A 57671-nucleotide genomic window follows, 5' to 3' on the forward strand; every position below is an offset into this window, starting at 1 on the left:
CAGGCGTCGGGGTTGTTCTGGGCCAGCCGCCGCCGGATGGTGACGGCTTCTTCGGTGGGGGCGAGGGCTTCCTCGCGTCGCCCGGCCTCGGCGAGCCTGACGCCGAGGTTGTTCAGGGAGGCGGCGAGGTTGGGCAGCCAGGCGTCGGGGTTGGTCTGGGCCAGCCGACGGTAGATGGTGACGGCTTCCTCGGTGGGGGCGAGGGCTTCCTCGCGTCGCCCGGCCTCGGCGAGGCTGACGCCGAGGTTGTTCAGGGACGAGGCGAGGTTGGGCAGCCAGGCGTCGGGGTTGTTCTGGGCCAGCCGCCGCCGGATGGTGACGGCTTCCTCGGTGGGGGCGAGGGCTTCCTCGCGTCGCCCGGCCTCGGCGAGCCTGTTGCCGAGGTTGTTCAGGGACGAGGCGAGGTCGGGCAGCCAGGCGTCGGGGTTGGCCTCGGCCAGCCGCCGCAGCGGGGCGAGACCCTGCGCGCCGGCCTGCACGGCGTAGGCGGAGAGGTAGCGTCGCAGGTAGGGATCGGCCTGATCGGGCCGTCGCCCGTCGTCTGTCTGCTCGAGCAGCAGCCGGAGGACCGCTTCCGCGGCCACCTCCGCCGTGGGGCGGCCCGCCACCGTTTGTGTCACCGAACGGAGATGGGTGACGAACTCCCTGTGGTAGAGCCGGTAGACGGCTCGTCCGTCCTGCTCGTCCTCGACGATGTAGCGGCCGTAGCGCTCGAGGACCGCGTCCACCACGTCCGGCCCGTACGCGACGCCTGTCGTTCCCAGAGTCGTGGCCATGCGCTGCCAGAGCTCGCCCGCCGGCAGTCCACGCCCCTGCGCCCAGGCCAGCGCCCGCAGCAGGTCCTCGCCGGCCGCGGGGACCGGCCTGCCCTCGATCTCGATCGGGTCGACGGTGGCGAGGTCGGCGGCGAACGCCTCGGTGATCGACCCGCCGAGCAGCGTGGCCCAGCCCTGCCGGGTGGGGTTCAGCATGCGCCGGGCAAGGGTGCCGGTGACGATACGCGCGTAGAGGAACCCGCCGGCGTCGCCGACCGCGCGCCGGGCGATCTCCGCAGCCACCAGGTCGACCTGCTCGTCGGGGTGACCACCGCCGGCCAGGCGTCGCCGTGCGTAGTCGGCGATGTCCTGCTCGGCGTGAGACTCCGCCGCCAGGTCGAAGACCCTGCTGCTCTGCGGGACCATCGTCAACGCCGCGTCACCCTGCTCGGTGGTCTCCCGCCCGTCGGCGATTCGGGCTTCGTAGGCTCGGGCCCGGGTGGCCAGCAGGATCTTGGCCACCCGGCCCAGTGGCTCGATCAGATCCATACGCAACTGGCCGGCCTGAGCTGGTGCCGCCTCGTCCAGACCGTCCAGGACGATGACCGGGGGCACGTCCAGCCGGGACACCTCGGCGACGAGTTCGGCGGGTGTGGCCGGCTGCGCCAGGCCGAGGTCGTGAGCCAGGCTGGTGATGGTGGCTGACACGTCCAGTCCACGCAGGTGCACGGCGGCATCGACGCTGCCGGTGCCCGGGTCGGCGTCTTCAGCGTCGAGAGGCGCGTGTCGAAACAGGTCCGCTCGCCGCGTCGGGTCGGACAGGGCGGCTATGCGTCCCACCACGGCTGACTTGCCGCAGCCGGCCGGGCCGGTGACCGTGTAGATGCCGGGCTGTGGCTGCCTGAGCCAGCCGACGATGTCGGTCAGGACGGCGTGGCGGCCGGTGAAGAACCAGCCCTCGTCGAGCCGGTCACCGCCCTGGGCCGCTCGGACCAGATGCTCCACCAGCTCCGGCCGGCTGGTGGGCCGCCATCGGGGGTTGTGGAACACGGGCAGTGCGTCACCAGTCTGCACATCCACCAGACGTTGGCCGCAGTCGTCCGGCCATTCCCGCAGTGCGGCCTGAATCAGGTCACTTCCGGTGATGCCTCTGGTACGCACTGCCCACTGGGCGCGGTAGGCGCCCGTCGGCCCGTCGGTGAGCAACCGGGTGAGCTGATCGACGAGCAGGCCCTGCCCGTCGGCTTCTTCGTCGGGTTGCGCGGCGGCCAGCACCCCCAGCCAGGCTCGGCGCCCCGGCGGCAGTGACTGGCGGGCCCACGCGGCGATGGTCTTTCGGGCCACCTCGACCGTCCCGGCGCCCGCGTAGCAGGTGTCCAGCACGATCAGGGCCTGGTCGGCGACGGCTCGGGCGTGTTCGGCCAGCTTCCGCGGCTCGTAACTGGTGTCGGAGAAGGCCGGGTCACTGTCGATGGCCAGCAGATGCAGCTGGCCGTCGTCGTCCTTCCTCGCGTGGCTCGACCAGGCCACCAACGCCGCTGCCGGCTGGCCCGCGGCAACGCTGGCTGCCCGCCAGGCAGCGAGCTGGCCCGGCAGGCTCTCGTGGCGCGGGTCATCGATCCGGGTGGTCCGGAAACCGAACTCGCCCAGCCTGTCGGCCAGTGCGTCCATCTGGTCCCGCGCCCCGTCCAGCGGCTGCTGCCCCGACACCGGGAGGTAGTCCTCCACCGCGACACCGAGGAAGTAGCGTGCCGGCCCCTGGTCATCCATCCTGGCCGTCCCACACCATCACGTGCCTGGTCACCGGCTGCCCGCCGCCTCGGGGTGCCACAGCCACCTCGTACAGACCGGGTGGGAGACCTCCGACGGCGCGGGTGTAACGGCCCTGGCCGCGGTTGGCCATGGTCACCGCTGGCGGTGCTGCGGTGGCGTACGCATCGGTGATCGTCACCGCCAGCGCCAGCTCGTCACTGTCGGCGGTAACGGTCACCGTGAGGGGTTCACCCGGCGACACCATCTCCGGCACCCGCACCCCGAAGGCTCGCGGGTCACTCGGGCCGCGATGGAACCGGCGGATCTGGGTGAGGGCGAACTCGATCCCCTCACGTACGCCCCGGTCGTCCGGGAGGGCGCCGTGGGCCTGCAGGTGGGCCCGCTCCCGTGGCCCCTTGCCCTGAAGCTCGGGCGGCACGGCGGACAGGAACGGCACCCGGCCGTCGCCGCCCTCGTCCTGCCCGTCGATCTCATTCGACCACACATATCCGTCGCCGTCGGGAAGCATGACGGTCGGCGTGGGCTGGGCGAAACCGATGATCGGGTGAATCTCGTACGGGGATGTGTCACAGCGATCGCGAACGCCGTCCGCGATCTCACGATGAAAGGCTTCCGCATCGGCCAGCAGGGCCTTGTCCGGACCTTCGACGGGAACATCCCGCACGTACTGCAGCCCGTCCGGTTGGGCCACGCAGGCATAGGTCGGCACCAACTGATGCAGCGAGGGCAGGCTTCGCGCCAGGGCGGTGAGCCTCGCGAGTTCCCGATCCCGCACCCTCAGCCCGTCCACCAGATACCGCAGTGCCGGAAGTGAACCCCGGTACGGAGTGCCCATGGTCACCAGCGATCGGCACATCGCCGCCCCGCCCAGCACCTCCAGGAAGTACCGGACCACCAGGCCGCCCATGGAGTGGCAGATGAACACCAGCCGGGCCTGTGGATGCCCGGCCCCGCGCCAGCGCTCCAGCGCCGGCACCACCACCCGCTCCAGTTCTGTGGCGTTGTACCGGTTGGACAGGCGCCAGTCGTAGGGGAAGACGACGAGGTTGCCCGTACGGCCTGCCTCCGTCGGGTCCAGGGTGAACCGCTGCCGCAGCCAACGCACCAACCGCCGGTAACCGACCACCGGAGACCACACGCCGGGGATGACGTGCACCCCACCCAGAACGTCGACGGCAACCACCCCGTCTCCCGGATGCTCGTCGCCGATGTCGCTGGGCAGACGCAGCGCGGCGACTGAGCCGAGAGCGCTCACCAGTCCTCGCCAACCGGCGGCCGGCGACACGTCCCATACCGGATCGCCATTTCTGGCCAGAGCGCTGCCCATGATGCCCGGAACCACCACGACGAGATCCGTAACGGGGTGTCGCTGCAAGTGTCTGCCCTTCCGCCTCGATGATCGAGATTGACGGCGGTCCGATCAGTGACGTGAAGTGTATTTGCGTGGCAGTGGCGATGATCCGGGAGAACGAGTCGTGGTTCCGACACGGGGACCGCCTGCCGTGCCTCACTACGTACCCCTGCCGTCAGGCCGAACAGGCGGCGGGCCGGTCGATTCCGACCGGCCCGCCACCCCCGGGGGTTCAGCTCTGCGTGACCGCCTTCCCGCTGACCCGCAGCTGGTCGATCACCGCGGCGACCTCGGGCAGCCGCTCCCGGTAGACGTTCGCGGCGAGGCGCTGCGAGTACGTCTCGTAGATCGCCGCCAGCTCACCGGCCCGCTCGATGGCGACCGCGTGGATGCAGTTGCCCAGATACTCGTTGGGGGAGCCGGGGCTGTCCGCGCCGGAGCAGGACGGTCCGAAGATGGGCGCCTGCCCGACCCGGGGGTCGATCTCCGACATGGTGTCGGGGCAGGGGTCGCCGGGCGTCGCCTGCGTGCAGGGCGCGTAGTCGGACTCGGCGATGGTGTACGCCCGGCTGATGTGGGTGTCCGGCAGTTCCCGCCCCACCGGCGCGCCGGGGTGGCGGTAGTCGCTCGGCAGCAGGTTGCCGCCGAGCAGGTACGCGCTGAGCGACGCGTCGGAGTCCAGCGCCACCGGGAAACCGAGCTTGGTGTACGCCTGCAGCAGCCGGAACGCCTTCGTGACGTCCTTGGCGGCCGAGCGGAGATCCGAGGTCGGGTCCGCGAACTTCCGGTTGACCACCTGGTAGTACTCCTTCTGCTTGCCCCACAGCATCCGGTCGGCCAGGTGGCGCGCGATGGTCAGCCGCTCGGGGTTGTCGGCGAAGCCGGCACCCGCCTCGAACGCCGGCAGGTGCACCGACTCGTCGTCGTAGGTCATGTAGTAGACCTCGTCGTAGCAGTATCCGGTGGGCGGGTTGTCCCGGGTGCTCCACGAGCAGACGATGCCGGCGCTCTTCGTGTTGCGCCACGTCCGTACGTCCATCCAGAAGTTGCCCTGGTTGACGCTCATCTGGGCGTGCACAGTCAGTTGAAGGTCCGCCCTGGTGGTCTCGAGGCGCGGCCCGGTGGTGGTCCGGTGGTTGACGAGCTCCGCGTCGTAGCAGATCCGGAAGTGCGGCTCGAACTGCTCCTTCGTGCCGTGGGCGAGCAACTGGAACGCGCTCGGCAGGTCGGCGAGCCGCACGTTGGCGGGGATGCGTACGGCCGGCAGCGGACTGAACGGCGCGCACCCGGCCATCGTGCCGTTCCCGTTGTAGGCACGCGGCTGCTGGCCGGTCCAGTACGAGCGGGTGTTCGTCAACCGGGTCGGCGGCATCTGGTCCGGCCCGTACCACGGGTTGTATCCCCCCTTGGTGACCGAGTCGCGCAGCTTGCGCAGCTCGGTGGACTGGGCGTTGACGGCCGTCCTGTAGTTGTCCACCAGCCCGGTGAACAACGCGTTGCGGTGCCCGTCCGGGGTGGGCCGGCTGAACCGGCTGGAGGCGTCCACGATCTGCTGACCGGAACGGCCGATCCGGGCGGCGAAGGAGTCGTCGCCGGTCATGTCGCCGGCCAGCGCCGGGTTCTCCAGCGCCAGGGCGGTGAAGGGCCGCGTCGACATCGTCCAGACCCCGGCGTGCGGTGTCTTCGTGGTGGCCGGGTACGACGGATCCCAGGTGCGGGCCAGGTAGGACAGGTAGTCGATGGCGCCGTAGGGGCTCTTCTCGTCGAGCACCCGCACCGGATCGACAGTCGACTGCGACCATTCCGCCGGCGTGAGGACGAAGGGCGCTCCCGCGGCCGTGGAGGTCGCGGAGGTGAACAGCCGGCCCTCCGTCTCGTCGTACTGGGCCACCGAGAGGGGACGCCCGGTGCGCGCCTTGTATCCGACGTAGGTGTTGATGACGAACTCGGTGTCGTTCAGCGCGCTCTTCTTCAGCGCCTCCTGCATGGAGAGGCTGAGCTGGTCGACCTTCGTCTCCAGGCCGTAGATCTGCTGCTTGATCGCGTCGATGTCGCGGATCACGCCGCTCAGGTCGTCGCGCATCCGCAGCAGGACCGACATGATGTCGTCGTAGATCGCGGAGAGCATCGCCTCGACCCGGTCGAACCGCTCGTGCATCTCGGTACGCAGCTCGCCGACCTGCTCGCGCAGCTTGCCGATCTCCTGCATCACCAGTTCGTGCTCGCTCGGGCCGGAGCCCATGAACATCGGCAGCAGGGTCATCACGGCGCCGAGCACGTTACCGGTCAGCACCACTGTGCTCAGCGACCCGATCGCGTCGCTGAGGCTGAGACCGGCCACAGTGGGCAGGTACTTGTTGATGGCGGTGGCGATGCCGACCGCCGCCTTGCCGATCGCCAGCACCTCCTTGCCGGCTTTCTCGTCGGCGAACCCGGCGAGCGTGGCCAGGATGGTCACCGCGGACTCGGCGGCGTCGATCGCCACCTGCCGGCCGGCGGCCTCGGCCAGCGCGGCCGTGTAGTCCTGCGGCGTCGGCTTGGGGCCGGGCCCGATCGGATACTTCAGGTCCGCGGCGGCCAGCTTCTTGATGACCTCCGCGTTCTGCTCGGCGACCTTCTCCAACGCGCCGCGCAGCTCCGTGCGCAGCTCCGCGAGGTACGCCTGCTCGTTGCCCAGGTGCTCCAGGATCGCCTCGGTGTTGACGTAGGAGGCGAGCAGCGGGTCGGCGAGCAGTTGCTCGGTGGTCGCGGTGGAGCGCACGTTGAGCTGCGCGCCGATCTCCCCGTCCCAGGCCGCCGCGAGGTCGGCGTCCTGCGCCGCCGCCCGGGTGAGCTGCCCCCACGCGCGTTCCTGCTGCGCGTAGAGCGCATCCATCCACCGGTAGTTCTGGTACGCGCTGGTCACCGCGTCCTCGACCTCGGCCGAGGCGGTGATGGTGCCGCCGACGGTGGCGTCCAGCAGCCCCTTGACCATCGGCGCTCCGATGCTGACACCGGGGACGCCGGAGAGCGCGTCGATCAGCTTGATCACCGTGGCGTACGTGGTGCGGGCGGTGGTGTCGGAGATGCCCGCCGCGTTGACCGCCTGCCGCGTGGCGACCAGGTGCCGCACCACGTCGTCGCGGGACGCGCCGGCGTTGCGGCCCCGCCAGTCGAGCAGTTCCGCGGTGACCACCAGGTTCTTCAGGCCCGCCACGCCGCCGTTGTGCGCCCGCAGGTACGCGGCGAACACCCCGTCGTGGAACTTCGCCGCCTCGTAGTCCACCGCCTCAGCCGCCACCGCCGGCGTCGGGGACACGACCACCACCGCCGCCACGACCGCGGCGACAAGTGCTCTCCATCGCCGTCGGCGGCGGGGAGCCCACACCATCACACCCACTGGGATTCCTCCGGATCACTCCGCGCCACCGGGCGGTGAGCGCAGAGCGCAGCCTGTGGCCGCGTGCGTCCCGCCGGCCAGGGGTGGATGTCCCGCACCCGCCGGACGCCGCCGCTCAACCGCGCGGTGGGGTGTCGCCGTCCCGCGTCGCCCGGGACCGGTGCCCCTGGCGGGCCGGGACGGCATGCCGGTTGACTGCCCGGCATGACCGACACCTCGCCGGACCACATCCCGGCCCATGTGAAGAACTCCTATCCGACCTGCTCCGAGTACACCCGGACGCCCCGCCTCACCCCACCGCCGGCCGTCGCCCCGGGCGCGCTGGCCGATTCGGCGAGTGCCCGGAGGTGTCCGAGTGAACCGGGGCTGACGTGACCCCGCCCGTCCGGTGCGTCAACTTGGTTGTGTGCCGCCGCCCGGCCTGGCAGCCTGGTTGCCTCGGTCTGAGGAGAGGCGGCCATGACGCGTAGGTTCCTGCGGCCGGATGACCTGCACGGCCTGGTGTCGGAACAGTTCGGCTCCGATCGGCGGCTCGCTGCCCTGGACCGGCTCACCGGCGGCACCAAGAAGGGCGTCTACCGGCTTCGGCTTGACGACCGGACAACAGTGATGCTGTACGTGTGGGCCACGGACGAGAACTACTGGCCACCGTCGCCGGCCGTCCCGGACGACCCGTTCACCGATGCCTCGGGCGCGGATCTCTTCGCCGCCGGCCACGCGGCGCTCACCGCTGCGGGAGTGCGCGTACCGCACCTGCTGATGATCGACCGGGAGCGCCGGCACCTCGACGCCGACATCGCGCTCGTCGAGGACGCCGGCGCGCTGCGGCTGGAGGCGCTACTGGAGCACGACCGGGCCGCCGCCGCCACGCCGCTGTCCGCGCTCGGTGACGCCCTGCGTCGCATGCACACCGCCTTCGGCCCGCGTTACGGCAAGGTCGCGGACGTCGGCCGGGGTGAGGCGTCCCAGGCTCGACGCCCGGAGGACGTGATCGTCGACCGCGCGCTCGGCCATCTCGACGTGGCCGCGGCCCGCGACGCCCGGCTGGCCGACGCCCATCACCGGGTCGCCGCCCACGTACGCCACCTCAGGGGCGCGGTCACCGCACGCGAGGAGTACGGGCTGGTGCACGGTGAGCTCGGCCCGGATCACGTGCTCGTCACACCGGCTGGTGAGGCCGTCATGATCGATTTCGAAGGGCTGGCGTATTTCGATGTCGAATGGGATCACGCCTGGCTGCAGATGCGCTTCGGTGAGACGTATCCGGCGCTTCGGCCGGTCGATCTCGATCCCCACCGGCTGGAGTTGTACCGGTACGCGCAGACGTTGTCCTTGATCGAAGGGCCACTGCGGATCGCGGACACCGACTTCCCGGATCGGAAGTGGATGCTGGACCTGGCCGAGTGGAACATCAACAAGGCGCTCGCCGCGATCTGACGGCGACCTCAGTCGGCCGGACCGACGTGTGCCGCGAGCAGGCGCCACCCCTCGTCCTCGTCGAGGATCCATGTGCGCGTGTAGCGGACCCGGGCGAGGAACGGCTCGCCGGCAAGGGTGCCTTCCAGCGTGCCGAGGAACCATGTCACCCCGGTGCCGCCGACCACGAGCGCCGCCAGGTCCTCCTCGTGGACCCGGGTCATCGTCTGCTGGCCGGACCGGTGCGCGTGCAGGTCGTCCTGCTTGGAGTAGAGCCGGCCGTCCGGCCCGGTGAACACGAGGCGGTCGTCGATCAACCGATCCAGCGCCGCAACGTCGGAGGACAGCTGGGCTTGTTGAAGACGCCGTTCAGCGGTGCGTAAGTCCTCGACCGTGGTGCTGTCCGCGTCGCCGTTCCCAACGGGAAAACCATCGTCCTTCACTGTAGATAAGTTAACAGCGATCTCCGGGGAGCGGTATCGGGCAGATGACCGGCTGTGCAGGTCATCTGCGGTGGCTAGGTTCGCCCGGTGCCTAACGTAATCACTGCGGCGTCCGCAGGTACCTGGACTCTCGGCGACCTGACCGTCAACCGGATCGGATTCGGCGCGATGCGCCTGACCGGCAGGGGCGGTGTGGCGAGCGACCGCGAGCGCGTCATCGGCGTGCTGCGCCGGGCGGTCGAACTCGGGGTGAACCACATCGACACGGCGGCGTTCTACTTCTCGCCGCTGCGTTCGGCCAACGAGCTGATCAATACGGCGCTCTCGCCGTACGCCGACGACCTGGTCATCACCACGAAGGTCGGGCCGGGCCGCGACCCGTCCGGAGAGTGGCTGCCGCTGGCCCGCCCCGACCAACTGCGCGGACAGGTCGAGGAGAACCTGCGCCAGCTCGGCCGGGACCACCTGGACGTGGTCAACCTGCGCCAGCACGGGCTGGAGTCGGTCGCGGAACACTTCGGCGCGCTGGCCGACCTGCGCGACGCCGGCCTCATCCGGCATCTCGGCCTGTCGAACATCCGCCCGCAGCACCTCGCGCAGGCACAGGCGATCGCCCCGGTGGTCTGCGTGCAGAACCCGTACGGCGTCGACACCCGGCGCGTGCACGACCAGCTCGTGCGCACCTGCGGGGAGCAGGGCGTCGCCTTCGTGCCGTTCTTCGCGATCGCCGGCGACGGACGTGAGGCCGGCGGGGTGGCCACGAACGAGGCGGTGGCGGCCGTCGCCCGGGCCCACGGGGCGACGCCGGCACAGGTGCGGATCGCGTGGACCCTCAGCCGCGGACCGCACATGCTGGCCATCCCCGGCACGGGCGACCCCGACCATCTGGTCGAGAACCTAGCCGCCGGGGCGCTGCGCCTGTCGCCGGAGGAACTGGCCGGCCTCGACTAGCGGCGCCCCGCCAGGAGTCCACGACCCTCGACGGAAGGTTTCCCCCTTTGCGGGCAGCGGTCACGTCCCACTCCACTCCTCCGCCGCGCGGCTCCTGGCTGGCGGCTCGAGGACTCGTCCCCGAGCGCGGCCCTCGGCGCGTCCTGGCCGTCGCGACCTTCGTCAACATGGTGGGAATCGGCGTCTTCATGACGAGCGCCGTGCTCTTCTTCACCCGCGCCGTCGGGCTTCCCCTCGCGCAGGTGGCCCTGGGGATGGGCATCGCGGCGCTCGTCGGGATGCTCGCCGGGATCCCGACGGGGCATCTCGCCGATCGGCGGGGCCCGCGCGAGATCTATCTGCTGACGCTTGTCGTCCGAGCCACCACCACGGCCGCCCTCGTCTTCGTCCACACGTTCTGGCCGTTCGTCGTCCTGGTCTGCCTCAACCAGCTCGCCCAGTCAGCCGGCGGGGCGTCACGCGGCCCGCTGGTGCGCGGCTTCGGCGGCGCGAACCTGACCCAGTTCCGCGCCTACCTCCGTTCGGTTGCCAACCTCGCCGGAGCCTGCGGTGCCCTCGTCGCCGGCGCCGCGGTGCAACTGGACACCCGCGCCGCCTACCTGACCCTGGTCGTCGGCAACGCCGTCAGCTTCGTGGCGTGCGCCGCCGTCATCACCCGGCTGCCCTCACTGCCGCCCATCGCGGTACCCCGCACGAGCGGACGCTGGATAGCACTGAAGGACAAGCCGTACATGGCCGTCACCGTGCTCGACGCGGTCATGGGAATTCAGGGCCAGGTGCTGGTCTTCGCGCTGCCGGTGTGGATCATCTCGCGTACCGACGCTCCGCGCTGGTTCGTCGGGGCGGCCGTGCTCGTCAACACCGCTCTCGTGGCGGCGCTCCAGGTCAGGGCGAGCAGGGGGATCGACACCGGTCCGGCGGCCGGGCGGGCCATCCGTCGCTCCGGGTTGGCGTTCCTGGTGGGGATGGCCCTGATCGCCGCCACGTCGACGATGCCCGGATGGCTCGCCGTGGCATTGATGACGCTGGGAGTCGCCGCGCACACGGTGGGCGAGCTGTGGCACACGGCGGGCTCGCTCGAGTTGCAGTTCCTCCTCGCGCCCGCACACGCGCAGGGGCAGTACACGGGAGTCGCCGGTCTCGGCGCGGGGCTGGCCAACGTCGCCGCCCCTTCCGTCCTGGGCCTGCTCTGCATCGCCTGGGGCGCCCCCGGTTGGCTGCTGATGGGCGCCGTCTTCGTCGCGGTCGGTCTGGTCGCCCCGGCGGTCGTCCGATGGGGTGAACGGACGCGTCCGGAGCCGGTCGTGGCCGGCTAGCCCGGCGGCTTCGGCGCTGCGTCGCGGTCCGTCCCGCGCCACTGCCCACCATCGGTCGGGGCCAGGATGGCGGCGCTGACCCCGTGCACGAAGTCCCGGACGTCGTCGGCCCGGCCGGGGTCGGTGTCCTGGCCGGAGTCGTACCACCAGTCGCGGGCCCAGACGGCGAGGTCGGCCCAGCGGGGGCAGGCGGTGGCGGTCTGGTCGGCGGCCTGCCGTTTGGACAGTTGCCGGCCGTTGCGCAGACGTTGGTAGGCGCGGCAGAGGGTGAGTACCGCGTACGCCTGGGCTCCGGGCGTGGTCATCTGGGTCACCCAGGTGGGCCAGTCACGGACGTGGTCCAGCAGGGCGGCGCGGACGCGGTCGGGTTCGACGGCGGGCAGCAGTTCGTCGGCAGGGGGTCCCAGCAGCGTACGGCCGTAGTCGTGTACGGCGGCCCAGGTCACGACGCGGTGGGTGGTGGCGGGTAGCAGGTGCAGCGACTCCCCGGGGCTGATCCGGGCGATCAGGTGGTCCCGGCCGCCGACGTCGCGGACCGCGTCCAGTGACACGTACTCCACTTCGATCCGGCCCGCCCACTGCGGGTGCCGCCGGTCGAGGTCCGCGTGCAGCCCGGCGAGTACGCCGAGGAGCTTCTCGTCCGGGTCGCTCGCGAGTACCGCGAGCAGGTCGAGGTCGCTGCGGTCGGCGGCGAAGTCCCCTGCCACGAGCGAGCCGTGCAGGTAGAGGCCGCGCAGCCGGTCGGCAAGCGCACGGCACCACGCCTCGCGGAGGTCGGCCAGAACCATGTCGGGTAGGACCACCAGGCGATCCTGCGCCACGCACCGCCGGTGCCGCCACCGAGTAGACCGATCCGGCACGCTTTGCCGCGCGGATCATCCGCGGGCCGCGCCTACACGCTCGGCGAATTGCGGTGCCGCTCCGCGATGCCCGCCCCGGCCTGACGCTGTGCATCGTGCCGGTGCTGGTCGGCGCCGGCCCGGCGGACCGCAGCCGAATCCTCGTCCGACGGGCGCCTCGTCCGGTCGCGCCGGGCGACGAAGACGACGAGTGCCAGCACCGTCACCACGACCACCGCGAGCGACACCAGCATCGTTCTCATGCTCGTTGACGCTACGGCATACGCGCCACCTTCGGCGTGCTGGCGGTCGCGGGGCTGCCCCCTCCGCCGCCGGATGGCAAGCTCAGGTGTCGTGATCGATGACTTCGCGAAGATCCGTCAGCGCCGGCGGCTCAGGTCGGCACGTCACGCGCCGGTCGGGAAGGGTGATGGGGACGCGGTGCGGAACCCGGATCTCGCGGAGGCCCGCCGGTGAGGGCGGTCATCGTCGCGGCCGCTGTCGCCTTCGTCATCTCCCTTTTCGGTACGCCGGTGGCGGTGCGCGTCTTCAGCGCGCTGAAGGCAGGTCAGCCGATCCGGTCCATCGGGCTGGCCAGCAACGAGGGCAAGGTGGGCACGCCCACGATGGGCGGCGTCGTCTTCATCGTGGCGACGGTCCTCGCGTACGTCGCCGGGCACCTCGCCCTGACCACCCTGCCCGAACGGCAGATCGCGCAGGAGGGGCCCACCATGACGGCCCTGGTGCTGCTCGGGTTGTTCGTCTTCTGCGGCGCGGTCGGCTTCTTCGACGACTTCCTCAAGGTGCGCCGGCGCAACTCCGACGGGCTGTCCGCAAAGGGCAAGCTGCTCGGGCAGGCCCTCGTCGGCGGCGGGTTCGGGGTGGCCGCGCTGTACGTGCCGAGCACGAACGGCCAGACCGTGGCCAGTGAGCACATCTCGCTCATCCGCGACATCAGCTGGCTGGATGTCGGCAAGGTCGGCGCGGTCCTGGTCTTCATCTTCGTGATCACGGCGATGTCCAACGGTGTGAATCTCACCGACGGCCTCGACGGCCTGGCCACCGGCGCGTCGATCCTGGTGCTCGGCGCGTACTCGCTGGTCGGCTTCTGGCAGTACCGGCACTGGTGCGCCGACGACGGGTACGCCCGCGTGAACGAGTACTGCTACCAGGTCCGCGATCCGCTGGAGATCGCCATGATCGCGGCCGCGGCGGCCGGCGCCTGCGTGGGCTTCCTGTGGTGGAACACGTCCCCGGCGCGGATTTTCATGGGGGACGTGGGCGCGCTCGGGCTGGGCGGCCTGATCGGCGGGCTCGCGGTGGTGACCCGTACGACGCTGCTCTCGATCCTGATCGGCGGGCTGTTCGTCATCATCACCACGACCTGGGTGATCCAGATCGTCTCGTACCGGACCACCGGCAAGCGGGTCTTCCGGATGGTGCCGCTGCACCACCACTTCGAGCTGGCCGGATGGAGCGAGTCCACCATCGTGGTCCGATTCTGGATCGTGGCCGGAGTCTGCGTCGCGGCCGGCCTGGGCCTGTTCTACTCGGACTTCCTGGCGGCTGTGGGATAGCGGCGGAGCGACAGGAGACGCCGGCTCAGGCGGACCACTGCGCGGTGTCGCCGTCGCGGAGGTGGTCCAACTCCGCGAGGTACATCGCCTGGAGGCGGTCGTGGTGCCGGACCAGCAATCTGACCTCATCGGCGCTGTAGCCCTCGACGAGCCGTTCCGCCCGCTCGGCGAAACGCTCGTACGGCCGCTCCAGGTCGGCGACCCGCTCCGGGCGCACCGTGACGACGACTCGCCGCCGGTCCGCCGGGTCGCGCTCGGCGGTCACGTAGCCGGCCCGCTGGAGCCGGCGGAGCATGCTGGTGACCGCCCCGGTGGTGAGGTTGGTCCGTTCGGCGATCTGCCCCGCCGTGGCGGATCCGATGTCGGCCAGGTAGTCGAGGCATTCCAGGTCGCTCACGGTGAGGCCCAACCGCTCCGCGACGGCGTACCGGAACACCATGGACAGCCGCGACGTCTCCCGCCCGGCGCGCATCAGGTCGGCGATCGCGGAGGCGCGGGCCGGATCGTGGGACATGCGGGCAATCATGCCTCCGGCACGGTGACCCGGTGCAGCCGAGGTAACACGCGGGTCAGCACCCAGTGCGGCGCCGCCGCGCCGCCGGTGAGACGGTGCATCAGCTTCCCGGCGGTGTCGACGGCGCGGAAGGCGTACGGCACCATCTCGTCCTGGTATCCGGCGATCGCCTCCTCCACGGGTGTGCCGTTGTCCCGGGCGTCGACCAGTCGCCGGCCGAGCAGGGCGGCGTCGCGGAGCGCGGTGTTGCCGCCGTGCGCGCCGAACGGCGGCATGACGTGCACGGCGTCGCCCATCATCGTCGCCCGGGGGACGGCCCACCGGATCGGCCGCCGCCCGGTGGCGAAGAGGTTCAGCACCGTGGCGTCCAGTTCGGCCGTGTCGACCAGCCGCCGGGCGAGCGGGTGGAAGTCCCTGCTCCGGCTGGCCGCCAGGTGCCACAGTGCCCGCAGATCTCCGCGTACGCCGCCGGGCAGCTCGTCGCGCCGCAGCAGCAGCGCCCACATGACGTAGTCGTCGCCGGTGGGGGCGTAGCTGCCCGGGGCCAGGCGCGTGAACGCCTCCCGTGGGCTCTCGCCGAACCGCATGGAGGTGAAGAAGAAGGCGCTGCCCGGCCGGTCGGCGATGGCCAGGACCCCGCTGGTACGCAGTGCGTCCGGGATGACGCTCGCGCCGTCGCGCCACAGCGGTGACCGGCCGTAGATGCCCGCCATCGGGGTGTCCGCCGGGTCGGCGTCCGGCACCAGCTGCGCGCGTAGCGCCGAGCCGACGCCGTCCGCGCCCACCACGACCGTCGCGGCTGCGGCCCCGCCGTCGGAGAACCGCAGCCGCAGCCCGGCCGGGCCGCCGCTGTCCACCGCGACGGCGGTCTTGCCGTAGTGGATGCGCCCGTCCAGCCCGGACTGCAGGATCGACCGCAGGGTCAGCCGGTCCACCTGACGGGTCTCGTGCGGGTCGTCCTTGAAGGTGACGGTGAAGGCGTCCCGCAGCCGCCTGTCGGTGAAGCGCAGCTGCCCGCCGGGCTCGTCGCCGGTGGCCAGCGCCAGGCGGTACAGCGGGCGCGGCAGGCTCTCGCGCAGTGCCGCCAGCCCGTACCGGTCGAGAATGATCCGGTAGCCCTGCCGCCGGATGAAGGGGCCCGGGTCCCGCTCGTAGACGTGCACGTCGATGCCGGCGCGCATCAGGTACTGGGCGAGGCAGAGGCCGGAGAGGCCGGCGCCGGCGATCGCCACTGAGAAGCCTGTCGATGCACTCATGGCGGTTATCTTAATCATTAAGATGATTCGGGCAAGGTCGTCGCAGGACGCGCCACTGTGCATGGTCACTCTGGACTGATACTCAAGTTGCTTGTATATTCGGCTCATGGGATCAGCTTCGCGTCCCGCGCTACGGGAACCGTCTTACTTCGTCCTTGCTGCTCTGCTCGGCGGACCGCTCCACGGTTATGCCGTGATCAAGCGGGTCAATGAGCTGTCCGACGGGCGGGTGACCCTCGCCGCCGGATCGCTGTACTCCGTGATCGACCGGCTGCTCGGCGAAGGACTCGTCACCACCGACGGTGAGGAGATCGTCAACGGGCGTGCCCGTCGCTACTACCGGCTCACCGACGAGGGCTGTCGCGTACTCACCGAAGAGGCCGACCGGCTCGCCCAGGCCGCCCGGGTGGTCATGGACCGCCTGCCACGCCGGGTCGCATCGCAGGCAATCGCCCGTCAACCTTCTACCGCGAGGATCAGACCAGCATGAGTTCCGATGTCTTGGAAAAGCGCTACCGGATGCTGCTGCGGGCCTACCCCGCCGACTACCGCCGCGAACGCGCCGACGAGCTGATCGACACGCTGATCGGCGACGAACCGACCACCCGCCGCTGGCCCAGCCTCCGGCAGGCGGCATCGCTGATCCGCGGCGCCCTACGGGTACACGGTGGCAGCACCGCGCCCCGGCCCACCGCCGTGCTGTTCTGGCAGGGCATCCACCTGGGCGCCATGGCGGTGCTGGCGTTGGGTGTGCTCATCGGCCTGGACGACATCATCGAGGCATTCCAGTTCGGCGGACTCTCGGACCCCCTGACCGTCGTCAAGAATCAGGGCGTCCACGAGATCGTGCTGATCGCCGCGCTGGTGGCGCTCGTCGCGGGCCGCGCCCGTACCGCTGCCGCCCTGGCGGTGGCTGCGGCGGTGGTGCCGACCGTGATCTCCACGTACCTGTTCTCCAACGGCCTGCCACAGTGGTGGGCGCCGATCGTCGCCGCGCCTCTGATCATTCTGGGCCTGCGGCGTCCGGCGGACGTGCCGCCGGCGCCCCGGGCCAACGCTGTTCTGGTCACCGCCGGCATACTCGCCCTGCACCTGATCCCCGCGGGCGGTTTCCGCATGGTCGACCCGGGCGTGCGGGCGGCAGCCGCCGCCATGGTGATCGTCGGCGTGGCGGCCTTCCTGTGGGTGGCGACGGCCGATCAGCGGCTGCTGATCGCCGTCGTCCCCACCCTTCTCCTGGGTACGCTCTACCAGCTGGACAACAGTGGGTTGACGGGGGAACTGCTGCGCCGGCCCGACGCGCTGCCGTCCCTGGTGGTCGCGGTCCTCATGGCGGTTGTCGCTGTCGTGTCGACCCGGCTGCGACAGCGCACCCGCGCCTGACCGACATAGGGGCGGTCCGGTCATGACCGGCGTCAGCTGATGCGTGCTCGGGCCAGTGGAGGACCTGTTGCCGAGTCCGCCTCTACGAGATCAAGCGCGTTCCGCTCGGTGCGGGTCGAGGCGCGGCAAGCCGGGCAGACCAGGGCCAGGCGGACAAGGTCTTACGTCCGGTAGGGCGCTCCACCTTGTCACCCTGGCCCTGGCCCGCTCACGGAGCAGCGTGGGCATCCGCGTACGGAGAGTCGGGGTACCGTCGATGGGTGGCGGCCGGCTGATTCGCCTGGCCTCTTGAGCTTGGAGCGGCGTTATGGCCTCGTCCGTCGATCCGCGCTTTGGGGTAGCTCTGCGGGAGTTTCGGGAGCGGCGTGGCCTGTCGCTTCGGTCTCTCGGGCAACTCGCTCATCGGAGTAAGAGCCATCTGCACGAGTTGGAGGCAGGGCTCAAGGCTCCGACGGTCGACACAGCGCGTCACCTGGACCGGATTCTCGACGCCGGGGGAGTGCTTGCTCGGCTGGTCGATGCGCCGATCGACCATGCGGCCGAGGCCGGCGAGTTGCGGGCGAGAGTCGCCGCGAGTGATGTCAGCAACGACATGCTCGAGCGGATCGAGCAGGGCGTTGACGACCTTGCCAGCTCCTATCCGACGATGGCGCCGGCGGATCTGTTGCCGTTGGTGCGGCGGCACCTCTCCTATGTGGTGCGGCTGCTGGACGGGCGGGTGACGCTTGCTCAACAGCGTCGGCTGTTGGTTGCCGGCGGTTGGCTGGCCGTGCTGCGGGCCACGGTCCACATCGATTTGCGGCAGCGGAATGCTGCGGCTGCTCATCTGCGAGCTGCCCGTGACCTTGCCGAACATGCTGAGCATCCCGAGATCCAGGCATGGTGTCTGGAGACGCGGGCTTGGGACGTGCTGACGCAAGGTGACTACCGTTCGGCACTCGATCTTTCCCAGCAGGCTCAACGGGTCGCGCCTCAGGGCAGCTCGGCCAGGATCCAGGCTACTGCTCAGGAGGCCCGTGCATGGGCTCGCATTGGGGACGTTGCTGCCACCCGGCGAACGCTGGATCGGGTAGAGAGGTTGGCGGCGAACTTGCCCGTTCCCGAGCGAGCCGAGCATCACTATCGCTACGACCCTGCCAAGGCCGCCGCCTATACGGCCACGACTTTGGCGTGGGCCGGTGACCCGGGCGCCGAGCAGGTGGCTCGGGCCGTACTGGCCGATCTGGATCCGCACGGCGACGGGGGAGCGCGGCCACGCCGGTCGGCATCGGCGCGTCTCGACCTCGGGCTTGCTCTCGTCGCCGCCGGTCAGTCGGACGAAGCGGTTGCGCTCGGGGCGCAGGCCGTGGCATCCGGGCGAGTGGTGCCGTCGAACTGGTGGCGAGCCGCGGAACTGCTGGCCAAGGTCGAGGATCTCGGAGTGCCCGAGGCCGCGATGCTCCGTGAACTGTGCGTCGAGTACGCCCCGGTCCGACGATCAACAGCGGACAGCACGCCTGGTTAGCGGACAGTCACCTTCTGGATCGTAGGCGCACGCGGCGCGACGCTGGACCTCACTGAACCGGGCGCGGATCGAGGCACATCAGCAGTGCCTCTTCGTGCTCTCATCACGGAGGGCCAGTAGATGACGGTGCCTGTCGGGCCCCTGCGGCGACTCGTGGGCCGGTACCTCCCGTCGATTCCGACGGCGTACGGCGTCGGGCAGCGCATCCAGATGATGGAGCAGGACATTGCCCGGCGGCGGTTGCTGGACCAGGCGCGAGGCGGGCAACAGGCCCCGGCGGGAGCCGGGGACACATCGATGTCGCGGGAGCGGCGCGTCTCGTATGACGAATACCTGTCTGCCACCGCGCTGACTCTTGCTCGCAGGCACCGGCCGGTGTGGTCGTGGCGGCTCTGGCGGCGCGTCTGCCGCTGTGGGTCCGACCTGCCGTGTCGCGCCCGGCACCGGATTCCGATCGATCGGGGCCACTGGCCGTCGGAGGGTGAGCAGTGAGCAGCGAGCAGGAACAGGCGATCCTCGCGGTTCATGTCCGAGGGCTCGACGGCATGTGTGCCGGGTGCCGGGCGTGGTGGGCGCGGCTCACGCCGTACCCGTGCTGGCAGGTGAAATGGGCGACGAGCCGGCAGGCGCGGGCGATCACCGCGCGGTTCCTGGAGGGTGCGCGGTGACCACCCACGGGCCGGTCATGCCGGTGTGGAGCTGTGGCGGCTGCGACCTGCCCTGGCCGTGCCCTACGCGCAAGCGCGAGCTGCGCGCGGAGTTCATGGATGCGCCGGTGTCGCTGGCGCTGTACCTCGGCGCCTATCTCGTCCAGGCCACCGAGGACATGCCCTGGACGCCGGCGGGCGTGTTGCACCGCCGGTTCCTCGGCTGGACCAGGGAGACCGGCCCGCCCATGCCAGCCGAATCGGAGCCGGGTGTTCGACCGGGTACGGACGACCGGGCGCCACCCGCGTGGAACTGGCGGCCTACCCGCTGGATCAATGGAGCACGCTGAAGAACGCGCGCAGGTCGGCAGCGAGCAGGTCGGGCTCTTCCTGGGCGAGGAAGTGGCCGCCGACGGTGGGCTCGCGCCAGTGGGTGAGGTTGGCGTAGGTGCGTTCGGCGAACGACCGGGGCAGGCCGGCGTCCTCCACGCTGACAGTGATTCCGGCGGGCACGGCGACCATTGGCAGGTGGGGGGCCAGGCGGTCGTCACGGTAGGGCCGGAAGGACGTGCCGATGCAGTTGGTGACCCAGTACAGCATCACGGTGGTCAGCAGCTCGTCGAAGCCGAACCGGCGGGTGATGTCGCCGCCGCAGTCGCTCCAGCGCTGGTACTTCTCGATGATCCATGCGGCCAGTCCGGACGGCGAGTCGCTCAGCGCGGCCGCAAGGGTGTCGGGCCGTGTCTCCTGGATGATTCCGTAGCCCCAGTCGTCTTGGGCCTTCGCGTCGAGCATGGCGATGAACGCCTCCTCGGCCGGGCTGAGGTCGCCCCTGCGGTCCGCCGGGGGGAACTTGATGTGCTGCGAGAAGACCCCGATGACCCGATCTGCGTGGCGGGCGCCGAGCCACGTCGACACGCCGGAGCCGATGTCGCCACCGTAGGCGCCGAAGCGGTCGTAGCCCAGACGGGTCATCAGCTCGGCCCACACGTCCGCGACAGCTGCCTCGGTCGTCGGGCCCTCGGCGAGTGGCCCGGAGAAGACGAAGCCGGGCAGGCTCGGTATGACGAGGTCGAAGTCTGCGAGCCGGGACACCAGGGGCAGCATCTCCGTGTACGCGCTGGGCCAGCCGTGGGTCAGGATCAGCGCCGTGGCGTCGGGCGATGCCGAGCGGACATGAACGAAGTGGACCGGCGTGCCTCGGACCGTGGTGACGAACTGGGGGTACCGGTTGAGGGCACGCTCGGCCGCACGCCAGTCGAATCCGTCGAGCCAGTACCGCACCAGATCTGCCAGGTAGCCAGGGTCGGTGCCGGCGGCCCACGGCTCTCCCGGTGCGGCCGGCACGAGCCTCGTCCGCGAAAGCCGAGCCCGCAGGTCCTCCAGGACGGCTTCGGGCACATCGATGTGGAAGGGCGTCACCCGATCATGGTCTCATCGCCAGGCTCGATCTCCGATCCCCCGAGGAGCGTGATTCAGGCCGGAGCCGCTGTGAGGGGGCACTATCGTGTCCACGTGCCTTCAGACGTACATCCGGCCTTGGATGTCTTGATGCCCGCGGCGTTCCTGGGCCACGGCAACCCCATGAACGCCCTCGAGGTCAACCGGTACACCTCCGCGTGGAGAGCCTTCGGCGCTGCGGTGCCGCGTCCCCGCGCGATCCTGGTGGTCAGTGCCCATTGGTACATAAACGCCACGGCCGTCACCGCGATGCCCCGGCCGAGGACCATCCACGACTTCTACGGGTTTCCTCAGGAGCTGTTCGAGGTGCAGTACCCGGCGCCGGGGCTGCCCGAACTGGCTGAGGAGGTCAGTGACGTCGTCCATCCGACCTGGGTCGGGGCGGACGTCGACAGCTGGGGCATCGACCATGGCACCTGGTCGGTGCTGACGCATGCCTTTCCGGACGCGACGATTCCCGTCGTCCAGCTCAGCATCAACGCCGACAAGCCGATGGACTACCACCTTCAACTCGGCGCCCGGCTCGCTCCACTGCGTCGGCGTGGAGTGCTGATCGTGGCGAGCGGCAATGTCGTGCACAACCTGCGCGGCATGGACTGGGCGCTGGCCGACGACGGCTTCGACTGGGCGCGACGCTTCGACGAGGACGCCAAAACCCGGATGCTGACCGACCCGGGCGAGTACGCGACCCTCGACGCGCACGGGGACTTCCGCCGTGCGGTACCGACACCGGACCACTTCATCCCCGCGTTGTATCTCGCCGGTCTGGCCGCAGCCACGGACACCCCCGACACCGAGGTCCTGGTCGACGGCTACGCCTACGGCTCGTTGTCCATGACGGCCTACACCCTGGGCATGTCCTGTCCACCGGCTGCCGGCCGGGGCGGATCCCCGCAGCCACCGCCCGGGCTGCCGCCGGACGGCTCCAACATCTGAGCAGGTGCGGGCTGGTCAACCGCTTCGGTGCCCGGGCGGCCGCACTCAGGTCGCCCGGGCATCGCGGGCTACGCCGTCGGCCTGGCTCGGTGCAGGATCTGGGCCAGCTCGACCGGTCGGCTGAGCATCGGCCAGTGCCACGTCGGCAGTTCCTCGTACCGCCACGGATCGCCGGCCATGTGCCGGCACAGCGGCACGGTGGCGGCCATCTGGCGTGCCTGCTCGACGGTGAAGCTCGACAGCACGCCGAGGCGGGGCACCTTCTCCCACGCCCCGGTGAGCCGCACCGGGGTGGTGGCAGTCGACCACGGCTGGGCCACCGACCGCTCAGCGAGCAACGCGACGACCGATTCATCAACGTCTGCCGCGCCCGCCGCCAGCTCGGCCCACGGCGGGGGTGGCAGCCGCCAGCCGTCGCCGTGTTCGGCGACCACCGCCGCGTTGCGTTCACGCTCCTGGGGCGGGCTGAAATCGGCGTTCGCCGCGCCGTCGGGTAGCGGGCCGGTGTCGACGTAAACCAGTTGGGCGATGCGGTCGGTCATGCGGTCGGCAACGGCGGTCGTCACGACCGCGCCGGCGTAGCTGTGCCCGACGAGAACCACGTCGTGCAGGTCCTCGTAGCGCAGCAGGTTGACCACGTCGGTGACGTGGACGTCGAGGTCGGTGTCCGGGCGGGCCAGGTGGGCGCGCTCGCCCAGGCCGGTCAGGCTCAGCGGGTACACCTCGTGGCCGTGCCCGCGCAGGGCGGCGGTGACCGGCCGCCAGGCCCATGCGCCGAGCCAGAACCCGGGAACCAGTACGAAGGTCGTCATGCATGCCACGCTACGATCAATACCGGACATGTTCCGCCCGGATGAGAAATGGGGATTCTTGACCCGGCCGACCGCGCGCGTACTGGCGTTGCTGGAGATCCTCCAGGCCGGCGGCGGCTTCACCGTCGCGGACCTGGCCGGTCGGCTGGGCGTCGACGAGCGCACGGTCCGCCGGTACGCCGCGCACCTCGCCGACCTGGGCATCCCGGTCGAGGCCCGGCGCGGTCGCTACGGCGGATACCGGCTCGCGCCTGGATACAAGCTGCCGCCGCTCATGCTCACCGACGAGGAGGCGGTCGCCGTCATGCTCGGGCTCGTCGCCGCTACCCGGGCCGGGCTGGTCACCATCGAAGGCGCGGCCGCCGAGAGCGCGACCGCGAAGATTCGCCGGGTGCTGCCGGCCGTTCTCGCCCGGCGAATCGATTCGCTGCTGGAGACCGTGGACTTCACCGCACGGGTCCGGAAGTCGGCCCCGCCCGGCATCGAGGTGCTGCTGGTGCTCGCCGAAGCGGCCCGGCATCAGCAACCGGTGAGCATCACCTACACCACCTGGCGCGGCCAGTCCGGCGAGCGCCGGCTCGACCCGTACGGGCTGGTCTTCCACGCCTGCCGCTGGTACGTCACCGGTCACGACCACCACCGCCAGGCCGTACGGACGTTCCGCCTCGACCGCATCGGGACAGCCCACCCCCTTCAGGGCAGGTTCGACATCCCGGCCGGCTTCGATCCCACCACGCAGGTACTCACCGGTCTGGCAGCCGTGCCGTACGCGCACGACATCTCCGTGGTGCTGCACACCAGCCTGGAGCAGGCGCAGCGACGAATCCCGCCCTCGGTCGGCACGCTCACCGAGGTGCCCGGCGGAGTGCGTCTCACCGCCCGAGCCGAACGGCTCGACGGTGCGGCACAGATGCTCGCCGGGCTCGGCTGGCCGTTCACGATCGACCGACCGGACGAACTCAAGGACGAGGTGCGGGCCCTGGCCGCCCGACTGCTCGCCGACGCCACCGCTTGAGGCTCGGAAAAGGTGGTCAGACCCGCCTCGGCCCACGTGCGGACGGCGCGCGGCCGGGTCAGGCCGGCGGATCGTCCCGGAAGAGAGCTTCCCGCACGCCTCGGCCGCCCCAGCGGGTGGCGACGAGTTCGGGACGAGGACGGGTCGGCTCGGGCACCCCACGGTGCCGTCTGGTGTCGGGCGCAGGACGGTCCCAGTCGGCGATCAGCGCGAAAGGATCGGTCACGCGGTCCGGCCCGTCGTCACACCGCTCCCGGACAACCATCGCGGGAAAGAAGCGCAGTTCCTGCGCCGTCCCGCAGTCGTCGGTCCGCGAGGCGATCACGGCCCCGCAGCCTTGACAGGCGACGCAGGGGATCCAGCCCACCATCGACCAGCAACCCGTGCGGACGCGGTCATGGACGAAGCGTGTCCCGCGTACGTCGCCGGGCGAGAGGACGAAGGTGTCGGTGACCTGATCACGGCCGTAGGCGGCCTCGTCGATCGCGTAGGTGCCGGGGCCAAGGAGCGGCGGGTTCACCTGGTGGCAGTCCAGGACCGACCAGTGCGGCGCCGCCGGCAGTTCCACCAACCGGACCGGGACGCTCAGCGGCTTCCCGCAGCCCGCACACCGAAAGCGCTCCACTGCCGCAGTGTGACATCGCCGCCGAGCGGCGGCACGCGCTGCTGTCAAAGCCTCTCCCGGCAGTCCGGGTACGCCTTCACGACCCCGGCTCGGGGGCCGGCGCCCCGTCGAGCAGGGCGCCCAGTCGAGCGGCGGATTCGTCGGTGAGCCGATAGACGCCCTGACGGCTGACGGCGCGTTCGAGACGGCCGTTGACGCCCCGGCACGGTTGCCGGCCTCCCGGGGCCGGACCGTCAGCGCTTGGCGACGGTGAGCAGCACCGCTGAGTCTTCGAGCGCCTCCAGATTGTGCCGGCGGTCCGGCACGATCAGCAGGTCGCCGGCAGCACCGTCCCAGGAGGTCTCGCCGGCGCCGAGCCGGACCCGGCCGTGCAGGACGTGGACGGTGGCCTCGCCGGGGTTCTCGTGTTCGCCGAGCATCTGCCCGGCGGTCAGCGCGATCAGCGTCTGCCGGAGCGTGTGCTCGTGGCCGCCGTAGACGGTGGAGCTGCTGCGGCCGCTGGAGGAGGTGTGCGCGAGTTCCAGCTGCTCGCGGGCCAGTGCGGTGAGGGATGACTTCTGCATGAGGTCTCCTGTCTGCTCGTCGCGCCGGGCAGGGTGCTCCTCCGCGAACCGTAGCGTGCGCGTCCCGTCGCCGCACCACCGGCCTTCGGCGTGCTCAGCCGCTCACCGCATGGTGGCCTTCGGGGCGCCCTTGCCCGGGTTGATGCGGGTCGGACCGGCGGCCGAGGGGCGGATGTCGAAGTCGAAGATCTCGGTGGGCAGGTAGACGGTCGCGCAGGAGTTGGGGATGTCCACCACGCCGGAGAGCCGGCCCTCGATGGGTGCGGCGCCGAGCAGCAGGTACGCCTGTTCCGGCTGGTAGCCGAAGCGGGTCAGGTAGTCGATGGCGTGCAGGCAGGCGCGCTGGTAGGCGAGCTGCGAGTCGAGGTACCGCTGTTCGCCGTCGAGGGTGACCGAGAGCCCGGAGAAGGCCAGCCACTGGCTGAACTGCGGCGGGTTGTCGCCCGGGATGAAGATCGTGTTCTCGGCGACGCCGTACGTCTGCATGCCGTTCTTGATCAGGTCTACGTGCAGGTCGACGAAGCCGCCCATCTCGATGGCGCCGCAGAAGGTGATCTCTCCGTCGCCCTGGGAGAAGTGCAGGTCGCCCAGCGACAGGTTGGCGCCCGGCACGAACACCGGGTAGAAGACCCGGCTGCCGACTGTGAAGTTCTTGATGTCCTGGTTCCCGCCGTTCTCCCGAGGCGGGGCGGTACGCGCCGCCTCCCCGGCCACCCGGTCGAAGTCGGCGCCGGTGAGGCTGCCTAGGATCGCGTCCTGCGGCTCGGGGGGCAGGGCCAGGGGCGGCACCCGGTCGGGCGCGGTCGCGATCAGCGCCCCCTCCCGCTGGTTCCAGGTCGCCAGCAGCGACGCGGACGGGGCGGTGCCCATCAGCCCCGGGTGGGCGATCCCGGTGAACGACACCCCGGGGATGTGCCGGGAGGTGGCCTTGCGGCCGCTGAAGTCCCAGACCGCCTTGTAGGCGTCGGGGAACTGCTCGGTCAGGAAGCCGCCGCCGTTGCCGGTGGGGAAGATGCCCGTGTAGCCCCAGCCCTGGCCGGCCAGCGGACCGGACTCCTGCGGGATGGGGCCCATGTCGAGGATGTCGACCATGAGCAGGTCGCCCGGCTCGGCGCCCTCGACGGCGAACGGGCCGCTGAGAGCGTGGACCCGGGTCAGCGGAGCATCCCGGATGTCCTCGGCGGAGTCGTCGTTGTGGATCGCGCCGTCGAACCACTCGCGGCAGTGGACGCGGAACGACTGTCCGGGCCGTACCGTCGCCACGGGCGGGATGTCGGGATGCCAGCGGTTGTGCCCGACCTTCTCCTGGTCGGTGAACCTCTTCGTCGAGTCTAGAGGGAACAGCAGTTCAGGCACGGTGTCGAGCCCTTCTCGTGCGTCCCGCCGCGGCGGGTCAGGTGGACTGCCCGAGCCCGGTCACCATCGGGGCAGACGGGCGTGGGCCGGGTTCGTCGAGCGGCGTGCCGGACGACGGCCGGGCACCCGCCCGACCACCTCCGGCTGCTCCGCGCTGCGCTCGGTCCGGTCCATGGCGTCGCGCAGCGCCGCCGGCATGCGGGCGAGCCGGGGCGCGGAGAACACCCGGGCCGCCGGCAACCCGCACCGGGGGCAGCCCGTCGACGGGTCCGCGGTGCCGACCGGCGTCACGACGTCGAAGCTGCCGTCCTGCGGGCAGCGGTACTCGAAGGTGGCCATCGCCGCGTCCCGTCCAGCCTTTCGTGCGTGCGGTGGGCCGTTCCGCAGTGGCTCACCCTGTCTCTCCGATTGTGGCCTATTGCTGACATAAGCGGCGCGAAACGACGAATGAGGCGGAGTTCGTCGCGCCGGCCGAGGCGTGGGACACGTTGGCGATCATCGATGCCTGACGGGCATCGTCTACCCATGGCCGCCGTCTCCTCGTCCTCACTTCTGCGCCGCCTGCGGCCGGGTCTGCCGGTCGCCGTCGCGCTGTCCACCGCCGTACTCGTCACCGCCCTGAGCGCCGCCCCGCCGGCGGACGCCGGCACCGCGTACCCCGCTGCCGCTCCGGCGCCCGGCGGCGCCGCGACGCCCGTCGCGGCCCCGACCGGGACCGTGACGCCCACGTCGACGCCCAAGCCGCCCGACCCGCCCAGCACCACGCCGTTCCCGCCGAGCGCGCCCACGAACCTGACCGCCACCCAGGTACGGAGCACGTCCGTCACGCTCACCTGGACGGCCGCCACGCGCGGCTGCTGCCCCGTCGTCGGGTACGACATCGTCTACCTCAGCCCGTTCGACGACGTGGTCTACAGCCTCAGCCTCGGCGACGTCACCACCGCGACGGTCACCAACTACATCCAGCCGGGCCGGCAGTACACGTTCCGGGTGTCGGCCCGGGACGGGGACAACCGTCGCTCGCCCGCCAGCGACCCGCTGACAGTGGTCACGCCGGTGACGGACACCGGCCCGGACACCACCCCGCCCAGCGCACCGGGGAACCTCACGGTCGGCGAGGTGACCGACTCGACCGCCAGGCTGTCGTGGTCACCGTCGACAGACGACGTCGGCGTGCTCGCCTACGACGTCTACCGGTTCGACGGCTGGTTCACCTCCACGCGCGTCGCCACCGTGCCGGGCACCACGTACACGATGTCGCTGCCGGCGCCGACGCCGCTGCGCACGCTGTACTACGTGCGGGCCCGCGACGCCGCCGGCAACGTGTCGATCGCCTCCAACACGGTCACCGTGCCCACGACGCCCACGCCACCGCCACCGCCGCCGTCGACCTGCCGGGTCACCTACCGGAACCAGTCCGAGTGGCCGGGTGGCTTCGTGACGGCGGTGACGGTCCAGAACACCGGCACGGCGCCCGTCGACGGCTGGACCCTCACCTTCGGCTTCCCGGGGGACCAGCAGGTCACCACCGCGTGGAACGCCACAGTCAGCCAGACCGGCGCCGCGGTGATCGCCCGCAACGCCGACTGGAACCGCCTCATCGCGCCGAACGGCTCCGCGACGTTCGGCTTCCAGGGGCGGTGGAGCGCGAGCGACGCGCCGCCGACCGCCTTCTCGCTCAACGGGGCCCCCTGCGCGGTGGGCTGAGCACCGTCCGCGACCGGCTGAGAGGAGCATCGTGAGCACATCGCACCGCCACCGCACCCTGGTCGGGGCCGTCACGGCCGTCGTCCTCGCCGTCACCACCACATTCGGGGGTACGCCCGCGCCGGTCGCCGCCGCCAACACGCTCACCATGCGCGGCGCCGACGTCTCCTCCTTGCAGCGCAGCCTGGACCTGGGCGCTCAGTACTACGACGCCAACGGGGTGGCCCGCGACCCGCTGGACATCCTCCGGTCCGTCGGCGTCAACTACGTCCGGCTGCGCGTCTGGAACAACCCGCGCAGCGGCTACAACAACAAGAGCAAGGTGCTCGTCCAGGCGCGTACGGCGAAGGCCAAGGGCCTCAAGGTGCTGATCGACTTCCACTACTCCGACACCTGGGCCGACCCGGGCAAGCAGTACAAGCCGGCCGCCTGGGCCGGCCACAGCCTCAGCCAGTTGCGCGACGACGTGTACGCCTTCACGTACGACGTCTGCACCGCCCTGCGGGGGCAGGGCACGCCGCCGGACAGCGTGCAGATCGGCAACGAGATCAACGTCGGGATGCTGTGGAACGAGGGCAGGGTCGTCAACAACGACTTCGCCCCGCTGGCCTGGCTGCTCAAGCAGGGCTACAACGCGGTCAAGACCTGCGGCAGCAGCATCCCGGTGATGATCCACACCGCGAACGCCGACAGCAACGCCAACGCACGGTGGTTCTACGACGGCATCCGGGCGCAGGGCGTGCAGTGGGACATGACCGCCCTGTCGTACTACTGCATGTGGCACGGCAGCCTGGCCAACCTCTACAACAACATCGTCGACCTGCGCGGCCGCTACGGGAAGCCGGTGGTGATCGTGGAGACCGCGTACCCCTTCACCCGCGACAACGCCGACGGCGAGCCGAACGCCATCGGCGACGCGACCTGCGACGGCATCAGCGCGACCTGGGCCGGGCAGGCCCAGGAGTTCGACTGGGTGCAGAACACCGCCCGCAACGCCGGCGCGATCGGTGTCTTCTACTGGGAGCCGACCTGGTACGCGGTCAGCGGCAACGGCTGGGACCCGGCGAACATCAACGGCACCGGGAACCAGTGGGACAACATGGCCGTCTTCGACTGGTTCGGGCGGGTGAACCCGGGGGTGCACTGGTGGCCCTGACGGGCCGGCCGGCGCACCCCCGGCTCAGCGCCGCAGGAGCCGGCCGATCGAGTGGCGGCGGCCCCACGCGATGAACACGAACAGCGCGAACAGCACCACCGGGGTGAGCACCAGCGCGCCGCCGTCCAGGATGAACGCCTGGGTGACGGCGGCGCCGAGCATGAGCAGCGCGAGCCCGACGGCGGCCAGGCCGGCCAGTCGCGGCACGAGCAGCCCGATGCCACCGGCCAGCTCCACGAGGCCGATGAAGTAGCGGAACCAGGGCGCGGCGCCCATGTCCTCGAAGGACTGGACCGCGTTCGTCTCGCCGAACAGCTTGGGGCCGGCCGAGGCGACGATGAAGAAGACGCCGAGGAGGATCTGGAGCACCCAAAGCGTCCGGTGCAGCCCGCGGGCGACGGGCGGGGGAGTGGTGTCGGCAACGGTCGTGGTCATCGTTCCTCCTGCGGTCGGCTGGTGTTCCGCATCCGATCGGACGCACCAGTTCAGACCGGCCAGGGCGGGCGAACTCATCGCTGACAGCCGCGCCACGCAGTGGGGCCACGCCGCCCGTCACCCGGCCGTACCCTCTTCCGGTGAAGCTCCGCCGCCGGCTGGTCGCCGTGTCACTCCTCCTGGCGGTGGAGTCGGCGGCGTTCGCGCTGCTCGTCACCGAGTCCGTCCCGGGTGCGATGGCCGCCGCCGGCCTCACCTGCGTGTCGTTGTGGCCGCACCTCGTCCTGCACGAGTGCGGACACCTCGTCGTGGCGAAGCTGCTGCGCCTGCCGGTCGTCGCGGTACGCATCGCGCCCTTCAACGGTTGGCGCAACGAGGTGTCGGTAGGGCCTTCGCCGTCGATGACGGCATTGCCGCTGCGAATGGTGCTGTTCTATCTCGGTGGCCCGTCGGCCAATCTGTGCGCCGCGGCGGCGCTGGTCGTCGCGTCGGCGTCCACCGGTACGGCGTGGACGCGGCCGGCGATGCTCGGCGCCGCGTTCGTCGGGGCGATGCTCGGCCTGACCAACCTCGTTCCGGGGCGGTCGACGAACAGTGACGGCCACCACGTGCTCCGCTGGCTTCGGGCTCCGGCAGCCGCCCGTGCAGGGCTGCGGGTGGGCCCGGCCCGCCCGCAGCCGACCCGGTCAGTCCCCGAAGCCGCTCGGGTGGGCGTCCGCGACCGCGTTCAGCAGCACACCCTGCTCGAGCAGCGCTTTGCAGGCGCAGAGGACCATGGTGAACCCGCCCATCGAGTCGATCGCCCTGCCCACGGCCTGGTCGGCGGTGCCGGCGAAGCCGCTCTCGGTGATCCGGACCAGCGTGGTGTCGCCCTCGCCCGGCAGGAACCGCCACTCGACCTGGGTGGGTGACTCCGGATCCCACTCGACCAGGATGCGGCGGTTCTCCTCCACGTCCTTGACGGTGACGACGGTGGAGACGCCGTACATCTCCCACTCCCAGGTGACAGTGGCGCCGGGTTCCAGCCGGCCGCTGCTCCTGGTGAACCAGAACCTCGTGGTCACCGCCGGGTCGGCGAACGCCTGGAAGACCTCGGCGGCGGGCCGGCGGACGAGCATCTGCGCGGTGATGACGGGGGGTCGGGTCAAGCGGTCACTGTCCACGGTCAGCGGTGTTCCCTTCTCTCCCTCGGGCACGGCGAACGCGGTCACTATATGGCCGGAATTCGCTTGAGCGATGCCGCGCCGTGAGTCAGAGTCGGGCCATGATCTCCTACCTGAAGGGCGGCGACGCCCCGGCGCGATGAGCGCCCGCACGCGGCGCGACGGCGCCGCGACGATCCCGCAGGCCGTTCGCGGCGGTGACCCCGGCGGCCTGTGGCAGCAGGCGGTCCGGATCCGCCAGGAATGGCTCGACCACGCCCTGAACACGCAGCCGGCCGACCGGCCGGCCGCCGAGCGCTGCCTGACCGCCGTCTACGCGAGGGCGTCGCGGCCGCGACCCCGGTTCGAGTGGGTCGACTCGCCGGCCAAGGCGATTCCCCTGGTCGCCGGCTGGCCCACACTCGACTCGCTCCACGACCGCATCCGGGCGGCACGGCCGCCCAGGACGCCGCTGGTGGCGAGCGACATCGCCATGATCGTGTCCCAGCTCCGGGGTGCCCTCAGCGCGGGCGTGGCGCACACCGATCCCGAGCTGTCACCCGCCCGCACCGGTAAGGCCAGGGAGCCGTGGCCCGAGCTGCCGCCGCAGCGGGCCCTCGACAGCGGCGTACCGCTCGCCGTCGTGCTGCACCAGGGGGTACGCGCGGCGCTGCACCGCAGCCTCGCGCACGGGCTCTACCTGCCGGTGCGTGCGGCGCTGGCGAGCGGCGGCCCGGTGCCCGTGTGCTGGTACGGGCAGCAGGACGCGTCATGGATCGCGTACTACGACGTGCTGCGCCGGCTCGGCCTCGCCCGGTACGGGCCGGACGAGGACGGGCACCTCGACACCTGGGCCGGCCTGGCCCGCTCCGGCGGCTGGTGGTGGCCGGGGGAGGACGTCTGCGTCGTCGTGGACCGGCCGGCGGTCATCCGGACCGAGCCCGTCGCGGGAACGGCGCACGACCGGATCCGGCTGCGGCCCGGCGGCGTGCGCTATCGGGACGGCTGGCAACCACCGCTGAGCGGCGCGGGCGCAGACATTGATTTGATAGGCGGCGATAAATAGATTGGACTCGGGCGTCGCCGAGGTCCGCGGACCTCGGCGGCTTGACCGGGCCGCCTTCGAGCCGGGCACATCGGTCGTACGCATCGACCACTCACCCTGGCGCATCGCCGCGCCGCATCCTCGCGCGCCGCCGCGTCCGATCCGGGACGCGTGCCGCCGCGCCCTGCCCGACGTCGAAGGACTCTCCATGACGATTCTCCGTGCCCGACCCGCACCGCTCGTGGCGGCCGTCGCCGCGCTGGCCGCCGTCACCGCGGCCGGTACGGCCCTGCTCACCGGCCCGGCCGCGGCCGCGCAGGGCTGCCGGGTCGACTACACACCCAACCAGTGGCCCGGCGGGTTCACCGCGAACATCAAGGTGTCACCGGGTGACACAGCCGTCTCCGGCTGGACCGTAACCTGGACGTACGCCGGGGACGAGCGCGTGACGAACGGCTGGAACGCCACAGTCAGCCAGTCCGGGTCGACGGTGACCGCCCGCAACGTGTCGTACAACGGCAGCATCTCGGCCGGCGGCTCGACCGAGTTCGGCGTGCAGGGCACATTCGGCGCCGCAGGCGGCACGCCGACCGGGTTCAGCCTGAACGGCGTACCGTGCAACGGCGCCGGCCCGACCACACCGCCGCCCACCACGGCGCCGCCGACCTCAGCCCCGCCCACGACCGCCCCGCCCACGACGGCGCCGCCGACCACGGCGCCGCCGACGACCGCGCCGCCGACCACGGCACCTCCCACGACGGCGCCGCCGACCACCCCACCGCCGAGCGGGTGCGCGGGGGCGGTGCTCTGCGACGGTTTCGAGAACCAGACCGGTTCGACGCCGTCGGGTGACTGGAGCGTGGTGAGCCCGGACTGTTCCGGCGCCGGCACGGCCACCATCGACACGTCCACCACGCACAGCGGCAGCCGCGCGGTCCGCATCAACGGCGCGGCCGGGTACTGCAACCACGTGTTCGTCCGGACCACGAAGAACCTCAGCGGCCTGGGCAGCGTCAGGTACGCCCGGATCTGGGTGCGGCACACCACCGCCCAGCCCACCGACCACACCACGATGATCACCATGGCCGACGCCGCCGACGGCAACCGGGACCTGCGGCTGGGCGGCCAGAACGGCGCGCTCCAGTGGAACCGCGCCTCCGACGACGCCACGCTGCCCGAGCAGAGCCCGGCCGGGGTGGCGCAGAGCGTGCCGCTGCCCACCAACCGCTGGGCCTGCCTCGAGTTCATGGTGGACGGTTCGGCCGGTCAACTGCGTACCTGGCTGGACGGCGTCGCGGTGACCGGGCTGACCGCCGACGGCGTGCCGACGCACGACATCGACGGCCAGTGGTACAACCGCACCTGGCGACCGCAGCTCACCGACCTGAAGCTGGGCTGGGAGAGCTACGGCGGCGGCGCCGACACCCTCTGGTACGACGACGCCGCCGTCGGGTCCAGCCGGATCGGCTGCTGACGTGCCGTCGCCGGGTGGCTCAGTGCTCCACCGTCATGCGCTGCGTGCCGATCACGGAGAGCAGCCGCAGCGCCTCCTCCGACGGTGAGCCGGGGGTGGCGGTGTAGATGACCACCTGCTGGTCGCGGTCGGTGATGTCGAGGACGTCGCAGTTGACAGTCACCGGCCCGACCAGCGGGTGCCGGAACGTCTTGCACAGCGTCCGTGCGCCGCCCACCTCGTGCGAGGCCCACAGGCGGGCGAACTCCTCGCTCCCGGCGAGCAGCTCCGCGATCAGCGCGGCCATCTCCGGATCGTCCGGATAGCGGGCCGCGGCGGCGCGCAGCCGTCCGACCGAGTGGCGGGCGAACTCGCTCGCGTCCGACACGCCGTACATCAGGTGCGGGCCGAGGAAGGCACGGCGGACCAGGTTGCGGTCCCGCCGGGACACCGCGGAGAAGTCCTCCATGAGCGCCGCCGCGAGGTCGTTCCAGGCGATCACCTCGAACGCCGCCGAGGTCACGAACGCCGCCGCCTGCGGCAGCCGGTGCAGCAGGTCCAGCACGCTCTGGCGTACCTCCCGGGGTGGCCCGGGCGGCGGCGCGGGCGGCTCCCCGGCCAGGTGGTGGAGGTGGTCGCGTTCGGCGTCGGAGAGCCGCAGCGCGCGGGCCAGCCCGGCCAGCACCTCCCGCGACGGACGCGGACCCCGGCCCTGCTCCAGCCGCGTGTAGTACTCGGTCGAGATGAACGCCAGCCGCGCCACCTCCTCGCGACGCAACCCGGGGGTGCGGCGCCGCCGTCCGGCGGGCAGGCCCACGTCGGCCGGTGCGATCTGTTCCCGCCTGCTGCGCAGGAACACTGCCAGCTCACGTCGGTCCACGACCCCAGTGTGCCCGTGCGCGGCGGCGCGTAACCAGGTACCGGCCGTACCTGGATGGGCTCCGCGACCGGACGCAGGCTTGCCGGCATGGACACCACACGAACCGACACGACCGTCCACCCCACCACCGGCCTGCTGGCCGGCAAGGTCGCCTTCATCACCGGCGCCGGGCGCGGCATCGGCGCCGCGGCGGCCCGGCTGTTCGCCGCCGAGGGCGCCCGGGTGCTGCTCGCCGCCCGGACCGAGGAACAGCTGAAGGCGGTCACCGAGCAGATCCGGGCCACGGGCGGCACCGCCGAGTACGTCGTCTGCGACCTGGCCGAAGCGGCGAGCGTGCGTGCCGCCGTCGACCGCGCCGTCGAGGTGTACGGCCGCCTCGACGTCGCCTTCAACAACGGCGCGACGATCGTGCCGCCCGGACCGATGGACCGGGTGCGCGAAGACGACTTCGACCACGTCTACGCCGTCAACCTCAAGGGACCGTGGCTCGCCATGGTCGCCGAGGTCGCCGCGATCCGGGCCACCGCCGGCACCGGCGCGATCGTCAACAACTCCAGCGTCGGCAGCCTGATGGGCAACCCCGAACTGCCCGCGTACGGGGCGATGAAGCGCGCCGTGAACAGCCTTACCGAGTCCGCCGCGGTCACCTACGGGCCGGAGGGCATCCGCGTCAACGCGATCGCCCCGGGCAGTACGCTCACCGAGATGATGCGCTCCTGGGACGCCGAGTCGCCGGGCATCATCGACCGGCTCGCGGCCGCCACGCCGTTGCGCCGGGCCGCCGAGCCCGACGAGATCGCCCAGGCCGCCGCCTGGCTGCTCAGCGACCGCGCCTCCTTCGTCACCGGCACGGTGCTGCGGGTCGACGGCGGCGCGCGGGCCTGACCCGGCTCAGACGGTGGCGTCCTGGACCGGCCGGGGCTCGACCGCGCCGGCCGGGACGGGCGAGGGCCGGAAGCCCTTCACGACCAGGTAGACACCGAGCGAGAACTCCCACACCGCGATGGGGAGCGCGGCGACAGCCGTCACCGGCGACAGCCGGTCCCAGGCGCCGAACAGGACGCCGAGGTCGGAGGCGACGAGCAGTGGCGCGCCGACGAGACCGAGCACCGGCAGCACGCGCGGCACGAGGCGGGACTGGTACAGCAGGGTGCCCACCAGCAGCGCGTTCACTGCCGGCAGGAGCGACTGGCTGAGCAGGAACACCGAGTCGTAGAAGGCGACGAGCGCCTGGCCGGTGACGAGCGCGTCCGGCCCGGCCCCGGACCGCCGCAGCGCGACGAGCGTCAGGACGCTCGCGACGCCGACGAGGATGCCGGCTGCCTCCAGGCCCCGGGCGCCGGCGAAACCCAGCGCCCGGGCCGGGCCCTGGTGCTTGAGCACCGGGTACAGCGCGACGGCGGTGCCGACGCAGGCGAGCGCGACGATCATCTCCAGCACGCCACCGAGGACGACCGGGGCGTCCGACGTGGTGCCCAGGACGTAGTCCGCCTCGCGGATCGGGGCGTACAGGGTCAGGGTGGGGATCGAGACGAAGGTGAGCAGATAGGCGCCGCCCGCGACCAGCGACGTCTTTCGCAGTGAGTCCATCGGGTTTCCCCTCCGCCGCCGCCCGGCCGATGGTGGTCGTGCCCTCACTGTCCTGCGGACCGGCCCGGCGGCGCATCGGCCGCTCGGGCAGTCACCTCGCGCGATGCGTACGGGCCACCGGTGCGGCACACCGGTGGCCCGTACGCGTCAGCGGCTCATCGCGTACGCCACCACGATCGCCGCGACGAGCGCGAGCGCGGCCAGCACCGCCGCCGCGATCTTCGCCGCACTGTAGGGGCGCTCGCCGATGACCTGACCGGTCCGCGCGTTCACCAGCACCTGGTACGACCGCCCGGCGTGCAGGTACGCGGCGATCCACACCGGCAGCAGGACCAGCTTGTACGACACGTCGGAGTACGTGGTGTCGACGGCGGACACCCGCTGCTCGTCGCCGCCGATGTCCGACCGGCAGTCCCGCTCGATGACCGGCGCCATCCGCGCCTTCGCCTCGGTCAGCCCTGCCTCGGGCTCGGTGTCGTACCGCAGGGCCTGGTATCCGGCCAGGTAGTCGCCGTGGTAGGCGGTCACCTCGGCCAGCGGCCACGGCGCAAGCTTGTCCAACTGCTCGGTGGGCAGGTGGGTGGTGGCGGGCACCAGCACATCGTCGAAGTCCCGGCGGACGGTGCCGGCGGCCGGATGCCACCGGGTGTGCCGCACCTGCCGGGTCCGCGTCTCCTGCTTGCCGTCGACCGTCACCGTGTACGTCTCGGTGACGTAGTAGTGCTCGCCCCGCTGACCCTGGTAGTCCGACACGGTCCGCGCGTCGAACGTCCAGTGCGGCAGGTACGTGCCCTTCAGCGTCTCCGCCTCGGTGATCTTCTTCAGGCTCCCGGGCGCGAACCAGCGGCTGCCGCACCACTGGCCCAGGGCCGTCCGCACGCCGTTACGGTCGACGGCGAACGGCAGCACCGCCTCCGGCGCGATCAGCTCACCCGCTCCGGCGTCGGCCACCAGCGGGGTGGCGCAGAACTGGCAGCGCTGTGCCAGCGCGTCGCTCTCCGTCCGGGCGCCGCAGCCCGGGCAGACGAACGTGTGCGCCCCGACGCTCGCCACCGGCTTGCGGGGCAGCGACGCCAGTTCCGCGTACGCGTGCTCGCGCACCTCCCGGCCGGCGCCGGCGATCTCCTGCCGGTACCCGCAGTACGGGCAGCTCAGCGTGGTGGTGCCCGGCGCGTACTCCACCCGGGCGCCGCACCCCCCGCACTGGTACGAGGGCGGCGAGACAGCCGTGTCGCTCATGCCGGCGGCAGCGGCGGCGGGACGCTGGCGAGGACCGACGCCAGCTCGGGCACCTGCCCGGCGGGCTGCCACTGCGCCATGCCGGCGCGCCAGACGAGCGTGTCCGCGCCGAGCGCGCCCGCACCCGCCTGCTCGGCCAGCCCACCGAGGTCGTACGGGCCCTGCCGCTGGCCGCCGACGCCGACGTACCACTGGGCCTGGTCCGGCAGCGGCGGCGGCTCGGCGGCGGCCGGCTGCGCGGGGGCCGGCTGGGCCGGCACCGGCTGCGTGGCCGCGCCCCCGCCCATCGACCGGGCCATCTGCTGGCCCATCGCCATGCCGAGGCCGAGGCCGATGCCCGCGCCCGCCTCGCCACCCGGGTTGTTCGCCGCGGCCTCCATCGCGTTCGCCGCCTGGAAGCGGGTGTACCGGTCCAGGTCGCCGACCGCGCCCATGCTGGTCCGCTTGTCCAGCGCCTTCTCGACCTCCGGCGGCACCGACACGTTCTCGATGACGAACTTGGGGATCGCGATACCGACCTCGGCCAGTTCCTCGGTCAGCACGGCGGCCAGCCGCCGGCCGATCGCGTCCTGGTGCGCCGCGAGGTCCAGCAGCGGCACCCCGGCCGTGGCGAGCGCGCCGCCGAGCCGCCCGACCATGAGCTGCCGCAGGTACTCCTGCACCTCCTCGGTGCGGAACTGAGGGTCGGTGCCGACCAGTTCCCGTAGCAGCCGCGCCGCGTCCACCACTCGGGCCGCGAAGGCGCCGAACGCCCGCACCCGCACCACACCGAACTCGGCGTCGCGCAGGATGACCGGGTTCTGGGTGCCCCACTTCATGTCCGTGAACTGCCGGGTGTTGACGAAGTACACCTCGGCCTTGAACGGAGAGTTGAAGCCGTACTTCCAGCCCTTCAGGGTGGACAGGATCGGCAGGTTGCGGGTCTCCAGCGTGTACGTCCCCGGTGCGAAGACGTCGGCGATCTTCCCCTCGTTGACGAACACCGCCGTCTGGGACTCCCGGACGACCAGTTGGGCGCCCATCTTGATCTCGTTCTGATACCGGGGGAATCGCCAGACCATCGTGTCGCGGCTGTCGTCCAGCCACTCGATGATGTCGATGAGCTCGCCCCGGAGCTTGTCCATCAGCCCCATCGCAACCCTTTCCTCGGCGCCGGTCTCCGGCGTCGCGGCGACCATAGCAACCGCCCGCCACCTGCGAAAAGACAGCTTTTCGGCGCTATCGGCGGCCACCGATCGGAGGCGCTCAGCCGGTTTCGCCGGCCATCGATTCGCCGGTGGCCGTACGCTGCTCCGGAAGCCGGGACGCCCGGCCGGGGGTATCGACGAGGCGCTCGGTCTCCTGCACCAGATAGTGCGGGCGGCGCTTGGTCTCGTAGTAGATCCGGCCGATGTACTCGCCGATCACCCCGAGGATCATCATCTGGATGCCGCCGAGCCCGATCACGCTGACGATGATCGTGGTGTAGCCGGGCACGTCGATGCCCTTCTCCACGGCGTCCGCTACCACCCAGGCCATGTAGCCCACCGCGATGAGCGTGAGGAACAGCCCGCCGTAGATGGCCAGGCGCAGCGGCCGGTTGTTGAACGACAGCAGGCCGTCGAACGCGTAGTTGAACAGCTTGCCGAACGTCCAGCGGCTGTGCCCGGCCTGCCGGGTCTCGTTGCGGTGCGCCACCACCGCCGTGCGGAAGCCGATCCACGAGAACAGGCCCTTGGAGAAGCGGTTGTATTCCGGCATGGCCAGGATCGCGTTCACCGCGAGCCGGGACAGCAGCCGGAAGTCGCCCGCGCCGTCGAGCAGGCGGACGTCTATCCACCAGTTGACCAGGCGGTAGAAGGAGCGCGAGGCGACCATCCGGATGAACCGGTCCCCACGCCGGTCCCGGCGGGCGATCACCTGGTCGAAGCCCTGGCGGTAGAGCATCACCATCTCGGGCAGCAACCGCGGCGGGTGTTGCAGGTCGGCGTCCATGATGACCACCGCGTCGCCGGTGGCCCGGCGCAGGCCGGCGAGCATGGCCGCCTCCTTGCCGAAGTTGCGGCTCAGCGACGTGTAGCAGACGGCCGGGTCGGCGGCGGCGAGCCGGCGCAGCGCCGCAAGCGTGCCGTCCTCGCTGCCGTCGTCGACGTACACCACCTCGACGTCCACGTCCTGCAGCTCGGCGAACGCGACGCTGAGCATCTCGTGCAGCCGCTCCACCGACGCTTCCTCGTTGAAGCAGGGCACCACCACTGACAACCGCACGGCGCTCACCGTGCCCGGCCCGCGCCCGGGCACCCGGCGTCAGAGGCGGTAGACAAGCGTGCCATCGACATCCTCCCGGGTGATGCCCAGCCCGTCGACCGGTCGGGTCTCGATGCCCTCCCACGGCGTCCCCGCCGCGCGGCTCGGCACCGCGACGACCGACCGCACGCCGATCCCGCGCAGGTACGCCACGCTGCCCGCGTCGGGGAACGAGGCCACGGCGACCCGGGTCTGGGCCTGGGTGACCGGCTCGAAACCGCCGAGCCCGTTGGTGATCCGGGGGAACCCGTCGGTCGACCACAGCATGTAGTTCAGGTCGCCCACCCCACCGGCGGGCAGCACCAGCATGGGTTCCGGCGCGGTCCGCATCGCCGCCGGTGGCGTCGGCACGACCGGGTGCGGCGTACGGTTGACGCCCTCCAGCGTGACCAGGGCGAGCGGCACCAGCAGGACCAGTGCCGCGACGGCCCGGGACGCGCGCGCCGCCGCCGGCCGGCGCCACGACTCGGCCAGCGCGGTCACCAGCCCGGCCGCCAGCACGGCCAGCAACAGGCTGGTCCAGTGCATCATCCGGCCCGGGGTGCGCAACGCGTCCCAGCCCGGCAGGAGCCGGGACAGCGTCAGGTAGCCGGGTTCGCCGTCCCCGCCGAGCGTGGAACCGAGGCCCAGCAGCACGGTGCCGGCCACGCCGAGGCCCAGCGTGACCCGGTGCCGCACCGGGAAGGCCGAGACGAACAGCCCCGCCGCGGCCAGCCCGATCAGCGTCATGCCTGGTAGCAGTGCCATCTCCGGCGGCCAGGTGAGCTGTTCGCGGGCGGCGGCGTGCCGTTCCCCCCACAGCCACGAGTCGCCGGGCGCGGTGACGAACCCGATCAGCGGCGGGGAGAACATCTTGGTCCAGTCCAGCGACCGGACGGCCTGCGGGTTGAGGTCGACCACGCGCAGGTAGACCAGCCCGAGCAGCAGCGTGACGGTGCCGAACACGGCGCCACCGGCCAGGTCCGCGACGAGCAGCCGCCGGCCGAACGGGGGCCGTTCCCGCTTGCGCCACCAGGACCAGCCGTAGCAGCCGGCCGCCACCAGCGCGGCGGCCAGCAGGAAGTAGACGAGCGGCAGCCCGATGCCGAAGCCGAGCGTGACCTGCCAGGCCGCGACGAGCCACCCGGCCACCGCCCAGCCGGGCCGACGGCGCTCCGGGCGGTATCCGTGGCGCAGCGACCAGCCGTGGCCACGCGCCAGCATCGCCAGCGCCAGCGCGATCCCGCCGCTGGACAGGATGTTCAGGTGGCCGGAGTGCGCCAGCCGCCACGGCGCGTACGCCCACGCCACCCCGGCGACCGCACCGCCCCAGCGGTTCGCGCCGAGCTGCCGGGCCAGCGCGTACGCCCCGACGAACGCCAGCGCGTGCAACAGCACGTAGAGCACGTTGTAGCGGATCAGCGCGGCCTCGAATCCGGAGCCGAGCATCCCGAACGGCGCGTAGCCGAGCAGCGTGTCGCTGTAGGCGTAGGTGTAGCGCTCCGGATAGAACGTGTTCGAGTTCCACAGGTTGGCCGGGTCGTTGAGCAGGGCGTGCCCCGACCAGGCGACCTGCCACGACTGCAACGTCGGGTCGCCCAGGTCGCCGGGGATCGTGGTCGCCGGGTGCCGCAACGTCGGCCAGGTCAGCACCACCGCCAGCAGCAGACTGCCCAGGATCGCCAGCGTCCACTCCGGGTTCGGCCGCCACCGGCGGCTGCCGTCCGTCGGGCGCTCGTCGGTGGGGCTGTCGTCCGAGGGCGGATCGGCGGGCGGCTGCGCGGGACCGCTGTCCTCAGCGGCCGGCGGGGCGACGGCGGGCCGGATTTTCATGGGATAGATGCTTCACGATGCTGCTGATCCTGTCGATCCGCTGTCCGAAATATGGTTGAAACTTCCGGCCCGCAGTACCGGAAGGGCCGGCTACGCGAACCGGTCCGCGAGCGCCGACAGCTTACTGACGTACGCCGGCCAGTCATAGCCGTCGGGGACGTTCCGGTTCTCCCGCCCCAGCCCGATCGCCGCGTCGTGCTGCTCGCGCATGATGTCGGCGTGACCGGCGTGCCGGGCCAGGTCGACGCAGACGTGCACGATGATCTGGTGCAGCGTGACGTCCTGCCGGCCCGGATACCACCACGGCACCCGCCCCGGCGCGTCCAGCGGCAGCGTCTCGATCGTCTCGTCCGCGAACGCTCCGACCCGGCGGTAGAGGTCGATCAGCCCGTCCTTGGTCTCGTCCTCCCGGGCGTACCAGTCCGCCTGCGGGTCCGCGTCGAACATCTCCAGCGCGACCAGTTCCCCGGGGTTGGGGAACTCGCGGCCGAACGTGGGCCCGAAGTAGCCGGCCTCGACGTTCAGGCAGTGCTTGAGCAGGCCCAGGAAGTTGTTGCCGGTCGCGGTGCGGGGAAGCCGGGCCTCGCGTTCGCTCAGCCCGTCGAGCTTCCAGATCAGGTTCTCCCGGATCGCGCGGAGGTAGTGGTGCAGCGCGGTCTTCGGGTCCTTCGATTCGGTCATGCCCGACACTCTCGCGCATGGGTCGGACATCGTGGGGGCGGCGGCGGTCAGCCGGTCTGGTCGTTGTCCTTGTGCGCGCCCCACCCGTGCCAGCGCTCGATCTCGATCCACGCGCTGACCCGGCCGCGGTCCCGTCGCGGGTACGGCCGTCCGGTGTAGTGCTGCGAGATCCGGTCGATGTCCGCCAGGCCCTCGTCGTCGCGCACCTCGACCACCCGCCCGATGAGGCTGACGTGGGTGTACCAGTTCCCCTCGTCCAGCACCGTCAGGGAGACCCGGGGGTCGCTGCGCAGGTGCGCCAGCCGGCGGCGGCCCTCGTCCATGTTCACCAGGACGCGGCCGTCCTCCCAGAGGTACCAGGTGGCCGCGGTCACCGGCTGGCCGTCGCGCAGTGTGGCGATGACGGCGGGATTCGGCTTGGACAGCATGGCGACGGCGGGCTCGGGCAGCGGCGGCTTCGACATGGCTCCCACTCTACGTACCCGCCGGTCCCGCCGCTGGTCATGCGGCGGGCGGGGCTCCCCGGCGTCGTGGGCCGGGGAGCCCGTCGCCTGCGGGTCAGGCGCGCACGCTCCACCGCTGGTTGGTGCCGCCGTGGCAGTCCCAGAGGTTGATCCTGGTCCCGTTGGCGGTGCCGTAGCCGGCCGCGTCCAGGCAGCGCCCGGACTGGACCCCGCTGATCGTGCCGTCGGCGTTGAGGTTCCACTGCTGGTTGGGCTGGCCGTTGCAGTCCCAGATGATCACGCTGGTGCCGTTGGCGGTGCCCCGCCCGTTGGCGTCCAGGCACTTGTTGCCGAGCACCTGCAACTGCTTGGCCGAGGTGTACGTCCAGCGCTGCATCGTGCCGCCCCAGCAGTCGTACAACTGCACGGCGGTGCCGTTCGTGGTGCTGCCGTTCGGCACGTCCAGGCACCGGCCCGAGCCGACGCCGACCAGTTGCACGTTCTGGTAGGTGCCCCCGCCGCTGCCGGGGGTGCCGATGCTGCCGGACACCGACTGCAACGCGCGGTACCAGACGGCGGCCATCTTGTCGTAGCCGGTGGCGGTCGGGTGGATGCCGTCGATCAGGTCGGCGGTGGTCAGCGCCGAGTGCTGGTCGACCAGGTGGACGCGCTTGCCGGCGTTCACCTTCGACTGCACGATGCCCGGGATGGCGGCGTTGAACGTGCGCACCGCCGCCTCCTGGCCGGAGTTCGCCAGCGGGATGATCTGCGCGACGAACACGTCCGCGTTCGGCGCCGTGTTGGTGATGCGGTCGATCAGCGACGACAGCCGGTTCGGCGCGGTCGAGACGTTGTAGTTCTGCAGGATGTCGTTGGTGCCGATGTGCAGCAGCACGGTGCGTGGCTGGTAGGAGTTCAGCCAGCCGGTGATGTTGGCGTCGATCTGGTCGATGCGCCAGCCGGGGTGGCCCTCGTGGTCGTGGTCGCCGAGGTTGCCCGGCCCGTTGAACTGGGAGCCGACCAGGTCGACCCGGTAGCCGCCGGCGGCCATCCGCTGCCACAGGCCGATCCGGTAGCCGCCCGGCACCTGGGTGCCCTCGGTGATGGAGTCACCGAGTGGCATCACCCGGGTGCCGCCGTTGGACTCGGCGCCCGCCGGGCCGGCGGGCGTGAGCACGCCGGCGGCCAGCAGGGCGAGCGCGGCGCCCGCGGTGAGCCATCTTCTCGCTCGGGTACGCATGACTGTTCCTCTCACGGGCTGGTGCAGGTCAGGGACGGGGTGGAGGGCGAGCCGTTCGCCACGAAGCCGAACGTGGTCGAGCCGGACGCCGGCACCGAGCCGTTGTACTCCGCGTTGCGGACGGTCGCAGTGGAGCCGCTGGTGCTCAGCGTGCCGCTCCAGACCTGGCTGATGCTCTGGCCGCCGGCGAGGTTCCACCGCACCGACCAGCCGTTGAGCGCCGCGGCGCCGGCGGTGACCGTCACCTCGGCCTGGAACCCGCCGGACCAGGAGTTTGTGGTGCGGTAGGTCGCGGTGCAGGCGCCACCGGACGGCGGCGGCGTGGTGGGCGGCGGGGTCGTGGGCGGCGTGGTGGTCGGCGGGGGATCGATCGGCGGCGGCGTGGTGGTCGGCGGGTTCGTGGGCGGGGGAGTGCTCCCGGCGGGGGTGAACCGCCAGTGGTCGATGTTGAACAGCGAGCCGCTGCCGCCGGTGAACCGCAGGTACAGGTCGTGGGTGCCGGTGGCGCCGCTGACCGCGCAGGTCGTGTCGGCCCAGGTCTGCCAGCCGCCGGTGCCGGAGACCCGGCAGGTGCCCACCACCGGGCCGCCGGTGCCGTCCAGGCGCAGCTCGATGGTGCCGCCACTGCCGGCCGAGGCCACCCGCGCGGTGAACGAGGCCGCGCCGGTGCCGAAGGCGACGCCCTTGACCTTGATGTAGTCACCGTTGTCGACGAAGCCGACGTTCATCCCCCCGCCGCTGGCCGGCTCGGTCTCGATCCCCTGCCCCCAGGCGATCGTCTCCGCCTCCTGCCGGACGTACGGGTTGAGCGTGCCCACCTGAGGTGCGCCGGTGGTGGTCATGTTGATCGTGGGGATCGAGCCGTCCGCGCCGTAGGAGAACTTCTCCACCGCCACCGACCTGGTGAAACCGCCGCCGCCGGGCAGGGCCCCGTTGTGGTAGAAGAGGTAGGAGCCACCCTTGAAGTCGACGATCCCGGGGTGGTTGGTGAAGCTGCTGCCCTGGGTGGGCATGACCGTGCCGCGGTAGGTCCACGGCCCCAGCGGGCCGGGCGCCGTCGAGTAGGCGAGGAACTCCGAGCAGCACTTGGCGGCGAACACGTTGTAGTAGATGTTGTTGCGCTTGTAGACCCAGGGCCCCTCCTCGTAGAGGGTGGGCCGGTTCGCGTCTCCGGTCCGCGTCCCGAAGCCCGCGGTGGTCAGCGGGATCTGCGTCGGGCTGCCCGAGTACGAGGTCATGTCCGAGTTCAGCTTCACGTACCACAGGCGCGGGTTGCCCCAGTACAGGTATGCCTGGCCGTCGTCGTCGATGAACACGGTGGGGTCGATCTCGCCGTTGCTCACCAGCGGGCGCCCGATGGCGTCCCGGAACGGCCCGGTGGGGCTGTCCGCCACCGCCACCCCGATGCCCATCTGGCCGGTCGCCCGCACGACCATCGGCACGTACCAGTAGAACTTGCCGTTGCGGTAGACCGCCTGGCCGGCCCACGCGTCCTGCTTGGCCCAGCTGAACGTGGCGAGGCTGAGCGGTGAGCCGTGGTCGGTCCAGTTGACCATGTCGTCGGACGAGTAGACCCGCCACTCCTTCATGGTGAACCAGGTCGAGTTGTCCTCGTCGTGGCCGGTGTAGAGGTAGACGCGGCCGTTGTAGACCAGCGGTGCCGGGTCGGCCGTGTAGATGTTCTGCACGATCGGGTTGTCCGCCCGGGCGGCGGTCGGGCTCAGCTCTCCGGCGATGACCGGGGCCAGCCCCAGCAGGGCGAGCATGGTCACGGCCAGCGCGAGCCATCGTCTGGTCCGGCGGTCGGTTCTCCATAGCGTTGAGGTCACAGGTCGTCTCCCCGGTTGGCCGCGCCGCGGCGGATGGGTGTGGTAGGTCGGGCCGTCATGCCCGGCTCCATTTCTGGCTGCTGCCGCCCGTGCAGGCGGACAGGACGATCGCGGTGCCGTTGCCGGTCCCGCCGCCGTTCGGGCTCAGGCACAGTCCGGACTGGACGCCGGTGATCGTGCCGTCGGTGTTGACGTTCCACTGCTGGTTGGTGCCGCCGTTGCAGTCCCAGATGATGACCCGGGTGCCGGACGAGGTGCCCTGGCTCTCGGCGTCGAGGCACTTGCTGCCGTACACCTGGAGCTGGCGGCCGGAGGTCGCCGTCCACTGCTGGTTCGCGCCGCCGTTGCACTCCCACAACGTCACCTGCGTGCCGTTGGTCTGGGACTGGTTCGGCACGTCCAGGCAGCGGCTGGAGTTGGGGTTGAGCAGCGCGCCGCTCGTACCCCCGGGGTTGCCGCCCGGGCCGGCGACCACCGACAGGTTGTCGAACTGGGCGGTCCCGCCCTGGCTGGTGCCGAAGCCGACCTGGCCGGTGCCGAACGTGGAGTCGGTGGCCGTGCCGACGGTCGTGCCGTCGATGGTCGCGGTGATGGTGGTGCCGGAGAAGCCGAGCGCGAGGCTGTGCCAGCGGTTGGTGCCCAACGCGGCGACGTTCCCGCTGCGCAGAGTGACGAGCTGCCCGGCGGTGTTGTTGCGCAGGATGGACCACGCGCCGGAGTCGGTGACCCGCAGGAAGTAGGCGTTGTACCGGCCGATCGGGTCCAGGTTGGTGCTGCCGACGCGCCCCATGATCTGGGCGTAGCCGGCCTGTTCGAGCAGGACGTCGGCGGAGACCGTGTAGTTGCCCCAGCTCAGGTTCCCGCCGTAGGTCGCCGGGTCGGCGAGCGTCTTCCAGGTGATCGGCGCCTGCGCGGACATCTGGCGCAGGCACATGCCGGCCCGCCCGCCGCCGCAGCCGACGGTCTCGAACGCGCCCTGCATGTCCTGGAGGTACTTCGGGAACCGTCCGCTGGCGTAGCCGTCGAAGTCGTCGCGGTACGGCAGGCCCAGCGAGCCCTGCGCCGGGCTGGTGGCGGTGCCCTTGCCCTGCCCGCTGGTGGTGGTGACGGTGTAGAGGTGACCGGGCTGGACGGTGAGCGAGAACGACCCGCCCGACGGGGTGATGTCCGCGCCGCGGACGAAGAAGTCGTTCGGGTTCGTCGAGTTCAGGTTCGTGGCCCAGATGTGCACCTGGCCGGTCGACAGCCCGCCGGTGATGTTCATGGTGACCTGCTGGGCCGCGGTGGCGTCCATGGTCTCGATGACCGTGCTGTAGTCGCCGCTGCTGGTCGACCGCAACGATACGTAGCTGCCGTTGTTGCGGTTGCCGCCCAGGTAGCCCGAGGACGAGTCCAGGTAGCGCCAGCCGGGCGCGGTGAACTGGGTGGTGTGCGCCAGCGCCCAGGTGTTCTTGCCGACCGAGTACCAGCCGGACCACGGCTGGTTGGCCAGGATCAGCCCGACAGTGGACCAGGGCAGGTTCGGCGTGATCGCCGCGATCAGGTCCCAGTTGAGGTAGGCGACCATCCGGCCGTCGATGTAGCCCCGGTTGATGCCGCGGGCGAGGGGCTTGGCGCCGTCGTTGTAGTCCTGCGATCCGCCCTCGCTGTTCCACAGCGTCTTGCCGGTGCTGGTGGCGGTGGACGAGACGGTGCAGGTGGTCTGCGCGCTGAGGTAGCCGCACGGGTAGTGGCCGCTGAGCACGTCGATGCTGTTGCGTAGCGTGGTGTTGCTGGCGACCGCGTTCGCCGGGCCCCAGCTGCCGGGGTAGTCGTCCCCGTAGATGATCTTCACACCGCTGTAGCCGTTGGCGTTCAGCGCCTGGCGCAGGCTGATGGTCCAGTTGGCGTCGGTGCGCTTCTCGTTCTGGGCGGCGGTGATGTAGTCCATGGTGAGGTTGTGCTGCCGCGCGCAGCCCAGCCAGCTCACGAAGTAGTCGATCATGTCCTGGGACATGAAGTTGCCGTTGCCGATCCAGCCGGGAGCGCCCCACGGCAGCGCCGCCAGCTTGATGGCGGGGTTGCGGGCCTTGGCCTGCTCCATGATCCACCACTGGTAGCCGCGGTTGCAGTTCAGGTCGCCCCGCACGTGTGCGTGGCTCGGCTCCGAGCCGCTTGTGGAGTTGGTGTCGCCGCCCATCTCGACCTTGAGGATCTGCAACGCGGCGCCGTAGCCGGGCTTGAACAGGTAGTCCAGGATCTGTCCGCGCTGCGGCTCCGGATAGTCGATCAGCAGCCGGCTGTTGCCGCCGCCGCCGCTGACCGCGCCCACCCCGTCGAACGTCTGGCCGCCGGAGGTGCCGTTGACGGTGATCGTGGTGGCCGCCTGCGCGGGTCCGGCGGTGAGGGTCAGGCCGCCGGCGGCGGCAAGGACGCTGGCGGCCAGCGCCGCCAGCAGTCGGGGGCGACGGCGCCTCCGTCTCGGTTCGGACATGACGAGTCCCTTCACGAATGCGGGGTGTGGTCGCTTGCCTCGCCCGCCGGTCAGCGGTAGCCGGCGGCGACGATGTCGGCCTGGACGGCGTTCTCGGTCGCGTCGGACGGATAGCCCGCCACCATGGCGCCCTCGTAGAACGTGCCGGCGCTGAGGTTCGCGCCGCCGCCGGGCTTGCAGCAGTCGCCGCCGCTGCCCAGGATGATGGCGCCCTGCTTGCGCATCGGGCTGTAGCCGGCCGGCAGCGACCCGTCGTAGAGCGTGGCGAGGCCACCGGACTGGGCGTTGCTGCCCTTGACGGCGAACCGCGAGGTGCCGTTGTTCTTCAGGGTGGCGGTGACGAACCGGTTGGTGAAGGCCCGCTGGTTCGGGTTCCAGGACTGGCTGCCACCCGGGTAGAGACCCCACTCCAGGTCGGCCTGCACCCAGGGGCCGCTGCCGGAGCAGCCGCCGAACCAGCAGCTGGTGCTGAAGTTGATCGCGTCCATCGCCCCGGCCGCGTCGGCGCTGCGGGTGGTCTCGCTGTTGCCGTAGTCGAAGCAGCAGCCGCTGTTGACGTGGGTGCCGCTGGTCACCATGTACATGCCCTCGGGGGCCGCGCCGGTGGGGACGCCGGTCAGGTGGCCGTCGCGCCAGTAGCTGTTCCCGGGATTGATGTAGAGCGAGTACGCCCGGGCGCCCCCGACCGTCAACGACTCGCTCGTCGCGTTCGCGGGCCGGCTGGAGGTGGAGCCGGGGACCTGCGCGGAGCCCTGGTACCACAGGTCGTTCCCGCGTCCCGACTGGTCGAACACGGCGGTGATCACGCAGCTCGTACCGGCGCAGAACGCGTCCTGTGCGGCGGCGTCGGCGTAGCCGCCGTTGCCCAGCAGCCCGATGTTGCGGGTGGCGTTGTCGGAGGCGCGGCGGACCTGGTAGAGGTTGCCGCCGTACGCCGAGAACAGCGCCCGGGTGGTGCTGTGCGCGGCCACGCACGGCGTGCCGCCCGCGGCGTAGATGTCGCACGGCCGCCCGCCGGGCGGGGGCGTCGAGGTGGGCGGCGGTGACGACGGCGTGGCCGAGGTGTTCCACCGCTGGTTGGCCTGGCCGTTGCAGGTCCACAGGATGATCCTGGTGCCGTTGGCGGTGCCCGCGTTCGTGGCGTCCAGGCACAGCCCGGACTGCTGGCCGGTGATGGTGCCGGCCGAGGTGACGTTCCACTGCTGGTTGGCCTGGCCGTTGCAGTCCCAGATGATCACGGCCGTGCCCGGGCTGGTGCCCTGGCCGTTGGCGTCCAGGCACTTGTCGCCGTACACCATGAACTGCTTCGCCGACGTGTACGTCCAGTTCTGCGGCGTGCCGCCCGTGCAGTCGTAGAGCTGCACCTGAGTGCCGTTCGTGGTGCTGCCGTTGGGGACGTCGACGCAGCGGCCGGACTGCGCGCCCACGATGGAGCCGGGCCCGGGCGCGGCCACGGCGTTTCGGCTCGAAGTGGCCAGGGCGGCGCCGGCGACGACAAGGACGAGAATCAGCGCGGGGATGGTCAGACGGGACGGTCCGGATCGGACGGAGCGGGGACGGGGGATCACCATGACGGCTCCTCGGGTACGCAGGGCTCCGCGGTCGTTCGTGCCGGCGCGGTGCCTCACGAGCTATGGATGGCCGCCGGTGCAAGCGCTAACACCTGTGACGTGAGGGCTCTGACCAGCCTGGTGGTGGTGGCATGTCAGGTGCCAGTGTTAACGCAAACATCGACCAGTATTAATTAGAGCACACCTCGGCGGGAAGCGGGATCTCGGTTTGCTCCCCGCCCAGGGCCGGGCCGGGGGTGGTCTGCCACCCCCGGCCCGGCGCCCCGAACGGGGTCGGCGGGCCGTCCTGGTCAGGGACTGGTGCAGGTGACACCGCTGGGCGCGGTGGCGCCGTTCCCGGTGGCCGTGAACCCGAACGTCGTGGAGGCGTTCGCGCCCAGGGTCCCGTTGTAGTCCGCGTTGCGGACCGACACCGAGCCGGTGGTGCCCGTGTTGACGCCGCTCCAGAGGCTGCTGATCGCCTGGCCGGAGGCCAGGGTCAGACGTACGGTCCAGCCGTTGAGCGTGGCGGCGCCGTTGTTGGCCACGGTGACCTCGGCCTGGAAGCCGCCCGGCCAGGTGTTCACCGTCCGGTAGGTCGCGGTGCAGGCGCCCGGCTCACTCGGCGGCGGCGTGGTGACCGGCGGAGTCGTGGGCGGCGCGGTGGTGACCGGCGGAGTGGTCGGCGGAGTGGTCGTCGGCGGTGCCGTGGTCGGCGGCGTGGTGGACGCGAACTGGCTGAAGAACCGCCAGATCTCCCCCGACGTCCAGGTGCGGGAGTCGTTCGGGCTGGACGACCCGTCGACCGGGCTGGGGGTGTGGTCGCCGTCGAACGCGGCCCACTGCACCGGGTAGCCCTCGCGGCAGCCGGAGTAGGTGGTGGTGATGTGCGTCAGGCTGCCCCGGCTCGGCTCGCGTGGGCTCTGCGCGGTGCAGCCGTTGTTGCGGACGAACGTGTCCCGCAGCGACCGGCCCGCGGAGATGTTCAGCACGCTGTCGTAGATGCCGTGGATGCCGAAGTAGGCGACCGGCTGGGTGCCGCCGTTGCAGCCGCTGAGGTTGGCGCCGGACAGGACGGTGACCGCGCGGATGACATTCGGCCGGGCGCAGGCCACCGCGTAGCTCATCGCCCCGCCGTAGCTCCAGCCGAGCGCGAACCGTTGGCTGGTGTCCACGCAGAGGTCGTTCTCGATGAGCCGGGAGATGTCGTCGAACAGGGTCAGGTCGCGGCCGTTGGTGTTGGCCCACCCGTTGTCGATGCCCTGTGGCGCGACGAAGATCGTGCTGTTGTTCGACAGCGGCAGCAGGCCGTAGTAGCCGGCCGAGGCGACGTTGTTCGCCGAGCCGTTCAGCCAGTGGAACCCGAAGATCAGGCGGTACGGGTGGTTGCGGTCGTACCCGTCCGGGATGCGCAGGATGTAGCTGCGGTTCTGGCCGCCGCTGGAGATGGTGCGCGTACCGCTGGACAGCGTGGGCGCCTTGCCGCAGCCGGCGGTCGCCGCGAGCGTGCCGTTCGTCGACGCCTGTGCCGTCTCGCCGAGGCCGCCGTTGAGCGCGCCGCCGGCCGCCGCCGCGAGAAGCATCGCCGCGGCGGCGATGGATGAGTAGAGCCGTGTTCGTTTCGCCATTGACTGACTCCTTGCCCTTGGTGGCGGTGCAGGCCGGGCCGTCCGTCGATGCCGACGTCGCCTGCGAGAAGGGCGCGGAGCCGCGCGTGGGCCGTGGCCGAAGTCGTCCGGTGGCCGCCTGCGTCGGCGTGCATCGGCGGAGCGGCCCGGACTGGTCACCGACCGGCCGGGCGGCGAGGAGGGTGCCTCGGTACGCCTTGCCGGTTGCGGGGGTGACGGGGAGCGTGCCCTTCGCTCCCGTCCCGGAACATAGCAGGTTATCGATAACACATTCAACAGCTAACGCCGGGACGGGCCGTGCGGGCCCGTCCCGGCGCTGGTCGCCGCGGTCTCGGCGGCCGGGCCGTGGGCCCAGCCTGTTAGCGATAACAGATGTCCCGCCGGCCCCGCCTCAGACCGCGCGGGCCAGGACGTCGTGGGCAGCTCGGGCCACGGCGGCGTCGATCATCCGGCCGTCCGCCGCGACGGCGACGCCGTGCCCGTGCCCGGTGACGGCGGCGAGACGCGCCACCACGTCCCGCGCGTCGGCCACCTCCTCGGCGGACGGGGTGAACACGTCGTTGATCACCGCCGCCTGCGCGGGATGGATCGCGGTGCGGGCCCGGAAGCCCTGCCGCAGCAGCATCCGGGTGCTCCGGTCCAGGCGCTCGGCGTCGCGTACCGCCGTCTCGACCGGACCCACCGGCGGCACCAGGCCGGCCGCGGCCGAGTGGAGCACCACAGCCGTGCGCAGCGGCCACAGCTCCTCCCGGTCCGGCCCCGGCCGCAGGCCCAGCTCGGCGGCGAGGTCCGCCTCGCCGAGGCCCAGCCGCAGGACCCGCGGCGCGGCGGCCACCCGGTCCAGGGTGAGCACGCCGCGCGCGGTCTCCAGCAGCGGCAGCACCCGCAGCGTGCCGGGCGGCAGCCCGCACGCCGACTCGGCCCGGGCCAGCGCCTCGGCCACCTCGTCGAGCAACTCCGGCTCGGCCTTGGGCACCACGACGCCGCGCAGCGCCGGGCCGGCCACCGCCGCCACGTCGGCGGTGGCCGCGTCGGCGTTGATCCGCACCCACCACTCACCGTCGCGCCGCGGCGGGTCGGCCAGGAACGCGGCCACGTTGTCCCGGGCCTGCGACTTGGCGGCCGGTGGGACCGCGTCCTCCAGGTCGCAGATCACGGCGTCGGCGTCGGCCGTCGCGGCCTTGGCGAGCTTCCTCGGCTCGTTCCCGGGCGCGTACAGGTAACTGCGCGGCGTACGGGTCACGCCGGCCGGGCCAGGTAACGCCCGCGGGGCGTGCCGACCACGGCGCCCGCCTCCAGGATCCGCTCGCCGCGCAGGAACGTGTCGGTGACCCGGGCGTTCAGCTCGAAGCCCTCGAACGGGGTGTACTCCTGCACCGACTCCGAGTCGGCGGCCCGCACCGTCCAGGTGTGGTCGTCGTCGACCAGGCAGAAGTCGGCGTCGAAGCCCTCGGCGATGTCGCCCTTGGTGCGCAGCCCGAAGCGCCGGGCCGGATTCCACGCGGTCATCTCGGCGATCCGGTGGTACGGCAGGCCGCGGCGGCGGCCCTCGGAGACGAGGCCGGGCAGCAGGTACTCGGCGCCGCCGAAGCCCGACTTCGCCACGAACACGTCGTCCCGGGGCTCGCCGAACTTCACCTCGTCGCGGCAGCAGGCGTGGTCACTGACCACCCAGTCGATCTTGCCGTCCAGGACGTACTCCCAGAGCGCCTCGACGTCCTCGCGCGGCCGGATCGGCGGGTTCACCTTGGCGCCCAGGTTCGCGGTGTCGATGTCGGCGAGCAGGTGCCCGACGGTGACCTCGCGGCGGAAGTCGATGTGCGGGAACGCCTGCGACATCCGCAGGGCGGCGTCGACCGCCTTGCGGGAGGTCAGGTGCAGCAGGTTGATCGTCGGCAGGCCGGTCTCGTGGGCCAGGTAGGACGCGATGCTCACGGCCAGGCCCTCGGAGTGCGGCGGCCGGGAGGCGTGGTACGCGGCCAGCCCGGACAGCGTCCCCTCCTCCTCCACCATCCGGGTGTACGCGTTCATGATCTCGGCGGTCTCGCAGTGCAGCGACAGCGAGATCTCGTCGGCCAGCTCGGGGAACCGCTCCCGGGCCGCCTGCACGCCGCGCATCACGAACTCGAAGTGCGCGTAGTCGTACCGCTCGTTCTCCGGGATCATCAGGAAACTGCTCTGGTCGGACGACCGGCCGTGCAGGCCGTGGCTGCCGTAGAACATGAACACCTTGAACGAGGTGACCCCGTGCCGCTCGACCAGGTCGGGGATCTCGCCGATGTGCTGCTTCGACATCGGCGCGAGGTGGAACGCGTAGTCCACGTGCGACCGCTCGGCGGTGGCGGCGAGCACCTCGGGGAAGAAGTCGGCGTACGCGCCACCCCGGTTCAGGTAGTACTGCCCGGTGCGCATGTAGGTGATGGCTGAGGTCACCCCGCCCTGGGCGCAGGCCCGGCTCTCCGAGGCGGCGTCCTGGTCCAGCGGGTTGTAGATCCCCCAGTGCTGGTGCGCGTCGACCACACCCGGGAAGGCGAGCCTGCCGCCGCCGTCGACGACGGTCCGGGCCAGCGCCGGGTCGATACCGGCGGCGACCCGCACGACGCGGCCGTCGCGGATGGCGATGTCCACCTGCCGCGGCTGCGTCCACTCGTGCCGTACCACGCGGACGTTCGTCACGAGGGTGTCAAAGGACGTCATGGGTTACTCCTTGAGGTGGGTGAGCCGGCCTCCAGGCGAGCCAGGGTCCGGGGGATCTCGTCGATCGAGTCGAGGGTGTCGAGGCGCAGCACCAGGTCCTCGACCCGGCGCGCGGCCTCGTCGGTGAGCCGGCCGGCGACGTTCTCCCGGAACTTCACCGCGAGTTCCTCGTCGCTGAGCGGGCGCTGCGGGCCGCCACGGTTGGCCAGCACCTCCTCGGTCCACTCCCGGCCGTCGTCCGTGCGGACCGTCACGATCGCCGGGAACTGGTTGGGGAAGATCGAGTCGCAGCGGTCGTCGGGGAGCACGTCGACGGTCGCCATCAGCGCGCGGCGGCGGGGATCGCGGGCCAGCTCGTCGGTGTAGTCGGTCAGCCCGACGCCGAGCCCGGAGCCGCCGAGCAGGCCCGCCACGACCGCGTACGGCCCGGAGAACTGCGCCTGGTAGCCGGTCTCCGGCGCCCGCTTGACCTCGATCGGCTGGCCGATCGTGCGGATCACCGCGGCGGGCACCCGCAGTTCGATGCGGCTGATCCGGTCCAGCGGCAGGCCGCGCTCGCGCAGCCGCAGCCCGGCGTCGATCGCGGCGTGGGTGAAGTGGTTGGCCGGGTACGGCTTGAAGAAGATCCCCGGCACCGACCACTCCTCGCCCAGCCGGTCGGTGACCTGGTCCAGGTCGACCTCGTCGCGCAGGAAGGCGCGGAAGAAGCCGAACCTGCCCTCCAGGACGGTCGGCGGGCCGGTGAAGCCGCGCTTGACGAGTTGCGCGGCGGTGACCGCCGAGTGCGCCGCCCATCCGCAGTGCAGTCGCTTCACGGTGCCGCCGGTGCGGTTGGCCTCGATGATGCCGGCGGAGAAGGAGGCGGTGACGCCGAGGGCGTTGGCGACCCCCTCGGAGCCCAGGCCGAACAGCAGCGCCGCCGAAGCGGCTCCGCCCATCGCCCCGCAGATCGACGTGGCGTGCTGCCCGTGCTCGAAGAAGACCGAGTTGCCCAGCTTGCGGTCGTACCCGGCCATGCCGAGACGGACGGCGACCTCCAGGCCGACCGCGACGGCGGCCGTCAACTGACCGCCGCTGGCCCCCGCCGCCTGGGCGGCGGCCAGCGCGGCCGGCACCACGCCGGCGCTGGGGTGCAGCACCGAGGGCAGGTGCGTGTCGTCGTAGTCGAGCGAGTGGGCGAGCACCCCGTTGGCGAAGGCGGCCTGCGCGGCCGGCACCGCCTCGGGCAGGCCGACGGCGTGCGCCTCGGGCCGGCCGCCCTGGTCGGCCACGAACCCGGCCGCCGCGGTGCTCGTCGGCAGCCGGTACGCGGCGACGCAGAGGCCCAGCACGTCGAGCACGCGCTGGCGGACGCTGTGCCGTACGTCGTCGGGCAGGCCGGTGTGCGTGGTGGCCGCGGCGAACGCGGCGAGCCGCTCGGCCAGCGTGAGCTCAGCCATGCCCGACCACCGCCAGCGGACGCACCGGCGAACCGGTCGCGCCGAACAGCGGCAGCGGTGCCAGGACGAGGGTGAACTCGTGCACTCCGGCGGCGGCCAGCTCCTCCAGCGCCATCGCCTCGATGATGTAGATGCCGCGTTCCACCAGGAGCACCCGGTGCGCCGGCAGTACGCTGTGCGCCGCACCCGGGCGCAGCCGCTCGAAGGCGATGGTGTCGGCCCCGACGGCGTGCACCGCGCGGTCGGCGAGCCACACCGCCCCGGCCTCGCCGACGCCCGGCACCCCGGACTCCAGGCCCATGTAGACGGTGCGGTCCTCGTGCTCGAAGAACCGGCCCCAGCCGCTGCGCACCAGGACGACGTCGCCCGCGCCGACGGGCGTGCCCTGGGCCGCCTCCGTGGCCGCGAGGTCGTCCGGCGTGATCTCGTAGCCGGCCGGGCAGCCGTCACCGGCGCCGATCGCGCGGGGCACGTCCAGCAGCACGCCACGGCGCACCATCGGGGCGATCGTGTGCGCGCCGAGTTCCACGTACCGGCCGCCCCGGCCCGCCTCGACCGCGTCCGCCCCGCCGTGGAGCAGGCCGCGGTGCGAGACGTGGGCGAGCGCGTCGATGTGCGTGCCGACGTGCGTACCCATGGTGATCATGTCGTTCGCCGCGGAGCCGCCGTCGGACCGGACCATGTCCCCGTGCCGGCGGGGCAGGGAGTGCCAGTAGGCGGGGTGGTTGGGGGACTGCGGCATGCCGACGGAGAGCCGGCGGCCGAGGTCGTAGACGGTCACTCCGCCACGGACGGCCGCGAGCAGCGGATCGGCGACTGTGGCCTGGGTTGGGGGTGTCACGGGTTGTTCCTCACTCTTTTCGGAATCGGTCGACCGACCACGGGGGCGGTCAGGCGACGACCTTGCGCGCGCGCAGCTCGGCCAGGAACTCGGGCGTGCAGCCCAGCTCGGTGCCGAGCAGCTCGTCGGTGTCGGCGCCCAGGGCCCGTCCGGTGAACCGGATCGCTCCGGGCGTGTCCGACATCCGCCACATCACGTTGTGCATGCGCATCGGTCCGAGGTCGTCGTCCTGCACCGTGGTGATCATCTCGGTGGCACGGACGTGCTCGTCCTCCACCAGGTCCCGCGCGTCGTAGACGGGGGCGACGGCCGCGCCCGCCGCGCTGAACTCCCGCAGCACCTCGTCGCGGGTACGCTCGGCGATCCATCCGCCCACGTACGCGTCGAGGAGGTCGGCGTGCGCGGCCCGCTCCCGGCCGGAGCGGAACCACGGCTCGTCGATGACCTCGGGGTGACCGACCAGGCGTAGGACCCGCTCGGCGATCGCCTGTGCGCTGGTGGACACGGCGACCCAGCTCCCGTCCCGGGTGCGGTAGGTGTTGCGCGGGGCGTTGTTCGTGGACCGGTTGCCGTGCCGCTGCCCGACGACGCCGAGCTGGTCGTACGCGATCGGCCCGGGGCCGACGGCGGCCATGATGGGTTCCAGCAGGCTCATGTCGACGACCTGGCCCCGGCCGCCCCGGGCGTCGCGGGCGTAGAGGGCCATCACCGCGGCCGACGACGCGGCGATGCCGCAGATGCTGTCGGCCAGGCCGAACGCGGGCAGCGTCGGCGGGCCGTCCGCCTCGCCGGTCAGGTGGGCGAAGCCGCTCATCGCCTCGGCCAGCGTGCCGAAGCCGGGGCGGGCGGCGTAGGGGCCGGTCTGACCGAAGCCGGTGATCCGGACGATCACCAGCCCGGGGTTGACCTCGTGCAACCGGTCCGGGCCGACGCCCCACCGCTCCAGCGTGCCGGGGCGGAAGTTCTCCACCACGACGTCGGCGGTGGCGGCGAGCCGGAGGAAGAGGTCGGCGCCGTCGGGGTCGGAGAGGCTGAGCCCGACGGTCCGCTTGTTGCGCGAGATCTCCTTCCACCACAGCGGCACGCCGTCCTTGGCCTCGCCGTGGCCGCGCATGCTGTCCCCGGCGACGGGGTGCTCGATCTTGACGACGTCGGCGCCGTAGTCGCCGAGCAGTTGGCAGCAGAGCGGCCCGGCCAGAATGGTCGAGACGTCAAGCACCCGGATGCCGTGCAGCGGGCCGTGCCCGTCCGCCCGGTTCTCCCGTTCAGTCACCGCTGGTACCTCCTTACTCGTACGGTCCCGGTCATCCCGTCCACATCCCGCCGTTGACGTCGACAGTGGCGCCGTTGACGTAGCTCGCGCGTTCGCCGAGCAGGAACGCGATCGTCTCGGCGACCTCCGCCGGCTCGGCGGGCCGGCGCAGCGGCACCTGCCCGACCAGGTCCGACAGCTCCCGGGCGGACAGGCGCTCGGTCATCACCGACCGGACCGGTCCGGGCGCCACCGCGTTGGCCCGTACGCCCCGGCCGCCGAACTCCTTGGCGACGTTGCGGGTCAGCGCCAGCACACCGGCCTTCGCCGCCGCGTAGGCCGGCCCGGACATCGCGTTCCCGCCGTGCCGGCCGTTCACCGAGCTCATCAGCACGATCGCGCCGCCACCGGCCGCGAGCATGGCCGGCAGCACCGCCCGGACCACGACGTAGGCGCTGGTCAGGCTGTCGTCCAGCACCTGCCGCCACTGCTCGGGCGATACGTCCAGCAGCCCGCCGTGCCCGACCGACCCGGCCAGGTGCGCCACCCGGGTCGGCGCCTCGGGGAGCGCGTCCAGGAACCGGCTGACCTGGCGCGGGTCGGCGGCGTCCACGCCGTCGGCCCGGTCCAGCACGTGGACCGTCTCCCCGTCGCGGCGCAGGGCGTCGACCACGGCGGCGCCGATCGCCCCGCGTCCGCCGACCACCAGCGAGGTCATGACCGGCGGGTCCGGGTGTTGACGCCGGCCAGCTCACCGGTGGGGGTGACGCGGCCGGACTCCACCGCGGCCAGCCACTGGTCGGTGGCCCAGAGCAGCGCGTTGGCGCCGCGCGGCAGCAGCAGGTAGCTGATCGCCTCGGCGATGTCCCGCTCCCGCACCCCGGCGGCGTACAGCCGGTCGAGGTGGTGCAGGAACGCCTCCTCCTGCTGGTGCACCGCGTGCACCACCACGGCGATCAGGTCGGCCTCACGGCCGGACAG

The 57671-nt window shown here is 71.6% G+C and carries 51 protein-coding genes (1 of these 51 only partly in view); 15 read left to right on the top strand and 36 right to left on the bottom strand.

Features of this window, described 5'->3' with window-relative positions:
- The 3 genes from AB0B20_RS17180 to AB0B20_RS17190 all read right to left on the bottom strand — a co-directional run.
- The coding region (locus AB0B20_RS17180; protein WP_357471667.1) for a tetratricopeptide repeat protein at positions 1–2525 on the bottom strand (2525 nt) is incomplete at its 3' end.
- Complete coding sequence (locus AB0B20_RS17185) at positions 2518–3855, bottom strand: hypothetical protein (protein ID WP_357385725.1); 1338 nt, start codon at positions 3853–3855, stop codon at positions 2518–2520. The genes AB0B20_RS17180 and AB0B20_RS17185, both read right to left, overlap by 8 nt.
- Before the next feature lie 256 nt (positions 3856–4111).
- Positions 4112–7258 carry a hypothetical protein gene (locus tag AB0B20_RS17190; protein ID WP_357471670.1) on the bottom strand — a complete coding sequence of 1049 codons (3147 nt, stop codon included), beginning with the start codon at positions 7256–7258 and terminating at the stop codon, positions 4112–4114.
- Positions 7259–7717: 459 nt separating this feature from the next.
- Between AB0B20_RS17190 and AB0B20_RS17195 the strand changes: the two genes are divergently transcribed.
- Positions 7718–8695, top strand: a complete 978-nt coding sequence (locus tag AB0B20_RS17195; RefSeq protein WP_357385729.1) for an aminoglycoside phosphotransferase — start codon at positions 7718–7720, stop codon at positions 8693–8695.
- Between the two features lie 8 nt (positions 8696–8703).
- Here the strand turns inward: AB0B20_RS17195 and AB0B20_RS17200 are convergent, their stop codons facing one another.
- Positions 8704–9117, bottom strand: coding sequence for a nuclear transport factor 2 family protein (locus AB0B20_RS17200; protein WP_357385731.1), 414 nt, complete (start codon positions 9115–9117; stop codon positions 8704–8706).
- An 87-nt stretch (positions 9118–9204) separates the two neighbouring features.
- On the opposite strand from AB0B20_RS17200, the gene AB0B20_RS17205 reads away from it, so the two are divergent.
- A complete protein-coding gene (locus tag AB0B20_RS17205; RefSeq protein WP_357385733.1) occupies positions 9205–10068 on the top strand; it encodes an aldo/keto reductase in 864 nt (287 codons plus the stop codon).
- A 47-nt stretch (positions 10069–10115) separates the two neighbouring features.
- A complete protein-coding gene (locus AB0B20_RS17210) occupies positions 10116–11384 on the top strand; it encodes an MFS transporter (protein ID WP_357471673.1) in 1269 nt (422 codons plus the stop codon).
- Here AB0B20_RS17210 and AB0B20_RS17215 read toward each other — a convergent pair.
- Together AB0B20_RS17215 and AB0B20_RS17220 are read right to left on the bottom strand one after the other, a co-directional pair.
- A complete protein-coding gene (locus AB0B20_RS17215) occupies positions 11381–12187 on the bottom strand; it encodes an aminoglycoside adenylyltransferase domain-containing protein (protein WP_357471676.1) in 807 nt (268 codons plus the stop codon). The genes AB0B20_RS17210 and AB0B20_RS17215 overlap by 4 nt on opposite strands.
- 89 nt (positions 12188–12276) lie before the next feature.
- On the bottom strand, positions 12277–12486 hold the full coding sequence (locus tag AB0B20_RS17220) for a hypothetical protein (protein ID WP_357385739.1): 210 nt from the start codon (positions 12484–12486) through the stop codon (positions 12277–12279).
- Between the two features lie 210 nt (positions 12487–12696).
- Between AB0B20_RS17220 and mraY the strand changes: the two genes are divergently transcribed.
- Positions 12697–13800 (top strand): phospho-N-acetylmuramoyl-pentapeptide-transferase, encoded by a 1104-nt coding sequence (gene mraY, locus AB0B20_RS17225; RefSeq protein WP_357385741.1) that lies wholly within the window; start codon positions 12697–12699, stop codon positions 13798–13800.
- 25 nt (positions 13801–13825) lie between these two features.
- On the opposite strand, the gene AB0B20_RS17230 is transcribed toward mraY, so the two are convergent.
- Positions 13826–14314, bottom strand: coding sequence for a MarR family transcriptional regulator (locus AB0B20_RS17230; protein WP_357385743.1), 489 nt, complete (start codon positions 14312–14314; stop codon positions 13826–13828).
- Between the two features lie 8 nt (positions 14315–14322).
- A complete protein-coding gene (locus AB0B20_RS17235; RefSeq protein ID WP_357385745.1) occupies positions 14323–15570 on the bottom strand; it encodes an NAD(P)/FAD-dependent oxidoreductase in 1248 nt (415 codons plus the stop codon).
- Positions 15571–15676: 106 nt separating this feature from the next.
- Here AB0B20_RS17235 and AB0B20_RS17240 point away from each other — a divergent pair, with 106 nt between their 5' ends.
- The 4 genes from AB0B20_RS17240 to AB0B20_RS17255 all read left to right on the top strand — a co-directional run bounded on the left by AB0B20_RS17240 (position 15677) and on the right by AB0B20_RS17255 (position 19454).
- Positions 15677–16060 (top strand): PadR family transcriptional regulator, encoded by a 384-nt coding sequence (locus AB0B20_RS17240; protein ID WP_357385747.1) that lies wholly within the window; start codon positions 15677–15679, stop codon positions 16058–16060.
- Positions 16061–17260: 1200 nt separating this feature from the next.
- Positions 17261–18457 carry a helix-turn-helix transcriptional regulator gene (locus tag AB0B20_RS17245; RefSeq protein WP_357471678.1) on the top strand — a complete coding sequence of 399 codons (1197 nt, stop codon included), beginning with the start codon at positions 17261–17263 and terminating at the stop codon, positions 18455–18457.
- A gap of 488 nt (positions 18458–18945) precedes the next feature.
- Positions 18946–19125 (top strand): hypothetical protein, encoded by a 180-nt coding sequence (locus AB0B20_RS17250; protein WP_357385751.1) that lies wholly within the window; start codon positions 18946–18948, stop codon positions 19123–19125.
- Positions 19122–19454, top strand: a complete 333-nt coding sequence (locus AB0B20_RS17255) for a hypothetical protein (RefSeq protein ID WP_357385753.1) — start codon at positions 19122–19124, stop codon at positions 19452–19454. The genes AB0B20_RS17250 and AB0B20_RS17255 overlap by 4 nt, the downstream gene beginning before the upstream one ends.
- Here the strand turns inward: AB0B20_RS17255 and AB0B20_RS17260 are convergent.
- Complete coding sequence (locus tag AB0B20_RS17260; RefSeq protein ID WP_357471681.1) at positions 19438–20526, bottom strand: epoxide hydrolase family protein; 1089 nt, start codon at positions 20524–20526, stop codon at positions 19438–19440. The two genes, AB0B20_RS17255 and AB0B20_RS17260, sit on opposite strands and share 17 nt — an antisense overlap.
- A gap of 129 nt (positions 20527–20655) precedes the next feature.
- Between AB0B20_RS17260 and ygiD the strand changes: the two genes are divergently transcribed.
- Positions 20656–21501: a 4,5-DOPA dioxygenase extradiol gene (ygiD, locus tag AB0B20_RS17265; RefSeq protein WP_357471683.1), complete on the top strand. Its 846-nt coding sequence runs from the start codon at positions 20656–20658 to the stop codon at positions 21499–21501.
- Positions 21502–21569: 68 nt separating this feature from the next.
- On the opposite strand, the gene AB0B20_RS17270 is transcribed toward ygiD, so the two are convergent.
- On the bottom strand, positions 21570–22313 hold the full coding sequence (locus tag AB0B20_RS17270; protein WP_357471686.1) for an alpha/beta fold hydrolase: 744 nt from the start codon (positions 22311–22313) through the stop codon (positions 21570–21572).
- A gap of 58 nt (positions 22314–22371) precedes the next feature.
- Here AB0B20_RS17270 and AB0B20_RS17275 point away from each other — a divergent pair, with 58 nt between their 5' ends.
- Positions 22372–23328: a YafY family protein gene (locus AB0B20_RS17275; protein ID WP_357471689.1), complete on the top strand. Its 957-nt coding sequence runs from the start codon at positions 22372–22374 to the stop codon at positions 23326–23328.
- A gap of 58 nt (positions 23329–23386) precedes the next feature.
- Here the strand turns inward: AB0B20_RS17275 and AB0B20_RS17280 are convergent, their stop codons facing one another.
- The 4 genes from AB0B20_RS17280 to AB0B20_RS17295 all read right to left on the bottom strand — a co-directional run bounded on the left by AB0B20_RS17280 (position 23387) and on the right by AB0B20_RS17295 (position 26211).
- Entirely contained in the window at positions 23387–23896 is a 510-nt protein-coding gene (locus AB0B20_RS17280) for a hypothetical protein (RefSeq protein ID WP_357385763.1), read from the bottom strand.
- A 290-nt stretch (positions 23897–24186) separates the two neighbouring features.
- A complete protein-coding gene (locus AB0B20_RS17285) occupies positions 24187–24516 on the bottom strand; it encodes a cupin domain-containing protein (RefSeq protein WP_357385765.1) in 330 nt (109 codons plus the stop codon).
- A gap of 102 nt (positions 24517–24618) precedes the next feature.
- Positions 24619–25872, bottom strand: coding sequence for a formamidase (gene fmdA / locus AB0B20_RS17290; RefSeq protein ID WP_357385767.1), 1254 nt, complete (start codon positions 25870–25872; stop codon positions 24619–24621).
- A gap of 60 nt (positions 25873–25932) precedes the next feature.
- Positions 25933–26211, bottom strand: a complete 279-nt coding sequence (locus tag AB0B20_RS17295; protein WP_357385769.1) for an FmdB family zinc ribbon protein — start codon at positions 26209–26211, stop codon at positions 25933–25935.
- Positions 26212–26397: 186 nt separating this feature from the next.
- Between AB0B20_RS17295 and AB0B20_RS17300 the strand changes: the two genes are divergently transcribed.
- Positions 26398–27579: a cellulose binding domain-containing protein gene (locus AB0B20_RS17300; protein ID WP_357471692.1), complete on the top strand. Its 1182-nt coding sequence runs from the start codon at positions 26398–26400 to the stop codon at positions 27577–27579.
- Between the two features lie 31 nt (positions 27580–27610).
- Positions 27611–28735, top strand: coding sequence for a glycosyl hydrolase 53 family protein (locus tag AB0B20_RS17305; RefSeq protein WP_357385773.1), 1125 nt, complete (start codon positions 27611–27613; stop codon positions 28733–28735).
- 24 nt (positions 28736–28759) lie between these two features.
- Here the strand turns inward: AB0B20_RS17305 and AB0B20_RS17310 are convergent, their stop codons facing one another.
- Positions 28760–29170 carry a DoxX family protein gene (locus AB0B20_RS17310; protein ID WP_357385775.1) on the bottom strand — a complete coding sequence of 137 codons (411 nt, stop codon included), beginning with the start codon at positions 29168–29170 and terminating at the stop codon, positions 28760–28762.
- Between the two features lie 686 nt (positions 29171–29856).
- Entirely contained in the window at positions 29857–30318 is a 462-nt protein-coding gene (locus AB0B20_RS17315) for an SRPBCC family protein (RefSeq protein WP_357385777.1), read from the bottom strand.
- 154 nt (positions 30319–30472) lie between these two features.
- Between AB0B20_RS17315 and AB0B20_RS17320 the strand changes: the two genes are divergently transcribed.
- Entirely contained in the window at positions 30473–31378 is a 906-nt protein-coding gene (locus AB0B20_RS17320; RefSeq protein WP_357385779.1) for a DUF6745 domain-containing protein, read from the top strand.
- Positions 31379–31565: 187 nt separating this feature from the next.
- On the top strand, positions 31566–32831 hold the full coding sequence (locus AB0B20_RS17325) for a cellulose-binding domain-containing protein (protein ID WP_357385781.1): 1266 nt from the start codon (positions 31566–31568) through the stop codon (positions 32829–32831).
- Between the two features lie 19 nt (positions 32832–32850).
- Here AB0B20_RS17325 and AB0B20_RS17330 read toward each other — a convergent pair whose 3' ends face one another.
- A complete protein-coding gene (locus AB0B20_RS17330; RefSeq protein WP_357385783.1) occupies positions 32851–33690 on the bottom strand; it encodes a helix-turn-helix transcriptional regulator in 840 nt (279 codons plus the stop codon).
- A gap of 87 nt (positions 33691–33777) precedes the next feature.
- On the opposite strand from AB0B20_RS17330, the gene AB0B20_RS17335 reads away from it, so the two are divergent.
- The gene (locus AB0B20_RS17335) at positions 33778–34575 is read left to right on the top strand and encodes a glucose 1-dehydrogenase (RefSeq protein ID WP_357385785.1); all 798 of its coding nucleotides are present in this window, start codon (positions 33778–33780) and stop codon (positions 34573–34575) included.
- Between the two features lie 6 nt (positions 34576–34581).
- Here the strand turns inward: AB0B20_RS17335 and AB0B20_RS17340 are convergent, their stop codons facing one another.
- The 19 genes from AB0B20_RS17340 to AB0B20_RS17430 all read right to left on the bottom strand — a co-directional run.
- Positions 34582–35280 carry a DUF4386 domain-containing protein gene (locus tag AB0B20_RS17340; protein WP_357385787.1) on the bottom strand — a complete coding sequence of 233 codons (699 nt, stop codon included), beginning with the start codon at positions 35278–35280 and terminating at the stop codon, positions 34582–34584.
- A gap of 147 nt (positions 35281–35427) precedes the next feature.
- Positions 35428–36519 carry a hypothetical protein gene (locus AB0B20_RS17345; RefSeq protein WP_357385789.1) on the bottom strand — a complete coding sequence of 364 codons (1092 nt, stop codon included), beginning with the start codon at positions 36517–36519 and terminating at the stop codon, positions 35428–35430.
- Positions 36516–37652 (bottom strand): SPFH domain-containing protein, encoded by a 1137-nt coding sequence (locus AB0B20_RS17350; protein ID WP_357385791.1) that lies wholly within the window; start codon positions 37650–37652, stop codon positions 36516–36518. Before AB0B20_RS17350 ends, AB0B20_RS17345 begins: the two co-directional genes overlap by 4 nt.
- Before the next feature lie 112 nt (positions 37653–37764).
- A complete protein-coding gene (locus tag AB0B20_RS17355) occupies positions 37765–38775 on the bottom strand; it encodes a glycosyltransferase family 2 protein (RefSeq protein ID WP_357385793.1) in 1011 nt (336 codons plus the stop codon).
- A 30-nt stretch (positions 38776–38805) separates the two neighbouring features.
- Positions 38806–40617 (bottom strand): hypothetical protein, encoded by a 1812-nt coding sequence (locus AB0B20_RS17360; RefSeq protein WP_357471695.1) that lies wholly within the window; start codon positions 40615–40617, stop codon positions 38806–38808.
- 90 nt (positions 40618–40707) lie between these two features.
- Positions 40708–41298 carry a DinB family protein gene (locus AB0B20_RS17365; RefSeq protein WP_357385797.1) on the bottom strand — a complete coding sequence of 197 codons (591 nt, stop codon included), beginning with the start codon at positions 41296–41298 and terminating at the stop codon, positions 40708–40710.
- Between the two features lie 47 nt (positions 41299–41345).
- Positions 41346–41762, bottom strand: coding sequence for a PPOX class F420-dependent oxidoreductase (locus tag AB0B20_RS17370; protein ID WP_357385799.1), 417 nt, complete (start codon positions 41760–41762; stop codon positions 41346–41348).
- 94 nt (positions 41763–41856) lie between these two features.
- Positions 41857–42981 (bottom strand): ricin-type beta-trefoil lectin domain protein, encoded by a 1125-nt coding sequence (locus AB0B20_RS17375; protein ID WP_357471698.1) that lies wholly within the window; start codon positions 42979–42981, stop codon positions 41857–41859.
- Between the two features lie 11 nt (positions 42982–42992).
- Positions 42993–44747 carry a family 43 glycosylhydrolase gene (locus tag AB0B20_RS17380; protein WP_357471758.1) on the bottom strand — a complete coding sequence of 585 codons (1755 nt, stop codon included), beginning with the start codon at positions 44745–44747 and terminating at the stop codon, positions 42993–42995.
- Positions 44748–44865: 118 nt separating this feature from the next.
- Positions 44866–47283, bottom strand: a complete 2418-nt coding sequence (locus AB0B20_RS17385; protein WP_357471701.1) for a ricin-type beta-trefoil lectin domain protein — start codon at positions 47281–47283, stop codon at positions 44866–44868.
- A 50-nt stretch (positions 47284–47333) separates the two neighbouring features.
- Positions 47334–48854 (bottom strand): arabinofuranosidase catalytic domain-containing protein, encoded by a 1521-nt coding sequence (locus AB0B20_RS17390; RefSeq protein WP_357471704.1) that lies wholly within the window; start codon positions 48852–48854, stop codon positions 47334–47336.
- Between the two features lie 290 nt (positions 48855–49144).
- Positions 49145–50461, bottom strand: coding sequence for a cellulose binding domain-containing protein (locus AB0B20_RS17395; protein ID WP_357471707.1), 1317 nt, complete (start codon positions 50459–50461; stop codon positions 49145–49147).
- A gap of 391 nt (positions 50462–50852) precedes the next feature.
- Complete coding sequence (locus AB0B20_RS17400; RefSeq protein WP_357471710.1) at positions 50853–51704, bottom strand: CoA ester lyase; 852 nt, start codon at positions 51702–51704, stop codon at positions 50853–50855.
- Complete coding sequence (locus AB0B20_RS17405) at positions 51701–53158, bottom strand: dihydroorotase family protein (protein WP_357471713.1); 1458 nt, start codon at positions 53156–53158, stop codon at positions 51701–51703. The genes AB0B20_RS17400 and AB0B20_RS17405 overlap by 4 nt, the downstream gene beginning before the upstream one ends.
- Positions 53155–54597 (bottom strand): MmgE/PrpD family protein, encoded by a 1443-nt coding sequence (locus AB0B20_RS17410; RefSeq protein WP_357471716.1) that lies wholly within the window; start codon positions 54595–54597, stop codon positions 53155–53157. The genes AB0B20_RS17405 and AB0B20_RS17410 overlap by 4 nt, the downstream gene beginning before the upstream one ends.
- Positions 54590–55438 carry a cyclase family protein gene (locus tag AB0B20_RS17415; RefSeq protein WP_357385815.1) on the bottom strand — a complete coding sequence of 283 codons (849 nt, stop codon included), beginning with the start codon at positions 55436–55438 and terminating at the stop codon, positions 54590–54592. Before AB0B20_RS17415 ends, AB0B20_RS17410 begins: the two co-directional genes overlap by 8 nt.
- Positions 55439–55487: 49 nt before the next feature.
- Positions 55488–56711 (bottom strand): CoA transferase, encoded by a 1224-nt coding sequence (locus tag AB0B20_RS17420; protein ID WP_357471720.1) that lies wholly within the window; start codon positions 56709–56711, stop codon positions 55488–55490.
- A gap of 31 nt (positions 56712–56742) precedes the next feature.
- Positions 56743–57408: an SDR family NAD(P)-dependent oxidoreductase gene (locus AB0B20_RS17425; protein WP_357385819.1), complete on the bottom strand. Its 666-nt coding sequence runs from the start codon at positions 57406–57408 to the stop codon at positions 56743–56745.
- A protein-coding gene (locus AB0B20_RS17430) for a carboxymuconolactone decarboxylase family protein (protein ID WP_357385821.1) crosses the window boundary here: on the bottom strand, positions 57405–57671 show its end. 396 nt of this gene lie beyond the right edge of the window; only the last 267 of its 663 coding nucleotides appear in the window; the start codon falls outside the window, past its right edge; the stop codon is at positions 57405–57407. The genes AB0B20_RS17425 and AB0B20_RS17430 overlap by 4 nt, the downstream gene beginning before the upstream one ends.

The organism is Micromonospora sp. NPDC049151, assembly GCF_040648395.1.
Classification (GTDB): Bacteria; Actinomycetota; Actinomycetes; order Mycobacteriales; family Micromonosporaceae; genus Micromonospora.

Bases quoted from the DNA above. Each gene is read 5' to 3' on its own strand.
- AB0B20_RS17270 (WP_357471686.1), bottom strand. From the start codon at position 22,313: ATGACGACCTTCGTACTGGTTCCCGGGTTCTGGCTCGGCGCATGGGCC.
- AB0B20_RS17350 (WP_357385791.1), bottom strand. From the start codon at position 37,652: ATGGGGCTGATGGACAAGCTCCGGGGCGAGCTCATCGACATCATCGAG.
- AB0B20_RS17240 (WP_357385747.1), top strand. From the start codon at position 15,677: ATGGGATCAGCTTCGCGTCCCGCGCTACGGGAACCGTCTTACTTCGTC.
- AB0B20_RS17405 (WP_357471713.1), bottom strand. From the start codon at position 53,158: ATGACGTCCTTTGACACCCTCGTGACGAACGTCCGCGTGGTACGGCAC.
- AB0B20_RS17335 (WP_357385785.1), top strand. From the start codon at position 33,778: ATGGACACCACACGAACCGACACGACCGTCCACCCCACCACCGGCCTG.
- AB0B20_RS17195 (WP_357385729.1), top strand. From the start codon at position 7,718: ATGACGCGTAGGTTCCTGCGGCCGGATGACCTGCACGGCCTGGTGTCG.
- AB0B20_RS17410 (WP_357471716.1), bottom strand. From the start codon at position 54,597: ATGGCTGAGCTCACGCTGGCCGAGCGGCTCGCCGCGTTCGCCGCGGCC.
- AB0B20_RS17375 (WP_357471698.1), bottom strand. From the start codon at position 42,981: ATGCGTACCCGAGCGAGAAGATGGCTCACCGCGGGCGCCGCGCTCGCC.
- AB0B20_RS17370 (WP_357385799.1), bottom strand. From the start codon at position 41,762: ATGTCGAAGCCGCCGCTGCCCGAGCCCGCCGTCGCCATGCTGTCCAAG.
- AB0B20_RS17185 (WP_357385725.1), bottom strand. From the start codon at position 3,855: ATGGGCAGCGCTCTGGCCAGAAATGGCGATCCGGTATGGGACGTGTCG.
- AB0B20_RS17230 (WP_357385743.1), bottom strand. From the start codon at position 14,314: ATGTCCCACGATCCGGCCCGCGCCTCCGCGATCGCCGACCTGATGCGC.
- AB0B20_RS17395 (WP_357471707.1), bottom strand. From the start codon at position 50,461: ATGGCGAAACGAACACGGCTCTACTCATCCATCGCCGCCGCGGCGATG.
- ygiD (WP_357471683.1), top strand. From the start codon at position 20,656: ATGCCCGCGGCGTTCCTGGGCCACGGCAACCCCATGAACGCCCTCGAG.
- AB0B20_RS17385 (WP_357471701.1), bottom strand. From the start codon at position 47,283: ATGTCCGAACCGAGACGGAGGCGCCGTCGCCCCCGACTGCTGGCGGCG.
- AB0B20_RS17300 (WP_357471692.1), top strand. From the start codon at position 26,398: ATGGCCGCCGTCTCCTCGTCCTCACTTCTGCGCCGCCTGCGGCCGGGT.
- AB0B20_RS17380 (WP_357471758.1), bottom strand. From the start codon at position 44,747: ATGCTCGCCCTGCTGGGGCTGGCCCCGGTCATCGCCGGAGAGCTGAGC.
- AB0B20_RS17340 (WP_357385787.1), bottom strand. From the start codon at position 35,280: ATGGACTCACTGCGAAAGACGTCGCTGGTCGCGGGCGGCGCCTATCTG.
- AB0B20_RS17345 (WP_357385789.1), bottom strand. From the start codon at position 36,519: ATGAGCGACACGGCTGTCTCGCCGCCCTCGTACCAGTGCGGGGGGTGC.
- AB0B20_RS17285 (WP_357385765.1), bottom strand. From the start codon at position 24,516: ATGCAGAAGTCATCCCTCACCGCACTGGCCCGCGAGCAGCTGGAACTC.
- AB0B20_RS17425 (WP_357385819.1), bottom strand. From the start codon at position 57,408: ATGACCTCGCTGGTGGTCGGCGGACGCGGGGCGATCGGCGCCGCCGTG.
- AB0B20_RS17325 (WP_357385781.1), top strand. From the start codon at position 31,566: ATGACGATTCTCCGTGCCCGACCCGCACCGCTCGTGGCGGCCGTCGCC.
- AB0B20_RS17220 (WP_357385739.1), bottom strand. From the start codon at position 12,486: ATGAGAACGATGCTGGTGTCGCTCGCGGTGGTCGTGGTGACGGTGCTG.
- AB0B20_RS17390 (WP_357471704.1), bottom strand. From the start codon at position 48,854: ATGGTGATCCCCCGTCCCCGCTCCGTCCGATCCGGACCGTCCCGTCTG.
- AB0B20_RS17245 (WP_357471678.1), top strand. From the start codon at position 17,261: ATGGCCTCGTCCGTCGATCCGCGCTTTGGGGTAGCTCTGCGGGAGTTT.
- AB0B20_RS17310 (WP_357385775.1), bottom strand. From the start codon at position 29,170: ATGACCACGACCGTTGCCGACACCACTCCCCCGCCCGTCGCCCGCGGG.
- AB0B20_RS17295 (WP_357385769.1), bottom strand. From the start codon at position 26,211: ATGGCCACCTTCGAGTACCGCTGCCCGCAGGACGGCAGCTTCGACGTC.
- AB0B20_RS17320 (WP_357385779.1), top strand. From the start codon at position 30,473: ATGAGCGCCCGCACGCGGCGCGACGGCGCCGCGACGATCCCGCAGGCC.
- AB0B20_RS17235 (WP_357385745.1), bottom strand. From the start codon at position 15,570: ATGAGTGCATCGACAGGCTTCTCAGTGGCGATCGCCGGCGCCGGCCTC.
- AB0B20_RS17365 (WP_357385797.1), bottom strand. From the start codon at position 41,298: ATGACCGAATCGAAGGACCCGAAGACCGCGCTGCACCACTACCTCCGC.
- AB0B20_RS17360 (WP_357471695.1), bottom strand. From the start codon at position 40,617: ATGAAAATCCGGCCCGCCGTCGCCCCGCCGGCCGCTGAGGACAGCGGT.